The following is a 57,671-nucleotide window of genomic DNA, read 5'->3' on the forward strand; positions in this document are numbered from 1 at the left end:
TGATCTTGGTTCCAAGTGCCAAAGCTCCTTTTCCGATCTTCGTATTTGCTGCGGCGCTAGCCCCGTCACCGACCATTTTTCCTACTGCTGAGGCAGCGTCTTTCCCGCTCTTAACCATTTCCGTTGCTGCCTTGGACATTCGTTTGGATACAACCGACGCCGCAGCCCCGGCCCTCATTTGCATCGATATGAACCACTTGCTCATTCTTTCCGCGGCGCTCTCGGATTCCTGTATACTCTTGCCCATCGTGGCCAAGCTATTGACCCGTTCGATCTGCGCCGTCGTTTTATGCAGTTGATTCATCAATTTGTTCAACCTGTTGACATCATTGATCGTTTCTTTAGAAATATCGATTAAACCCCCGTTGTCCGATGAGCTCAACCCGTTCACCTCCTTGCCGGATCGCCCGGCTTACGGCCTCAACCTTTCAACCTGCGGGCGGCCCGCTCCTGTTCCTTGCGCACCTTCTCCTCTTCTTCCAGCTGCAGCATCATGGAGGCGTACATAAACCGCTTCACGTTTTCGTCCTTGTTGTATATTTCATCCGGAGGTATGTGATGCCGCTGGAAAATCAGGTGCACCAGAAAGGCTTCGCCACCCGCTTTGATCAGTTTTTTATTTCGTCTTCGTCGCTGTCGAAGCCGCTGATTTCCAAAATCTCGGCCGACAGCTTGGCGATTTCCCCGGCAAGCAGCAATCCGAGGATCGCTTCGGTCGGGGTCCCGTATTTCTCGATCAGCTCTTTGGCCGACCAGTCCGGGATCAGGCAAGCTTTTTGGATGACCAACGCGCCGAACTGCTCTTCGTCCATCACCTTTTCGCGTTTTGCGCCTTTTCCCGTGTAATGCGTGCACTGTTCCTGAATTCGGTTAATCGTTTTCCCGTCCAGCGCCTGAATTTGAAAATCAACGCCCAACCGTTTCATCGGAATGTCCTTCGTCGGTTTGCTGTCCGCGCTCAAGAGCGCTTGAAGCACGCTGCTTTGTCTGTTTTCCGTAATTGCCATCGGATTCATCTCCTTAATGATCGTTTTCACTATTTTTGAAAAAAGAAAGGGCTGAACCCGGATCGGCCGAATATGTTTATCGGGCCGTTTCGTGCCGGGCTCACGCCTGGTCGGATATGTCCGGAATTACTCGGCGACGAGTTTATCCATCAGTTCATACCCGGTAAAGTTAAACGGAAGCTCCTCTTCCACGATCGAGCCGACCTCGAAGTGCATCAGCGGAATTTTATCGAATGTCACGCCTTTCAGGCGCACGCGGTAAGCTCCGTAGGATTCGGGATCCTCAAGCTTCAAAATGAGCTCCGTCGTAAACGTTCCGCGGGTGTCGTCGGCGATTTGGCCGATCAACTCGACGAACTCGGAGGTGACTTTGTATCCCGTAATCGTGCCGGAGCCGCTGAGTCCGGTCACTTTATGAGCCGTCCAGCGCGTTCCGGACCGTTTGATTTCCTCTTTCGTAATTTCCACGTTGGCTTCCGCCGACTTCACGTTTGTCAGCCATCTGCCGTCGTAATAGACATATCCGTATGTCCCGTTGATAACGCGGGTTGAATCCAGCATTTAAATCCCTCCTGAAAAATTGAATAGTAAATAACGAACTACACTCTGATCGTGAGGAAAATCCGCTCCATGCTGTCGATTTCCGTGAAAGCGATCAGTAAGTAAACCCGGTCCCCTTCCGATTTCTGGTCCGGATCCAATGTAACGACAATATCCGATAAAACATTGTTCAACTGCAGCCGCTCCAGGTAAGCTTTCACTGCGGAGATCAAGGCCGCTTGCCCGTCGGCGTTGTTATCGAGCTTTCCGATGTAGGAATCGGCGGCCGCTTTGGCAATATCCGTAGAGATGGCTTGACGCGCCCGCATCGCCCGGATTTTTTTCCCGCTTGTTACAAGCCCTTGTTCGACTTTAACCTTTTCGCCGTCATGCACAAGCACCAGCGAGCCTTTTCCCAGAGCAGTGTTGATTTCGGTGTTCCGCAGCCGCTTGGTCACATCCCCGGCGTAAACCTGCGTGTAAGTAATCGATTTATTGATTCCGGTTCCCGCAATCAGTCCGGCAACATAAGGCGCAAAGCCCGCCGAGCTGTAAGTAGTTCCATCCACCTCCACGCCCGTGATCAGGTTAACGACATAGTCATCCTTGATGTTCACGCTGCGCGTATTCCCCGTATCCGGGTTCTGATCGTCCGTCGCTGAACCCCCGAACACGGTAATAAAGTGTTTGCCTTCGTCGTCCCGATTGTCCGCGCACCATTTGGAAGTCGCCTTTTGTTCTGCCGCCGGAATCTCGCCCGGGAACACAAAAACATTAAAGTGACGGGAGCTGAACGCATCCCGAATCCCCGTATAATCCACGGTTGCCTCTTTGCCTTCTACCGGCACCGGGGCGGGAACCGTGTATACGAGCACTTCCTTCGCGCCACCAAGCAGAATCAAGCGGATCGGATCGATATTTGCCTCTCCGAACAAATCGACGGCTTCCTTCACTTTCTCAATCGTAAAAAACTTTTTGGCGTCGGCCGCATTTTTGTATGTCAGCAGCGGCAAGGCCACCGTTCCGCGAGCGCCGCCTTTGATTTGCGCCGCCGCGGCTTCTTCAAACCGAATGTACAGCCCCGGACGAACCGGCAAGCTGACCGAATCCCATGTTCCACCCATTTGTTCATGCCACCTTTCAATTTATGGTTGTTCGTATTTCCACCTTGTTGATCTTTTCGTACAGCGGAAGGGCTACGGCTTCCCGGGCATGGACAAGCACGCTGCCCGTGCATTTGAACAATCCGCTCTCGAGCTTCTCCGGAGAGGCGATCGTGAACGAATCCGCCCGCATCGCGCCTAACGCACTTGATCCCGTATCCCCCGCTTCCGGCCTTTCGTTCATGATGTACCGGCTAAGGGCTTCCAACGTAAGGACCGCTCCTTCCGCCTGTTCCGCATGGTAGGCGACCGCATACTGTCTTTCCGCAAACGTATGCGTGCGTGAATCGCTTCTGCGCGTCTCCTGCCGGAACTCGATCACGAAATCCCCGGCTCCGGGAACCGCAGGACTTTGAAAGCGGTGAATCGCCGCTCCGGAAAACCTCGCCGCAATCAGCTCCGCCAATCCGCCGACTTCCTCGGCAATAGACATAAAAATCACTCCTTATAGGCTGACCGACAAACTGCATTACCGAAATTCAAGCTGTTTGAAATCCAATCCCTCGCTTCCGCCGCTCTTATTCAGCCGTAAAGATTCGGCTGCATTTCGGATTATAGGCCGGGCCGAAAACGCCGAACAGGATGAACTTTCTTCACCTGGGGGTGAAAGTCGTTCATCCTACCATTTTGTCGGATTCATTGATATACTAGGATTAATTGTAAGCATCTGTAATGAACATGTTGTAATATCATGGGGGTTATTATAGATGGAGCAGATTCGGGTCATGCTTGTGGAGGACGATCCCTTCTGGCGGGATCATATCAGTGCGGATTTATCGGATGAGTCCGATATTGTGGTGGCCGGCGTTGCCGCGACCAAGGAAGAAGCGGTCGAGATTGCTTTGCAACGCGATCTCGACGTGATTTTGATGGATATTAACCTGACGGGGAACAATCTGGACGGACTCGACGCCGCCGAGCAAATTCTCCGCCAGGAGCGCAGCCGGTCCGTAAAGATCATCATGCTGACCTCTTTGACGGAAACCGAAATCATCATGAAGTCGTTCCGTCTCGGTGCCATGAACTATATCAACAAGTCTAGTTACCAGGATATATTGCATGCGATTCGCGAGGCGCACAGCGGACGGGCTTCGATTCACCCGGATGCGGCCAAAGCCATGCGGAACGAAGTTCAGCTCATGGAATTGTCCCCGACCGAGCGGGAGGTATTCGAGCTGCGCAAGGACGGGCTGAGCAAACGCGAAATCTCCGAACGTTTGCACAAGTCGACCAACACGATCAAAACCCAGCTGCGCAGCATCAAGAACAAGCTGACAAACTTCAAGATGGATTAAGAGGATCCAGCCGGCGCTGCTCCCTCGACAGCTTTAGACTTTGCACGGGAGACGCCGGCTTGAATTTGCTTTTAGGAAAATGCAGCATAATCGTCGTTCCTTGTCCGGGAACGCTCTCCGGTACGGACAGTCTTCCCCCGTGCTTGGACATCACGCTGCTGCAGTAAGAGAGTCCCAAGCCGTAGTTTAACGCATTTTTCTTCGTCGTAAAGAACGGCTCGAAAATCTTGCTCAAATGCTCCGGTGGAATGCCCGAGCCGTTGTCCCTGACTTCAATCCGGAATTCGCGCCGGGTCGCCGACGTGTGCAGCTCCACGTATCCCCCGTCTCCGTCTTCGGGCTTCATCGCGTCGACCGCATTGCGGATCAGATTGGAAAGCGTTTCCCTGATATGCACCGCATCGCAAATGAGTTTCCCCTCCGCCCCGTAGGACACGAACAGGGAGACCGCCCTTTCTTCCGTCAGCGTCCTCGCGAATACGGCGACCGACTCCACGAGCTCGCGAACGTCGATTTCGCCTTCGTCCAGCACCACATCCTCGGCCTTGTCCTTAATCCGGTTCACCATATGCAGCAGATGGGCCGTCAGCCCATGCACCTGCCCGATCGTTTGCACCGCTCTTTCCGTCTGTCCCGACGATAACAGGGTTCGGCTCTTTTCCGCCAGATAATCGATCTTCTGAATTTCGTTTTTGATGGAATGATTCAGGATGGACACCCCCATCGTCAGCGTCCGAATGGAATGATCGATCCGTTCGCGTTCGATCCGCAGCTTGATGCCGAGAAACCCGTAGCGGATCGTAAATAGAAGCACGACCGCCACCGTGCCCAGAATGACGATAAAGTTGGCGTGCCACATCCCGTTGCTTCTCAGGTCGAACGACCACCGGCCAAGCTCCAGATAATCGAAGCCCACATAATCGGACATAAAGGCCCATACCATCACAAGGGGGAACAATAGCGTTCTCCGCTGAGTCCGCCTGCCCAGTCCGTTCCGTTCTCCGAAATAAGCCAGCAAATAAAAAAAGCACCCGATCGCGATATATATCCCATCCCACCAGCGAAATTCGCTCATCCTGAATATATTCCACGGCCCGTGCATCAAATGACCGGCCAACAGCGCCGCCATGCCCGGAACAAGCGCTGCCGACCAGATCCATTTCCAGCGGTAGGACATCCTCTCGTTCAGCCACAACCCGCCCATACTGAAGACAAAGGGAAGGATAAAATAATAGATGTTCATCCCCACGACCGTCGAATAATAAAGCGCTTGGCTCAGAATCTCGGGCATCCAGGCATCGCCGATCACCGGTATGATCGACAGGTGCATGCTGAACGCATAGCTGGCCGAGCCTCCAAGCAGGATGGTCAAGCCGATCCAAATGTTCGACCTCGTTCTGTGAAATAAGATGAACAGCCCGAGCGACCACATCGACAGAAACATTAGAATATAAATAATCCGCACTTTGCTTGCTCCTTTAAAACGGATTCCGATTTATTTTCTAATAATTCCCTGTAGGTTTCCTAAATTCCTGCTTGTAAATGCCAAATATATCACTATTCTCCGAAACCTTCCTATTTACCCCATCGATACCGTTTTGGAGGCGGCAGCTTCCATTTGGTTGCGAGCGGGCCACAGTTTCCCCCGAAGAAGTATGCCTGCCAGCCCGATCGCCGTCATCGCCAGCCCGATCCAGAGAAAGGCCGTTCCGACGGAAACCGCCCGGATTAACAAACCTCCGGCCAGCGGTGCCAAAACCATCACAAGGCCGGATACCGTGTTTTGAATACCGAATACCCTTCCTACAACGTCCGGGGATGTCTCTTTTTGAAGAACATAGTTCTGGGTAAGCATGTAGATCCCGTTGCCGATGCCGATCAGTAGCCCCAATCCCAGGAGCAGCGCCATCGGGCTTCCGGGAGAGCAAGCGCCGAGCAGGGCGATGCCCGCGCCGATCAGGGCGCCCCCTCCGCCGAGGCCCCACCCATACCGGATCCGGCCCAGGCGGTTCAGGAGCAACAACACCAGAACGGAACCACCTCCGATGGCTGCAACCACCTTCCCGGTCAGCGCTTCATCGGCCGGAGACAATGACTTGAATAAGGTCGAAAATTGATAATCGACCATCAGGATCACGGTCAGACCGATAAATCCGAAAACGACGGTATGAAACAGCAGCTTCTCCCGCCACAGAAATACCCAGCCCTCTTTCCACTCGGACCAGAACCTTCCGATTCCGTTCGGCCCTGATTCCTTGCCGGCCCGGGAAGACGTTTCCTTTCGCGGCATCCGCCATAATCCGAGCAGCAGCATCGCCGATAACAGCCGGGTGCCGATGTTGATTAGGATGCAGGCCTGGGGGGATAAGGCCGCGAGCAGGGCGGCGCCCAGCAGCGGCCCTGCTATTTTGGAGCCTTGTCCTACCAGCCCGTTGTACGAAGTCGCCGAGAGCAGCAGATCCGCCGGGACGATGCGGCGGGTCAGCGCCTGCTGGGCCGGGACGTGGAACACGCCGGCCATGGCCCGGAGGCCGAGCAGCGGAAGCAGCCAGTACATATCCGGAGCAAACAATATGGCCGCGGATAAGGCGGCGGTCAGCACATCGCAGACCGCCATAAGCTTCGCCTGCTGGACCCGGTCCGCAACCGTGCCCGCAAACGAACCGAACAATACGGAAGGCAGCGCCATCGCTACCGGAATCAGCGCGACCAAAAACGGGTCCGTCCCCCAGCGGTATACGACCATCACTTGAATCGCCAGCGCGTCGAACCAGTCTCCGAACGATGCCAGCGCATAAGCGGCAAACATGCTGCGGAATCTGCGGATCGACCACAGCTTGGTTTTTGTTTCCTGGGATGTTTTGCTCATAAAAAATTCCTCCAACAATACCGGTTTTCATGAAGCTTAACCGATCATTGTCAGAGGAATATCAGACACGGCTATTGGATTTGTCCCGAGAGAACCCCTTCGATAAATCGCTCCATCTCCGGCAGGTACTCGGATAAACGGTATTCCTTGTCGGCCGCTTCAAACAGGGACGCATATTTGCGGAGCAGCCGGCTTTCCGGTCGGAAACCCCGCAAAAACTGATTGATCTGGTTAATCGCATCCAGATAGAGCGGCATGTGCAGCGACATATCCAGCACTTTCAGCCCTTCATCAAGGTGTTCCTCTGCTTCCCGCTCCCGCCCCTCGATCAGGAGCCGAAGGCCTTTCATGACTTCAAATCTGCCGATTTCCCGCAGGTAGGGTTCCTTCTCGATCAGACGTTCCAGCCTGGCGGAGGTCCGGTCAGCCTCTTCCAGGTTGCCGGCAACCACGTGGGCATACATTTCCATCAAGGCGACGGGCATGACGAAGCCGGTCAATCCGTCCTTTTCCACTACGCGACGTGTGTGGGCAAAACGGCCGATGGCGAGTTCTGGCCTTCCCGCGGCGGCATACACCTCGAGAATATTCAGAATCTCCATCTCCCTGTGCTGTTCCGGGGCCATCAGGCCTTTCCGGAGTGCCGACTCGCAGTATCGGAGCACCCGCTCCGGCTCCGGATCGATTCCGGCGTAGAGCAGGAGTAGCCAGTATAGCCGTTCCCGTGGAGGAACATCGCACGTCTCCACGAACCACCGGATGTCCGCCGTCAAAAACCGGATATAATTTTGGTAAAAGGGGGACATTTCGAAGCCCAAAACTTCATGCTGGGAGGCCAGCGCCATGATGGACTTTCCCTGTCCGAGCAAATGATACTTCTCGAACAGGGACTGCACCGCGGACTGAACCTCTTCATCCCGTACGGACGGATTATCGACGCCTTTGGTCTCGGCCAAAACCAGACTGTAGCCGTACCCCCGGACCGTATTGATCCGGATATGGCTCCAGCGTTGCAGCTTTTTTCGAAGCCGGTAGATATGATCGTCCACGGTCCTCTCCACAGGATACTCCAGCACCCACACCCTATCCAGCAGTTGCTCGCGCGAAAAGGCCTGCCCCCGGTTTTCGTACAGAAACTTCAGCAGGGCGAATTCCTTTGCCAGCAGTTCCATCGATTCCGTACCGCTGGACACCATATATCCCGAGGGGTCGAAAATCAATTGAGCCATACATGTCTTCCTTTCCGAGTCTCACGATGGTCCGAATTTTTTATCTGTCCCTCATTATACTATTTCCGCCCTACTTCCCGGCAAGCATTAACGCACTTCCTCCAGAGGCGCCACCCGCCCATAGGTGACTTTGCCGATCTCGCTTTTCGCCGCCCAGCGCACGCCGTTAGCGATAACCTGAAGCACCTCGGGTTGATGGTAGACGGGGAATGTTTCATGTCCCGGCCGGAAGTAGAAAATATTGCCCTGCCCTCTTTTGTAACAACAGCCGCTGCGGAACACTTCGCCGCCTTCGAACCAGGAGATGAAGATCAATTCGTCCGGGGCCGGGATTTCAAACCGCTCTCCGTACATTTCCTCCTTCGGGATCTCGATGTACTCGCCGAGGCCTCTGGCGATCGGATGTCCGGGCTCGATGATCCAAATTCTTTCCTTCTCGCCGTCGTCGCGCCATTTGAGCGCACCGGTGTCCGTGCCCATCAGGGCCCTGAATATTTTTGAAGCATGCCCCGAGTGGAGGACGATCAGCCCCATTCCGGCCAACACCCGCTGACGTACTTTTTCCACGATTTCGTCGCTAACCTCGTCGTGAGCCAGGTGGCCCCACCAGATCAGGACATCGGTCCGCGAGAGCACTTCTTCGGTCAGCCCGTGTTCCGGCTCGTCAAGCACCGCGGTTCCGGCTTCCATTCCGTCCTGGCCGTTCAGATAGTTCGCAATGGCCTGATGAATGCCCTCCGGATAAATCCCCTTCACTTGTTCGTTATGTTTTTCATGCCGGTATTCGTTCCATACCGTGACGTTAATGTTAGACATGATGTAAAACCTCCTGTTTGATATGAATCCATCGTTGCTCCGTAAATGATTCGATAATGGAGTCGAGGGTGTACTGATTCATGTAGCCGTCTTCCATATCGGCATCGCACCCGTCCCCTTTTCCTTGAACAAGGTTGATAAAGGACTGCATTTGGTCGGTTTGAAAGGCTTCCGGAATATCCGCTTTGCGGAACCCTTGGTCTCCTTCATCGGAAAACCGGACGTATAGCGTATCTTCCTGTTCGAGATTATAAACCAGCGCCCCGCGGGTGCCGTAAATCTCCAACTGTTGGTAATTCCCCCGGCCATAAGCGAATCTGGATATGGACATGGCTCCCGAGACGCCTCCCCGGAGACGGAACAACACATGGCAGAAGTCGTCGACATCCACCTCGCCCTTCCCTTCCCCGGAAATGAGATCGCGTTCCTTGATGATCGTATCCGCGTCGGCAATCACGCGTTCCGCATCGCCGACGAGAAAGCGCTGAAGATCGAGAATATGCGAGCCCAAGTCGCCCAGCGCGCCAGAACCCGACAACTCCTTGCTGAATCTCCACACGAGCGGGATGCTCTCGTCCAGCCCCCAGCTTTGCAGATATTGGCTGTAGACATGCTTAATATCGCCCAATTTCCCTTGGTCAATCAGCCATTTCGCATATCTTACCGCCGCTTTGTAACGGTAGCTGAAGCAAACCATATGCGGCAGCGGATCGTTCGCCAGCATCTCCCGGAGTATGCCCGCTTCCCGCGTATCCAACGACACCGGTTTTTCCAAGGCAAACGGCTTCCGGCTCTTGATCGCTTCGCAGGCGATCGCATAATGATTGTGATTCGGCGTACCGATGGTGACCGCGTCGAGTTCGGGGTCCGCCAGCATTTCCTCCACGCTCAAAAACCTTCTCGTTTCCGGAATGCCGAGCTCTTCGCCCCTTCTTGCCAACGCTTCTTCATTGCAATCGCAAATCGACCATACGTCGGCATCCTTGCTGTTCAATATGCCTCCAATATGCATGTTCGCGATCCCGCCCAAACCGATGACGCCGATTTTCTGCTTCCCCATTCTATCGCCCCATCCCTTATGAAATCGTTTGAATACAACCTCAGTATAGAGTGTGATAGAATGGACGAAAATGGCGGAAAGATACTCTTTTTGTACAAAAACGACTTTTAAAAAACGGTCTGGGAGGATGAACATGCTTGCCATCAATGTGGAAGTGATGCCGAAGATCAAATTGATGGGGTTCGTTTCTTATAAGCAGCCTTGGATTCACTTTAAGAGAACGACGCACGAATGCGTGCTGTATTTCATTAAAAGCGGCGAGCTTCATATGCGGGAAAACGGTGTCGACTATATTCTGAAAAAAGGGGACCTCCTTGTCCTGGAGCCCAATTTGGAGCACGAAGGCATAGAGAAACACATTTGCGACTATTACTATATTCATTTTGAACATTCGGATATGAAACCGGTGGAGGTGGAAAATATCCTCTCCTTAGCCAGGCATGTCATACTGGAAGAAGAAGCCCCGCAGGCCGGTCAGGACAATCCGATCTGTCATTTTCCCAAAACTTACTCTTTGTCTAAAAAAGACCAGTCGTCTTCTTTTGTTGCGATGAACGAGATGCTCGGACTGTATCGGCGCAAGTATTTCAACCGCGGCTTAACCGCCCTGAAATTCACCGAGTGGCTGATCGAGGTATCCAGGGAGCATTTTATCGATGCGCTTCAATCGTTCGAGGGCGGCAATACCAAATCGTTTATTAAAGTCCATGCCCTGCTCGACTATATCCATGAGCATTATACCGAAAAAATCACCAGCACGGTCATCGAGCAGGAATTCGATTGCAACTATGACTACATCAACCGGATTTTCACCAAATGGACCGGACGGAGCATCATGCGTTATGTAAACCGGATCCGGATAGACCATGCGAAGGAATTGATCGAGGCGACCCATTTAAGCTTTCACGAAATCGGCTATTTGTCCGGGCTGGAGGATCCTTATTATTTCAGCAAGGTGTTTAAGAAGTATGAGGGGATCTCGCCCAGTCAATATTACAAAAAAATGCGGGAGCGTGGAAATTCCGGACAGTAGCTCCGATGGTACTCGGAACACGCCCTTGTTTCCCGCTTCCGCAACAGTTGAGGGTTCATGAATGGTCCTTACATTATATTAGCCCTTGCTATTACCGGGCATCTTGCTGCACGACGCCACCCTGTTCCGTTTTGGTTCTGACGGCAAGCACAAAACAAAGGAACAAGACAATGGCTGCCGCAATGTACGGATAATTGACGTCGAAATCAAACAAAAATCCCGCAACCACCGGACCGGCGATATTTCCCAAACTTGTGTACGCCGAGTTCAGCCCCGCGACATACCCCTGCTGTTCGCCCGCCATCTTGGATAACTGCGTGCCCACGGCCGGCCGCAAAATATCGATCGACAAAAATACGATAAAGGTAACGGCAACGATCAGCCAGTAGTGGGAGACGAATAACGTCAGCGCCACGAACAATGCGGACATCAGCAAACAGAACGAGATGACCCGCTTCTCGCCGAACCGGTTCAAAATCCACCCGAATACCGTGACCTGCACCACGGCGCCGGAAATCGAGCCGAACGTAATGATAAACGCGATATCCTTAGGCGTAAAGCCGAATTTATGGTCCACGAACAATCCGAAAACCGTTTCGTAATTGGCCAGTCCAAAAGCGAGGACAAATACGATAATCAAGTTCAAAAAGTAGGGTTCGCGGCCGGAATTCAGCAATTGGGTGAACAGACTCTGTTTCTGGGCAGGATTCGTCCGGGTTTCCGCCCGTTGTTTTTCTGTCCGCGACTCCGGTAAAACAAGCAGCGTAATGACAGCCGCGATCGCTCCGGCCACCGCCGCGGAGTAGAAAGGAACGCGAATGCCGAACTCCGCAATGTAACCGCCGATTCCCGGTCCGATAATAAAGCCTGTGGTAATGGCTGCATTGATAAAGCCCATTCCTTTGGCTCTTTCCTCATCCGTGGTCACGTCCGCGGCATATGCCATAACGGCAGGCATAATGAGCGCGGCGCCGATCCCCCCCAACATTCTCGCCGCGAAGAGCAGCACGGGAGCACTGACCGCCCCGAAAAGCCATTCGGAAACGGCGAACACAACCATGCCGGCAACAATGATTTTTTTCCGCCCCAAAGAGTCCGACAGCCTCCCTGTAAACGGAGAGAACAACAACTGGGTCAACGAGAAAGCGGCGACGAGCAGTCCGACGATGCTCCCGTTGATATGAAGCTCGTTCATATAAGTCGGCATGATCGGGACCACGAGGCCGATTCCCGTGAAAACGAGAAAAATATTCAACATGAGAAGGAGCATGGCTCCCCTGTTTCTTAATAATAGCGACATACAATTTCCTCCTGCACCTGCACGCTGATGACATCAGCCCAATGAAGTAAAATTTTTGTTGTTATACTGAACGTTCGTTTTGTATTATGGCAAAAAAGCGGTCATGGTCCAAAAAACGAAAATCGGCCTTTCTAGTTCAGGCCTTGGCTACCCCGTACAAGAACACCTTCATGGCCTGCTTATAAAGCTCGAGCGCCGAATCCGGATTTCTCTTGCGGGCCATCTGACTAAGGCCCATCAATAAGCTTTCCAAAACAACGGCATGCTCCTCCGAACTCCCCGGCTTGAATTCACCGCTATCGATCCCTTGCTGTATCAACCGCTGATTCCACCGGAGATGTCTCTCGACCATTTCGGCCACGCGCTCCTCAACCTCCGTATTTTGCTCCTCGCTCTTGAAAAACTCATCCGCGGCTTTCGTAAGAGGGTGGTTCAGATCGTCATGCACGAGCAATTCGGCAACACCGTACAGTTTGTCGATCGTCGTATTATATAACGGTTCCTTCTGCCGCCATTTTTCTTCCCATTCCCGATCCCACTCATCAAGCAAGTAGAGAAAAAGCCCTTCCTTACTTTTAAAATGATAATAGAGATTCCCCTTGCTGCTGCCCGTGGCGGAGACAATGTCTTCGATTGAGGTGGCTTTGTAGCCCTTTTGACCAAACAACATTCTTGCGGCTTCCACAATCCGCTTTTTGGTCTGCTCGCTTTGCTGCTGTTTTTTATTCACGCCGCTTCCGCTCCATTTCAAATTCATCATTCGAATTTTGTATACTGAACGTTCGTTCTGTAATTCTAGCAAATGACACAGTTAAAAACAACCCTTTTCTTATTGTTTCCCCGAACAAACGTTTGTTATAATTTAACATAGTATGAATTGGCCGATGGCGTGCTGGAGCTGATGACACCGGCGCCGACGCCGAAGCATCAGTTGATTAGTAACCAGCTTCAAACCATAATTACGAACAGTTGTCAGCAGAAATATATTATATTTGCTTCCCCGATCGACCTGATCCTATCCAACAAGGAAGTTCGCCAGCCCGATCTCGTTATGGTTCACCGCAACAACATCGAAATCATTACTTCGCGCGGCATCGAAGGCGTTCCCGACCTGGTTGCGGAAATTTTGTCGCCCCACTCCATTAAACGGGACAAGCAGAGCAAACTTAAAGTATACGCCGCCTACGGCATTCCGGAATACTGGATCGTCGATCCTCCCCACGAAGCGTTGGAACAATACGTCCTCATGGACGGCCGTTATGAGCTTTTACACGTATTCGACCGGGAAGAAACCGTTCATTCGGACCGGCTCCCTTGCGTTTCTTTTACTATGGGACAAATAGGAGATGCGGCGGCCGGGATTCCCGGATAAAGAAAAACCGGAGGCTAGCGCCTCCGCAGATTGTCGAGAAACCCACGTCTTTGAGACGGTGGGTTTCTCTTTTTTATTTGCAGTGTACTCTCAAGGTTTATAAAGAGGGGATCATCCCCACTTTTCCAGGCGATCCAGATGGATCGCCATCTTCTTCATGTTCTGCACAGCGGCCGTCATCAAAGCTTGTTCTTTGACGTTAGCCAATCCGCGTAAACGGCAATAGCGAAACCCATGGAGCTCTTTGGCATCCGCGAAGCTTCGCTCAATCGTTTCTTTTCGTTTGCGGTACAACTGTTTGCCGTCACGGCTCAGCCGGTTGTTTCGTACCCACTCTTTGCTGTCCTCCCATACGTGACGGGTCAACACCTTTCGGTGGTTACGGGAATGAGTGCATTGCGCAAGCATAGGACATTGTTTGCAATGCTCCGGGTCCGACGCATACTGTCGGTAACCCTTTCGGTCGGTCGTCCGGTATGTCAGACGGTGCTCTGCTGGACAGATATAAGTGTTGTTTTCGGCGTCGTAAATAAACTTCCACTTCGGAAATAGGCCTTGCTTGGGGTGAAATCTCCGGTGTGCAATCACTGCAAAAATTTTTCGTTCTTGTAAACCACGGCAAATCGGCGTCGTTAAATAACCCGAATCCAGCGCTACAGCTTCTACTCGAAAACCAAAACGTTCTCTCTGACGGTCTAAACGAGATAAATACGGAACCGAATCATGGACATTTCCCGGCGTGATGTGGACATCGGTAATGAGATTGTATTTGAGATCCACCGTCCGGTGGTCGAGATAAAAGAACCCTTCTGGCTTTCCGTCACGAACCATATAGCCGCTCTCTGGATCTGTGGTGCTCACTTTAATTTCCTTGGTTTCACTCACTTCCTCTCGCTCTTTTAGGGCTTTTTTCCATGCGCTTTACGGTCCTCCGTGACGGCTCCATTGAGTTCGTCAATATAGTCCTTGGTGTTTTGCAGAACTTCCTGCTTGGTATATTGGTGCTTGTTGGCGTTGGCTTTCACATGAGTCGAATCGGTGATAAGTACGCGTCCGCCCACCATTTTATGTGAAATGGCTTGGAGAACGATTTCATCAAAGATCTCTTGAAAAATATCCGTATCCTTAAAGCGAGTTCGCCGGTTCCAGCTAATCGTCGAATGGTCTGGGACTTTATCGGTCAGGCCCAGACCCAAAAACCAACGATAAGCCAAATTGGTTTGAACCTCTCGTTCCAACTGGCGTTCGGAGCGAATGCCATAAAAATAGCCGAGAAAAATCATCTTAAACAGGATGACTGGATCAATGGCCGGGCGTCCATTGTCCGCACAATACAGGGGCTGAACCTTTTTTTCAATAAAAGAGAAGTCGATATACTTGTCTACTTTACGCAGCAAGTGATCTTGTGGAACCAGTTCTTCGATCGAAACGAATTCATAGCTTTGTTGTTTTTCCCGATTAGATCTCAGCACCAAAAACACCATCCGTTCATGAGTAGTTACATATATTATACAACATTAACGCGGTGCCGTCTTAAATTAATTGAATCAAAAGAAGGCCGTCGAGACTTTCTCGACAGCCTGCGGAGGCTAGCGCCTCCGGTTTTTTGATATTAAGTTCATTGTTCATCCACATATCCCAGTTATCCACAAAGTTATCCAGATGTTATTCCAAGTTATCCAGTTGTTCAAGAGTTGCACACAACCGTCATTGTGGATTTTGTGAATAAATCAAACGTATTTGCTTAGTTTATCCCCAAAATGCGGAACTCCATCGGTTCTAATACAATAGATAAGTCCTCTGGTTTGATCGTAAGCTTTTCCCCTGTCCATAAGTCGGACACAGTCTTCCCTTGCCACTCGGAAGGCAAGCCGAAAGCTGCCTTTTCCTTCCCGTTATTAAGCGCCACTACGATTTCCTCGCCCCCGCTCTTGCGCGCAAAGACGAATACGCCGGCATCATCATTAGCCTCCAGAACGCGCAGGCGCGTATTATCGGTCAAAGCCGGATGGGCTTTGCGGATCGCGATCAGTTTTTTGACGTCATTCAGCAAGTCTTGGTCTTGTTTCGCCGGATCCCATTCCATGCACGGGCGGTAATAGGCGAAGTCATCCCCGTCTCCCGTAAGGCCGACCTCGTCGCCATAATAGATGCATGGGCTTCCCGGATACGTAAACAGCAGAAGATAAGCCAGCTTGACCTTGGAGAGGTCGTCGTCGCAACGGGTCAGCAGGCGCGCCGTATCATGGCTGCCGAGCAGATTGAACATCACCTCGCCGACGTTTTCCGGATAGAGCTGAAGATGGCTCGAAAGCTGATTTCCGAACTGCGTGGCGGTGATGGACCCCTTGGCGATAAAATCAATCACCGCTTCGGTAAACGGATAGTTCATCACCGAGTCGAATTGATCTCCCTGCAGCCATGGCATCGCATCGTTCCAAATTTCCGCCACCATATAGACGTCGTCTTTGACCGCCCTTACGGTATTTCTGAACTCGCGCCAAAATTTGTGGTCCACCTCATTGGCCACGTCCAGCCGCCAACCGTCGATGTCGAACTCTTCGATCCAGTATTTCGCCACACCGAGCAAATAATCCTTAACTTCGGGATTGCTTGTTTTCAGTTTGGGCATATCACCGGTAAAGGCGAACGTTTCGTATTGCGGTAGTTCCCCTTCTTCCTCGCCGAAGCTGAGTATATGGAACCAGTCGGCGTAGCGGGATTTCGCTCCATTCTTCAGGACGTCCTGGAACGGGGCAAACCCGTATCCGGCATGGTTAAACACGGCGTCAAGCATGACGCGGATGCCGCGGGCATGGCATTCCCGGACCAATTGCCGGAACGTCTCCTCGTCCCCGAACTGCGGATCCAGCTTCATATAATCGATCGTGTCGTATTTGTGGTTGCTCGGCGCCTCAAAAATCGGGGTCATGTAGATCCCGGTAATCCCCAGGTCCTTCAAATAATCAAGATGCTGAATGATCCCTTCGAAGTCGCCGCCGAAAAAGCTGTCCGGCTTCGGGGTGTCGCCCCACACGCCGTTCGTATTCGTTTTTCTTCCCGGATTCCCGTTCGCGAAACGTTCCGGGAAAATTTGATACCACACGGTATCTTTTACCCATTCCGGAGCGTCAAAAACGTCGATGGCATTTAAATACGGAAAACGGTAAAACCGGTTTTCCTCCACATCTTGCGTAAAGCCCTTTTCCCCCATAATCCATGTTTCCGCCCCGTCCGTCACCTCGAATTGGTAAACAAACCTGTTGTTCTCCGGACTGATCGCGATAAACCAATAATCGAACAGCTCGTCTGACGCAAGCTTGGACATCGGCTCCTTATCCGAGAGCATATGCCCTTCCGCCCAGCGGTACGGGTCTCCATGGATCAATTGCACGCCCGTCAAGTCGTCTTTTTTCGCTCTCAGTCGGATATGCAGCGTTCTTTCGTCGTACGCGTAGGCGTAACTGTTTTTGGGACGGTGATAAATGGCCTCTTTCAACATGTTTTCTTCCTCCTTAAATTTTGGATAAAAAAAGAGCACAACCCTCTGTCTTACCGGGGTTGTGCTCGTCATTCAACGAATAACAAGTCAGGCATTGCCCTTATGTTGTTAGTTTCACCTATAATATAACGGAATGATAGCCTGCGCGCAATAGCCTTTTCCGGGCGATTTTTTTAAACGCGCTCCAGTAAGCCCAGATCCGAACAGGTACTTATAGATAAAGTTTTAACTCCTTGGGCAAAGGAAATATCGATCAGATCGCCATGCACGCCCATGACCTCGCCACTCCCGAACACCTTGTGGCGAACCGCTTCGCCCGGCGAAAAGACCGGTTTATCCGCCCCGCCCCCATCCGACTCGGGCTCCACCAGGGAGCGGATATGGGAAACGAAGCGGGACTCGGCCGTCTTTTCCCCATCCCGCTCCTGATACGTCAGAAGCTCCAAATGCCGCTTGGCCCGGGTCATGCCGACATAGAACAGACGGACCGCCTCCTCCATCGGCTCCTCGTCCCCGGCGGCATGCTTCTTGATATCCTCGGAGGAGGGCAGGATCCCTTCCGCAAGGTCGATCATATACACCCGTTCGAACTCCAAGCCCTTCGCGCTATGTAACGTCGAGAGCGTGACGGCATGGTCCCCTTTCCGCCGTCTGGACGTTTTCAGCGCGGCCTCCAGCGCCTTCAGCCGGCTTGCAAACTGCTCCATCGTCGGGAGCGTATCCGCGATTTCCTCCAGCGTGTTGAGGATTCCGACCAAATATTCTTTGCGGAGTCCAAGCCATTCGCAGGTTTTATCCAAAGCTTTTTCATATCCGAGCCGGGTTCGGATGACATGAATCGCCTGAAGGGGCGGCATCCCGCTCATCTCCCGGAACGTCTCGCGGTTGGCTTCTATCGGAGCCCGCTGGTAATCCTGCAGCTTCACCATATTCAGCAGATTGTCGAAAACGGATTCGTTGTTCCGGATTTCTTTCAGCTCCGCCATCTGCTGCTTGCTGACGTAGCCGTTCATTTTCAAATGGATTTTCTCCAGGATATCCGGGCGCTTGTCCGTAAAGGTCATTCGCATAAAATTCAAAATGTCCTCCACCACCCAATGGGAAAAAAAGCGGTTGTCCGTATCCTTCATATAAAACGGAATTCCCGCCCGCTCGAGCGCGTTCATCAGGGCGATGGACGAGGAGTTGTTGCGGTACAGCACCGCGCTCTCCGCGAGGTTGTCCGTTTTCGCAAGCTCCTGCACGACATACCGGGTCTGCGATTTGTAATCCGCAAAGCTGCGGATTATAATCGGTTCGCCCGGCTCCGAAAGGGCCGTGAACATGTTTTTGTCGTACCGGTTTTTGTTGCGGCGGATAAACCGGTTCGCGGGATCGACGATCCCGGGAGTCGACCGGTAATTTTGTTCCATAAACAAAATTTGCGCCTTCGGAAACTTCTTCCTGAAATTCAACAAATACGACGGTTCCGCGCCCCGCCAGCTGTAAATGGATTGATCGTCGTCCGCCACCACGCAAAGATTGCCGTGCCCTTGGACGAGCTTTTCCGTAATTGCATGCTGAATAAGCGAGGTGTCCTGACTTTCGTCCGTCAGCACGTAATCGTATCTCCGCTGATATTTTTGCAGTAGATTCCGGTCCCGCTCCAAGATTTCGTTCGCCAAGGTCAGCATGTCGTCGAAATCGACCAACAGGTCAGGGTACCCCGAACGCTTGAAGTCCTCGTATTCGCGCAGGATGCGTTCCGCCTCCCGGATGCCGGGTTTCACGGTGCCCCATTGGTCCGGCGGGAGCATTTTATTTTTGACATAACTGATATAGGTCGTCAGCTCTTCCATTTGGTCGTCCGTAATATTTTCGCCCGTCGCCGATTTGTAGATTTGACGCAATATGGCCTGCTTGTAAAGCGGGGCTTGGCCTTGCGTTGCTCCTCCCCCGGCTTCCTCCGGGTCTGAATCCCCGCCGCCTCCCTCGATCATCCGGTAGGAGATGCCGGCTTTGCCGAAATGCTCCCTGACGATGCCGTAGGCAAGACTGTGAATGGTGGAAAAATCCACCGTAGGGAGTCCGGGAAAAAACCGCTTGTAACGTTCCCTCATATCGTTCGCGGAGGCGCGGCTGAACGTGACCGCCTTGATCCGCGACGGGCTGACGCCCTGTTCCTCGATTAAGTAGCCGATCCGCATAATGAGGGTGGTCGTTTTTCCGGATCCCGGAGAAGCAAGAAGCAGGACGGCCCCCTCGGTATGGAGAACCGCCTGCTTCTGAATGTCGTTCAATGCGACGCCTAACTCGCGCTGTTTGCGTTCAAAAAATGCCGATTTGCGATCTATGCTCATGGTAATGTTATCTGCCTTTCACTTGATGCGGTACGAACCTGTCCTATCATACCACGTTTCGGGAGAAGCATTAAGCATAAGGTCGGGGCATCCCTACGCCTGCCGCGGCCACCACAGCATCACGGACACGCCGACCAGGCAGATCACGGCGCCGATCCAATCGTACAAATCCGGTGTTTTTTTGTCCACGCCCCATCCCCAAAGCACCGAAAGGATGACGAATACGCCGCCGTAAGCGGCATAGACCCGGCCGAAGGAAGGAAACTTCTGCAGCGTCGGTATAATTCCGTAAAGCACCAGGACCAAAGCGCCGACGATGCCGAACCAATAAGGCCTTCCATCGCGAAGCCACAGCCAAATCATGTATCCTCCGCCGATTTCGGCCAGTCCGGCTAACACAAATAAAATAATGGATTGCATCTTACTTAATCCCTAGCCGCAGCCTATAAGAGAATACGATTTCTTTCGTTTCCCCCGAAAAAAAGCGGTGCACATGCTGCCGGAACGTCTCTATGTCCGGGTCCAATTCCTTGATCCCGAGCTTGAGCGCCGTTTGAAGTCCGCCTTGGCTCAGAGCGAGCCCGATAAACCGCTCGGCATCGCACGTCTCCCGGTTGTGGAACACGATTTCTCTCGTGAAACGAAATACGCCGCTCTTGTTGAACTCTTCCAAGTGCTTGCTTTTGTCCCTTTTGACCGCGCGATGCTCCTCATCCGCCGCCTGAGCGGCCAGTTCGTCCGCCTTGCCCGTCAACCGGAGATACTCCTCCTCCAAACGCCAGTTCAGCACCGGCGGCCAGTCGCAATCGTAAACGGCAAAGATGCCGCCCTGCTTGAGTACCCGCTGCGCCTCCTTCAGCGTGCTGACAGGCTCCATCCAGTGAAAAGATTGGGAGCAGGTCATAATATCCACCGATTCATCGGCGGCGTCCAATTGATTGGAATAACCGCGGACAAAGGATACCCCTTCCGTTCCCGGAAGCTTGCCCAGCTTATTCTCCGCCTGGCTTCGCATATCATCGTTCGGTTCAACCCCGATGACCCGCTCCGCGCGGCCCCGCCAGATCAAGGTCGACAACCCTGTCCCGCAACCCAGGTCCATGACCAAGTCAGGCTTTCTTTCCAAATATCCAGACAGCAATCCCACGACAAACTTCGGCGCTTCGGGCCGGTTTTTGTCATACAGCTCCGCAAACCCGGAAAACCGCTCGACATTGCTTTTCATATTCCCTTCCGGAATCATGATACCGTCACCCCGTACACCCGCAGATTTTGATAAATCGCTCTGACCATCGGCGCTTCCACGCCGTGCTTCCGGGCGAGATCCAGCAAATACCCGTGCAAGTGTCCGCCCTCTACCGACAGGCCTTTCTCCATATCCCGCTGCATCGACGATTTCATGTCATAGGACATATTCAGCGTCGTTTTCATATGCTTGTCTACAATATCCGGGTCCAGCGGGGCGCCGTCCGACCGCATAATCGACTCGATTTCGCGGAAGACCCCGCGGATAAACTCTTCTCCGCCTTCGCTCTCGCGAATCGGCCCGATCGGAGCCCGGGTTAGCGTCGTTACGCCGGCGATCGTCGAGATAAACAGATATTTATGCCAGATGTCCCGCTCGATGTGGGCGCTGCGTGCGAATGAGGTTTTGGTGCCGCCGAGTGCGGCCTCAATACGCCGGATTCTCTCCGTATCCTTTTGCCCGAACTCCCCGAAAACCGCGTAATGATTCGGACTCGTATGAAGGACATGGCCTTCCCCGTTCAGGGTCGTCTCAATGAAGCAAAGCCCTCCAATCACCCGGTCCTCACCGAATGCCTCCTTCATCAGTGGATAGTGGGCCACACCGTTCAGAAGCGGAAGAACCACCGTTTGCTCTCCGACGAACGGCTTCACGTCCTGGATCGCCTGCCGCAAATGATAGGCTTTGGTTGAAAACAGCACCAAATCGTAAGGCTCCGCCGGATCGGCGGTCGTGACCGACTTCGGCCGAAGCTGGATATCCCCCGCGACGCTGCGGACGATCAGGCCCTCCCAATCCAGTTGAAGTTTCCGCCGGCTGCGGACCAGGAACGTGACGTCCGCTCCTTTTTCCGCCAGCCGTCCGCCGAAGTAACCGCCCACTCCCCCGGCTCCAAGCACCAAGATACGCATCTTATTCCCTCCGATTCATCCTGCCATGTAGTTGAACGACATCCGTTTGCGGCAGGATTTTTTTACTATATTCTAACCTACCCGCCGCCAAAATACGATTCTCTTACGGGTTCAGAGCTTCTTTCACCGGCATAACGGCAGTAAAAAAACCGCGAAAATCCGTGGTCCGGATTCTCGCGGCATCCTATTTGCAACTAGACTTAGTTAATCTCAGCGTTCTTTAATGCGTGCTCCCAGCTCGGGAAATAAAATAAGGCGCTTCTCATCAATTCGGGATCGCTTTGCTTGATCTGTTTCTTGCTCACCGATCCTCCGTTGCTCTGAAGCTGTTTGATCCGGTCGATGACCTGATCCGCGTCGAGTGTAATATCCGTATTCAAGTTATCACCCCCTAATAGCCATACTTGCCATATAGAGGGTGATATATTCAAGATTACGCTTTATTTGATATACAAGTCCCCGGCCAAAATAGGTTTAAGCGCCTCGGTCGGAATGGTGAATTCCACGACGCCCATGTAACCGGGAGCCACCTCGTATTCATCGAACGAAATGACCAGCTGGTTGGAGGAATTGATATAGAAATTTTGATCCTTCGCGATTTTGTCAAAGGCGTCCGGCATATCCTCCGACGGTTCGGCCCAATATATTTTGTTCGGATCCTCGGCCATTTGGCGTTTCATTTGGGTCCGGATGTTCTCGCTGATCGCCTCGATATAGCCGTCATCCTTAAACAAGCTCGGCAGAGTAAGCAGGATATGATTCTTCTTGTCCACGGTGTCATATTTCATGCTCGTGGCCGAAGAAGCCGCGGTTTCCTCCACATAGCGGCCGACGGACAGAAGCTGGTCGGTCTCCGTCTTGATCACGACCCCGCTGTCCACCCGTAAATGCCCGTCCCCGGAAACCGCCTTTAAGGCTTCCATTTCGGCCATGAATTTGTCGTAAAGCTCATTCCCTTCGTCCAGATATTTCCGGTTCAGGCTGTTCTCCAACGTGGAATCTCCCAGATTGCCGATCTCCGGCACTTGAATGTCCGCTTGGAAGTTGCCGTATTCGGCCTTGTATTCCCGGATCGTTAAGACGTTGACCAGGCTGCCGATCACCGGAACATCGGACAGCGACCGGGCAAACGCCGGGCTTGTGTTGAGCCCGGCCACAAAGATCAAGGCCGCCGCGGCTCCGGCCGCCCATGCCCACCGGGCACGGGTACGTGAGCGCGTCCGGGAACCCGCGCGTCCCGCCTGCAAAGCCGATTGGACGACCTGGTCCAACTCGGCCGGGATCGGAATCGAGGCATATTCTCTCTTGAGCTCGTCGATACGTCTAACCTTTTTATTTTCCATATTCGGAAACCTCCCTGATTTCTGTCTCTTCCATTTCCACGCGGAGCAGCTTTAAGGCCTTGTATAGCCGGGTTTTGGCCGTGTTGACATTCAACCCCAGCACCTCGGCGACCTCCTCGATCTTCAGATCCTCGAAATACCTGAGCACCACGACGCTGCGGTATTCGGCCGGAAGCTCGTCCAGTGCCCTTTCCAGATCAAGATCCCGGTAACGATCCTCGCTTCCCGGATCGCGAAGCTCCATTTCCCCGTCGCTCGCGACGGTAACCCGCTTTCTCCGCCGCAAAAAATCCAGCGCCGTATGAACCACGATCTTATAAAACCAGCTCTTGATCGCGGTCTCGTCTTTGAGCGTATCGGATTTGATCGCTTTGTGAATGGAGTCCTGCACGATATCGAGCGCATCTTCCGCATTTAAACAATAGCTGTACGCCAGCCGGTAAAAATTTTCTTTATTTTTCATGACAAAATCCGCAATAAGTTCAACCTGCCCGGGCTTGCTCATCTTCGTATCACCTGATTTCCTCTCGTTAGCTAACGCTGTAATCATCAAATAGACGCACCGGGATCCCGAAAAAGTTTGCGCATCGTTCCACGATTCCTTATTCTCCTTCCTTGCCGGTTAGAGTGATGCTCATACGGAGGTCGGTAAACCCGTTTTTTGAAAATCCGTATTTCTTTTTTTTGACACTCAAACCGTCCAGACGGTATACTAAATTTGAGGTGATACACTTGAACAGCAATTCCAGACGCAATGAAATCCTTGCGGCCGCTTGCTTGATCGCCAAAACCTATGGGGTCGAAAAGCTGACGCTTGAAGCGGTTGCCAAAGAGGCCGGGGTCAGCAAGGGAGGGCTTTTGCATCATTTTCCGAATAAAGCGGCTTTAATTCAAGGAATGGTGGAAGAACAAACGGACCAGTTCGTTTCCGACATCCGGTCCCGGGCGGCCCACAACGATGGAAACGACGGAGCGTGGAGCCGGGCTTACATCGAATCGACCTCGTCCGATATTCAAAAGGGCAACGGGCTCGGAACGGCCCTGATCGCGGCCCTGTTTGCGAACCCGGATTTGCTTGCACGCTACCAGGAAGAATATTCGGCTTGGCAGCACAGCATTGAAAACGACGGCATCGATCCCGCTACGGCAACCATTGTGAGACTCGCGGCCGACGGCTTGTGGTTTTCGGAAATGTTTGGGCTGGGCAGGTTGGACGGAGAGCTCCGCGACAACGTGATCCGGCGATTGATTCAAATGACACACTAGGAGGAGAGCGTATTGAACCCTTTTGTATTGCTTGGCGCGGCCATTGTCTCCGAAGTATTCGGAAGTTCGATGCTGAAGGCCTCGGAGGGATTTAAAAAAGTCCTCCCCTCTCTCGCTTTTTTAATCGGGATGGGGACGGCGTTCTATTGTTTGTCCCTGGCATTGAAGGCGATCCCGCTGGGGACCGCTTATGCGATCTGGTCCGGGGTCGGAACCGCTTTAACCGCGCTTGTCGGCGTCGTTGTCTATAAGGAGCATTTTAACCATAAGAAGTTTTGGGGGCTGATCTTGATTATCGGCGGCGTGGCCGTCATGAAGCTCTCCACGGGGGGAGCCCATTAACCTGCAATGAAACCGGAGGCACATAAATGATAGGTTATATTTACTTGACCCTGGCTATTATAAGCGAAATTTTCGGAACATCGATGCTGAAACTGTCGGACGGATTTACCCAACCGCTTCCTTCCGTCGGCGTTCTGATCGGCTTCGGCTTGTCTTTCTATTCCTTGTCGCTCAGCCTGAAATCCTTGCCTTTAAGTTTGGCTTACGCCATCTGGTCGGGGGTAGGAACTGTATTAACGGCGATCATCGGCACGCTGGTATGGAAGGATCCGTTCAGCGTCATCACCCTGGCTGGCATTCTGCTGATCATCGGGGGCGTAGTTTTATTGAACTCGAGCGGCTCGTCGGAAAAAGGAAGCAAAGCGACAAGCTGATTGCCGAGCATATGCGCAGTTCCAAGGCCGGAGCTTGATCGAGCTTCATCGTTCATTTCGGAATAAAAAAAGGTACCGCCTAATTAAAGTGTACCCTTTGTAAAGGACATTTTAAAAAAAGGCTTAGGCTACCTGAAAAAGATGATTCCTGTACTGTACAGGAGTCATCTTTTTCAGGTTCCATTGATATCTAGTATGGTTATAGTGGCGGATATACCTATCAATTTCTTGTTGAAGCTCTCCAAACGTTTTACATGATTTTATATCCACTTCGTCTTTAAGATGGCCAAAGAATGATTCGATAGGGGCGTTATCCCAGCAGTTTCCCTTCCTGGACATGGATTGGTACAATCCGAGTTTCTTAACCTGTTTCTGAAAATCTGGATGTGTGTAATGGGTACCCTGATCAGAATGAATGAAGGCCCCTTTAGCTTTCTTAAAGGTTCTGTTCTTCTTCAATTTAGTGAGGGTATCTGTGGCCAGATTCATGATGATTCGGCTAGACATGTGATGTGCTAAAACTTCACCTGTAGAACCATCTTTAATGACGGACAAATAAGCTCTTTGTCCACCGTGATAGTTCAGATAAGTGATATCCGTTAGAAGGACCTTGCCAGGCATCCCCTGTTTAAATTGGCGGTTTAGGAAGTTAGGAACCACTCGGTGTTCTTGAGTGGCTTTCATCATTCTCCGGTACGGATTTGCCTTCCTAATAGGGCAGACGATATCGTATTTTTTCATGATTCTACGGATCTTCTTCAAGTTGAAGACACACTGAAATTGACCTGCCAATGTCATTTTAATTTGGCGTGCCCCTTTCTTTCTGCCTTTGAAGTTAAAGGCCTTTAGAATCATTTCTTTCGTTTCTTCATCCTTTTTATCCTTGCGTCTCCTTTGTTCAATAGATTTGGCTGAGAAATAATTATAGTAACCACTTCTTGAAACTCCGGCAACTTCACAAAGGAATTTCACCATATGGATAAGGTTATATTTTTCAATGACCTCATGAATGAGAATATATTTTTGACTGACGGGCAGCTTTACTTCTTTAGCCCCCTTCCCAACAAACGAATCTTTTTTAAGAGTTCGTTTTCTGCCTGCACAAGCTTCATCTGTGCTTCCAATCTGGCATACTTCTCTTCAATAGATAATTCTTTAATCCGTGGCCTGCCAGAACTACCCTTTCTGGTATCTTTAAGGCCCAACACTCCTTCGGTTTTATAAGCAGCTTTCCAACGATCTGAAGCTGATTTAACTCTCTTCATGCCAATAACGTCAATATTAAATCCTGCTTCTTCAAAGATTTCTCTTGGAAGCTTCCCTTCACTATATTCAGTAACAAAGTGTTGTTTAAATTCATCAGTGTATGTGATGCCCTTTGAACTGACTGTTTTAACATATCGGTTCTTAGATAGTGTTGTGATATCTTTCTCTGTAAATAATTTTTTACTCATAATTCTCCGTCTCCACGTATTTCTCTATGTTATTCTTTAAATTATACAAAAAACACCCTATAGAAAGAGCACTTTTTTTAAGTGTCTATTCTATAGGGTACATTTTAAATCGGGGCGATACCTTTTTTTGCGATTAGAGAATTATTCGCCGGCCGCTACCGCTCTCCATAACCCGCCGCCCGGAAGCGGGCAGGACCGCTCTTTCAACCAGGCCGTGACCGGAACGATGCAGCCGCATGCGGCGCATGTCGTCCCGCTGATCAGATTCGGGCAGGTGCCGCAAAGGCGCAGCCGCTCCTGATATTGCTCTTCGCTGACTCTCCGCTCGGGAGCGAATGCCGAGGTTTGAAGCAAACGCTGCATCTGATCGTCGGTGACTTTATAGTCGTCCCGGCAGGCTTTGCAGGATCTGTCCGCCATCGCGAATTACGCCTTTGCCGCCAGTTCCAGCGTCGTTACCGACATGGCCGGCAAGGTGACGGACAAGTTGTCGCCGTCCAGTTGGAAATTCGTGAACGCTTTAGGCGCAACGGCTTCCGGTTGCTCGAACGTGTTATGCGCATCGATTTTGTCCCCGGCCAGCGTAATGCCGCTAATCGACAATGCCTCGGAAACCAAGCCGCGCAGGCTCAGGGTTACTTTGCTTTCGGCATCGTGGCGAAGATTACAGAAGCTGACGTGAATCGCTCCAGCCGCATCGCGGGAAGCGGTAGCCGTTACCGCAGGAATCTCGGTATCGCCGTTCTTGTAGCTGCCGCTCTCGAGGGAAAGATCAAGCAGTTCCGCATCCTGATGCACTTTATACATGTCGAATACATGATAAGTCGGAGTCAGGATCATCTTTTCCCCTTCCGTAAGGATTACCGCTTGCAAGACATTGACCGTCTGGGCAATGTTCGCCATGCGAACGCGGCCGCTATGTTTATGGAAAATGTTAAACGTAAGGCCGGCAACCAGGGCGTCGCGCATCGTGTTTTGCTGATACAAGAAACCAGGGTTCGTCCCCGGCTCCACGTTGTACCAGGTTCCCCATTCATCCACGATGAGCCCGACGCGGCCTTCCGGATCGTATTTGTCCATAATGGTGGAATGACGGGTAATGAGCTCATCCATATACAGTGCTTTTCTCAATGTCTCGTGCCAATCCGCCTCATTAAAACCCGTCGCCGCCCCTTTATTGTTCCATTCATACGGAACGGTATAGTAATGGAGCGTAAGCGAATCCATAAAGCGTCCCGCCTCGCGCATGAGCACTTCGGTCCAATTATAGTCGTCCGAATTCGGGCCGCACGCGATCCGGTGGATTTTGTTGCCGTCGTAGTTGCGGACGTAGGTTTGGAACCGGCGGTACAAATCGGCGTAATATTCGGGACGCATATTGCCTCCGCATCCCCAGTTCTCGTTGCCGATACCGAAATAGGTCACCTTCCAAGGTTCCTCGTTTCCGTTTTGGGCGCGAAGCTCCGACATCGGGGATACCCCGCCGAACGTCATATACTCGACCCATTCGGACATTTCCTGAACCGTGCCGCTGCCCACGTTGCCGTTTATGTAAGGCTCGCATTCCAGCTGTGCGCACAGCTCCATAAATTCATGGGTGCCGAAATGATTGTTCTCTACCACGCCGCCCCAATGCGTATTGATCATCCGCTTGCGCGTTTCCTTCGGCCCGATGCCGTCCTTCCAGTGGTATTCGTCCGCAAAACAGCCGCCCGGCCAGCGAAGAACGGGAATCCGGATTTGTTTAAGCGCTTTCACGACATCGTTACGGATTCCATTTGTGTTAGGAATCGGCGAATCCTCCCCAACCCAAATCCCTTCATAAATGCATCTGCCCAAATGCTCGGAAAAATGCCCGTAAATGTTGCGATTGATTTGTCCTTGGCCACGATCTGCATTCAATACGCCTTGAAGCGTCATTCCGTTCACTCCTTGATTAATAATTTTATTAATTAAATTGTAATTTCATAAATATTATAATTACTCAATCTCCCTAAAGTCAATACTATTGCTAAATATTCGGATTATGTTTAATATATTTATTAATCACATTGACGTTAAGGAGAACCATTCATGAATCTCGATCTTACGGAAGCCTCCCTTCCCGTTTACGAAGCATTGGCCAGCACCGTGCGTTTGCACATGCTGCGCCTGTTGGCCGATCGGCCGATGAACATCAAGGAACTGGCCGGGGCGGTCGGCTTATCGAGCGCGATCATGACGATGCATGTCCGCAAGCTGTCCGAAGCCGGACTGATTACCACGGAAATGCTGCCCGGGAAGAGCGGCCTGCAAAAGGTATGCTCGCTCGCCGTGTTTGAAGCGGATATTGAATTTCTTGCCGGGACGCCAACCGGACGCAAAAGCCACCGGGTCGAAATCCCGGTCGGACATTATTCCGACTTTCATATCGAACCAACCTGCGGCCTGGCCACGACGGACAAGGTTATTGGCCATTTTGACGACCCGCGCTATTTCTGGGACCCGGAACGGATTCACGCCGCAGTGCTCTGGTTCGGCAAAGGGTTCGTGGAATATAAAGCCCCGAACTATTTACTGTCCAGCCAGAAGCCGAAGGAGCTTGTGCTGACGATGGAGATCGCCTCCGAGGCTCCCGGAATAAACGACAATTATCCCTCCGACATAACCTTCACGGTGAACGGAATCAACGTCGGCACCTGGACAAGTCCGGGAGATTTCGGCGACCGGCAGGGCAATTACACGCCGGAATGGTGGGCGCCCTACACGAACCAGTACGGGCTTTTGAAACAGCTCCGCATCACGGAGGAAGGCACGTTCATGGACGGGTTGAAGCTGTCCGGCTTCAACCTGCAAGACATCGACGTCAAACGCAAGGAATGGACCTTCCGTTTGTCCGTGGAGGACGACGCGGTTCATGTCGGGGGCTTGACCTTGTTCGGAAAAGGGTTCGGGAATTACAACGATCACCTGGTGTTGGAGCTTTTTTACGAGGAAAACAGTGACGAACACGCAGAACGCTAATTTCCCTGAGGGGCACGCCCTGTACGAAAAAAAAAAGAAGCCGGACCGTCCATCAAGACGTTTTCGGCTTCTTTGATTTATACTCCTGGACCGACCTCGCGCACCTGCTTTCTTCGATTCAATCTACCGGAATATCCAGGGTATAATCATATGATTTCATATAATGCATTCCCTCGATCAGCAACTGTTCCGGCGTTTCGCTTGTATCGAATAACAGTGTCCGTACTTTCAAGACGCTGCCGTCCTCCCCTTCGCTTTCCGTCTGTCCGACTGTGGTTTGCAGCGGCACTATACCTTTTCCGGTTTGCAGCGAAACCCCGTCAAGCAGTACGTCGGAACCGGTCGCGATGGTGAGTTCAACCGTTTGGCCGGCCGTTTTTACGTTCTTGATCCAAAGCTTCTTCTCCGCCGCCAGGGTGACGGGACCGGTTGGAGCCGGCGCTAGCTCTACCTTCTCATCCAGCCGTTCATAACCGGCAAACTCTTTCACGACCAGCTGCAGCGAATCCAATGGTTCGGGCAGCGCGTCGTAGTGAAGCTCAAATTTTCTGCCGTGAAGATCCGTACTAAAGCCGCTTCCCGTAGAGTCAACAGGGGCTCCGTTTGCAATCAGTTCGATGCCGTCGAACGGAAGCCGGAACCGGTCCATATTTTCCACGTTCCACGTCCCCTTGATCACGGTCGAAATCGGAGTCGCCGTCACCGAATCGAAAGTAATCGCCCCTTTGTCGACGGCCACCTTTCGTTTTATGGACTGTTTGATCTGCGTCCGAATCGCCTCTCCGGGGTGGTAAGAGAACGTGATTTCGTTTTCGATCACCCGGTTATCCAGCTCTTCGGCATAGTGCAGCGTCAGTTTTTTGGCAAACGGACTGACCGGTTCGAAGGTCATCGTCCCCTTTAATTCCGTTTGCTCTTCATTCATCAATGTGGTACCTGCTTCGGCGGGGGAATCCGTTAAAAATCCGGTAATTTTCGAAAGCCTAAAAAATTGCTGGGTCTCTTCAGCGAGCCCGTCCGGATTTTGCAGGGTATAGTACACGATCAACTGGTTCGCATCCCCCATGACGCCGTTTACGATCAGTTCGGTCCCGTCATGGAGCAGCGCTTTTTCGCCGATCGTTTGTCCCATACCCGCGTCGTTCAGCTCTTTTAGCGTGCTTGTCATGACCTCGTCAAACCCCAGTATTTTTTTCCCGTAATAGGCAAAAGCCTCGTAATTATAGCCCACCGCCGACGATACGAGAATAATCAGAATTGCGGCGACCGTCCATCTTGGGACGTGGCGCTTCGTCCTTTTCTCCGGGATCCGGCTTAAAGCCGCTCTCAGCCGCTCTTCCAGCTCTTCGGGTGCGGCCACGCGATCCAGACGTTCCCTCTCCTCTATCAATTGCCGCTCAATTCGATTCATCCGGCTCACCTCCGTAGATTTCCCTGAGCTTTTTCAATCCTTGAAAGACCCGCGACTTCGCGGTTCCCACCGATACGTCCATGATTTTGGCGATCGTTCCGTAATCGAGATCGTGAAAGTATTTCAATCGGATGGCTTCTTTTTGATGATCGTTTAAAAATTCGAGAGCTCGTTGAATATCCATGCGCAGCACGCGTTCGCCGTAGGGATCCCTCACCGCGCCATTTCCGTTTTCCGGATGATGCTCCTCTTCCCATTCATCGATGAAAGAAAGCTTTTTTCGCTTCCGGATTAGTGCCTTGCAATGGTTCACCAAAATCGTTTTGCTCCAGCCGTAAAAAGAATCCGCCTTCCGAAGCTGATGAATCTTCTCGTACAAGATGACGATCATTTCCTCCATCGCATCCATGGCGTCATGCTCGTCTCCCGTATAGGTAAGGGCAAGCCTGTAATAAGCGTCCTTCTCGGCCAGAATCAGCTGGAGCAGCGCCTCCTTGTTCCCCTTTTTTGCTTGTTTGACCAGTCCGGCAACCTTCATCTCTTCACCTCGCTCCTCTATAAGAGTACCAGGAGTTCCAAAAAGTTCATTCATGATGAAAAAAAAAGACCCCCGCGCTTCCCGAACGGAAGCACGAGGGTGCTCGGTTATGATTTGTTCCTCGTAAAAACTTTCAAATTAATCGATCAGTTCCAGCGATTGCAGTGTCCGCATCAGGAGGATGGCCGCTTGGGCGCGGGTCGCTTTCGCCGCTGGCGCGAAGGCTCCCCGGTTGTCGCCCTGCATAATGTCTCTGCTTTCCAGCAATGCGGCGTCCGCCTTGGCCCAGTCCGGAATCGAGGCACCGTCCGAAAAACGGGCAAGCCCGTTCATCGTCACGTTTTCGGACGGATCGCCGCCTTCCGCAACGCGGATGGCTTTCGCAATCAGGACCGCCATTTCGGCCCGGCTGATCGCTTCATTCGGAGCGGACAATCTAGAGGCTGCGTTCGTATCTCCGAAGACGTCCTCCCCCTGCGCGGAAGTCAGCCCAAGGCCGCGGACGAGCAGCGCCGTAAACTCGGAACGCGTAATTTGCTGCCCTGGCGCAAAGCGGGTACCGTCCACCCCTTTGATGATCAATTTGGATGCCATCGCTTCGATCTCTTTTTCCGCCCAGTGGCCGTTCACATCGTCGAAATCCTTGCTGTATTCGATGACGGAAAAGATTCCGTTGCTCCGGCTTTTGATTTCCAGCGCCGGAACGCCTTGGTACTCCGTTTTTAACGCCGGCACAAAGGCCAGTTGGCCGTTATCCGGGTTAAACATGACCGCCGTCGCCTGCTGCGGATCGATGCTTGCCTTGATCGGGATGATCCGGGCGATATAGATATTGCCGAAGTCCGCCATTTCCGTCTCTTTGCCGTTCGAAAGAAGGACGATTTTGAATTCTAGCGGGCCGTTGCCCGCGGCGGAGGCTCCCAAGTCCGCAATGCTTCCTTCTACTCGTTGCCCTGTCTCTCCGGAGACGGGGTTAACCGAAATCCGAAGCCTCGTCTCCTCGGGAAGATTTCCGCTTTCCTGCGCCGCCGAAATCAAGGATGCCAACGGAAAGCGGAAGCTTGCAAGGGACGTGTTCACCGACAGGATCACGGCTTTCCCTCCCGCAGCGGACGATGCCAGTTCGGAAACCGGCAGGACGACCTGGGTTCCGCCGGTCAGCTCCGTCACATGGATGCTCAGCTGACCGGAGCCGTTGGAAGCCGCGGCAGCCAGCGCTTTCTTCAGTTCGCCCGGCTTTACGGTCACCGTGTTGACTTCACGGCCGGAAGCATCCTTCGTTTTGCCGACTTGCAGCTCGTTGCCGGCAAGCTCGTTGGCCGGATCGGTTGGCGCTTGTTCCGCCGGGGATGCCGCCGGGCCGGAGCTTGAGCCCGTGCCCGACGATCCGCCGCCGCTGTTGCCGTTGCCATTGCCGCCGCTCGGCTTCGCCTGCTCGACAATCCGGCCGTCGACGACCGGCGAAACCGTACCGCCCAATGCGCCGACATGCTCCATGAAGATCTCATAATCCGGATATCCCAGATCTTCATGGTACGCGCCGTTTGCAATCGCCTGAGCGAAGGATGCGTACCCGTCCCCGCCGTTGGCGACAAAGCTGTTCGTCGCCAGGCGGTATGTCTTGGACAAGTTCAGCGGCGCGTATGTCGATCCTTGCTTAATCTGTACATCGTACACTTTATTGCCCGCTGGACCGTTCGGATCCCATTTGAACTTCATGCCCGCGACTTGCGGGAATTTGCCCGGCAGATCGGCCAGCTTGGCGCCGCTGATGCCGTTTTCGAGCCCGTCCTTGAGCTGTTGCCCCGTGACGTCAAGGACGAATAACGTGTTGCCGAACGGCATAACGGTTCGCAGCTCGCCCATTGTAATATCGCCTTGGTCGATCGAGGCGCGGATCCCGCCTCCGTTCATGATGGCGATATCGGCATTTTTCAGCTGCTTGGCTTTGGACAGCATGCCGTCGGCGATCAGGTTGCCGAGATTGGTTTCCTTGGACCGCACGTTTTTGCGCTCCCCGTCCAGCGTAACCGCCGCGACGCCGACGACCTGCTTTTTCAACTCCTCAAGCTCTGCGTTATACGGAGCAAGCATGTTTTTGAAGGCTTCGTCTTCGGCAACCGTGCTGTCTACCGTAATCAGACCGCCGGTCGTCCCTCCCGGGCCTGTCAATACATTTCCCTGCTCATCAAGCACCAAGTCCACGCGTCCGAGATATTTGCCCCATTCGTTCGCCTGAACGATGACCGTCGGCGTTCTTTCTTCCTGATCGATCACGATTTCCGGCTGATCCAGCTTCGTGTGGGTGTGTCCACCGACAATCAAATCGATGCCTTCCACTTCCGCGGCCAGCACCTTATCCCTGCCGTAACCCAGATGCGAGAGGGCGATTATGGTGTTCAGCCCTTCCTGTTCCATGGCCGCCACCGTTTCGCGCGCCGATAACGTCGCATCCTTGAAGACGACATCCTTGCCCGGGCTGGAGGTCTCCTTCGTATCCTCCGTCGTCATGCCGAACACGCCGACTTTGTGGCCGTCCACATTCAACACGACATATGGATACACCCCGGACCGGTCCGCCGAAGCGGCACCGCTGACCGCCATCTCTTTCGGAGCACCGAGCAGCTGAGCCATATTTTTGTCCCGGCTAAAATCGATATTCGAGCTGACCAGGGGGAATCCGGCGTTTTTCACGAAATCCGCCAGCACCTGCGTCCCTTTGTCGAATTCATGGTTGCCGAACGTCATCGCGTCGTAACCCATCGCGTTCATAAACGCCAAGTCCGCGCTGCCCTGCCATTTCGTAAAGTAGAGATCCCCCGAGAACACATCCCCGGCATCGACCAATATGCTGCTCCCTCCTTCGGCGCGAACCTGTTGTACGAGCGTGGCCCGTCTGGCCACATCGGCCAAATGGGCATGCGTATCGTTCGTATGCATGACGGTCAGCTTCCAAGAAGCATCGCTGCCGCTGCCGCTGCCGACCGATACGACCGCTTCGGCCGTTCCGTATCCATCTTCGCTCGTCGCGGTAATCACGGCGCTGCCGACCGATACCGGCGTTACGTTTCCGTCCGCGTCAACCCTGGCAATACCCGAATTCGATGACGTCCAGGTCACTGCCGTGCCGCCGCCTTGGACCGGCTCAACCGCAGCCGTTAACTTTCCCGGAGCGCCGCCTTCGGTCAACGAAAGGGAAGCCGCATTCAACGTCACCTTCGTTACGCCAAGCTCCAGGACGGAAACCGTACCGCCCACTTCATTGGCAACGAGGAGCAACGGCCGCCCTGTCGGGCTGGAAGGAGCCGGAATGAACTCGAGTCCCTCGGGACCGGTATCCGTATTGAGGCCGGCGGCGAAATCCCGCGTATTCGTGTAATTGACGAATTCCGGCTGGGTAGGATCCGTGACATCATAGACCATCACTCCGCCGATCCGCTCCAGGCCGATGAACGCAAACGCGCGGTTCCCGACTTTGCCGACGGTCACATATTCGGGCTCGGGCCCTTTTTTCGGACTGCGGTCGTCCTTTTCCGTCTTGCTGTTGCTGACATTGAAATAATCCGGCAGGCGCTCGCCCGTAATTCTCTCGAAGTCGCTGCCGCTGTCATATACGAGGCTCATGTCCGATGCATTCCAGACGGAGAACGAACGTCCTCCATACATATACACCCCGTCCGGTCCCATATCGCCCGCGGCCTCCACCTTTCCGTAATCGGAGCTGTGGCTATTCAAAAATACCGCCGCTTCGGAAGCCGGATCAAGTCCGGAAAGCTTCGATACCTTCGTCGGGTTTTCGCGGCCCGGCCATTCAGTCGCGTCTCCTTCGTTTGCGGTGAACAGATAGGTCTCCCCGCCGAACGAATAAGCATCAATGCCGTCCGGCATATACATGCCGAAGAAAGGAACGCTTTCGAGGTTGATCTTGCCGTCATTGATCAGATCGAGCTCATTGCCGGGCAGGCTGAAATCTTTAAATCCAAGCCCCCGGACGGACGTAACCGTGCCTGAACCGATATCGACCGTTGCGATCGCGTTGTTCTCCTGGAGCGAAACATACGCCGTGGATTGGTCTTCCGACAGCGAGATATATTCCGGCTCCAGGTCGTAAAGCGCGTCGGCCTTCGTGCCTGGGCCGGTGATTTTGCCGCTGGCGTCCGCCGCTCCGCGAATGTGCACGCGATCGTCGATCACGGCCGGATTATCGAATTTGACATGGGTAATCTTTGGGATCACTGTGTCGACGATCGTGACGCTTCCCTCGGGATCGATGCCCGCCTCCCGCGGCTCGCCTTCATCCGCCGTCAAAATATACCGGCCGTCCGATGTAAACTTCACCATGTCCGGCTGTACGCCGGCTTCATAAGTGTTCAGCAGGTTCCCGTCATAGTCCATGACCAGGATTTTGCCGTTTTTCGCGGGATCGGCTTCCTGCACGGCCGCCGCGATCGTCTTCGTTGCCGTGTTGATATCCACGCTGGTCAGGTCGCCGTATACGAATCCGCCGGTTTCCGCCAGTTGCCGGACTTCGATCGTCTTTTCTTTGGCGAGCGAGCCTGTAGCGGATAACGGAACGATATCGATGCTTGGCGGCGAGGAAGATCCGTTCACCAAATAAAACTTTCCGTTGTCCTTGTTATATTTGACGATTTCGGCTACACCGCCGTCCTTGTTCGTTGTACCGGTCGAATAAGAAGCGATCTTGTTCATCGTCAAGGTGTCTATGGAAGCAGGAGCGTTCGGAGCTTGTACCGCCGCAGCCACCGCGAGCTCCAATCTCAGTTCGGCGCTTGCCGCGGGCGATGCGTTATCCTCTACGCGGATTTCGACCGGATAAACGCCTTCCGTCCCGTCTTCCGGCACGCCGGAAATCGTTCCGGTCAAGGAGTCGAGCGTCAGTCCGTTCGCCAACCCGTTCGCTGAAAAAGTATAAGGCGCCTGTCCCCCGTAAGCGGCGATCGTTACCGTGTAGGGCGCACCGACCGTTGCTTCGGGAAGCGTGATATCCGTAATCCCCAAATCGAGTTGCGCCGACGCCTGTATTGTTCCGGTTGCTTGACTATCCGCCGCTGGATCGGCGGCCACCGCACGTGGAGCTGCCGGAAACAGAACCCCCCCTGCCATGAGCTCCACGGACAGGCATAATGCGAGTAGTCTTGTCCACTTCCATTTTCTCCTCTTTTTCAAGCCGATTCCTCCCTGTTATTATCTTCTTCCATGAAGTGTAGGGGGGAATTGTTACCGGAGAATGCTATTGTGATCAGAGCGATGTAAAAATCGGGCTCCATGGTATCCTTATCTAACTTTTCCCGTCTATTCGGCCCGTAATCGATTCGCGAACCGCCTTCGTCAGCTTACCGAATACAAGGTCGTACGAGTGATCGATCATCATGCGCAGATCGTCCATCTGCAGGCTGCCGTCCGCGATGACCGTATTCCAGTGTTCTTTATTTAAATGGTAACCGGGTTTCACGCATTCATGCTCTTCTCTCAGGTTGGCGGCGATGATCGGATCGCATTTCAGGGAAATGCTTACCGGATTTCCGTTATCTCCGGAATCTTCGTGATCTTCGGGGTCTCCGGGATCTCCGGCTTCCTTAGGCACCGTGATGAGCGCGAACATTTTACCCCCTACCTTGATGACCGCCGGGTCCGGCCCGAACGGAAACTCCTGAACGGCGCCTTTTCTGGACAGGCAATAATCGACCAGTTCGTTGTACATCCGAGTTCCTCCAAATATACGCATTTTTGGTGTAACTATATCATGAGGGGCTCAAATGTAAAAGTGCATGGCAGACTAACGGAAACCAGGGACGTTAAACCGCCGAAATTGTTGATTTTCGCGTTGTAGCGGATCTGACAGCCCTTATTCGCCCGTATCGCCAACTTTTCCCGGTGATTCGAAGCAGATAAGAGCGCTAGGATCCGTTAGAATCCACCGGAACACGTTTTCGAAGCGAATAACGGCTCTCATGTCCGTTAGGGTCTCAAGCGGGATAGCGGAAACATTCTTGTTTGCTATAATAACAAAAAAAGGGGACCTCCCTGCACATCACAGAAAGGATATGTGGATCATGGATACCATTTTGATTGTCCTGATATGCGTCATTATCGTGATCTTCCTTCTTGTTCAACTGGGAAAAAGGAGTTCTACCGCAAGCAAACGCAAAAATGTCCCGGATTTCCGAACGGCCCCCCCTCCGCCCGAGGTTGCCGATTCGTCCAGCCCTGCCTATCCGCTGGCCCGGCGCATGCTGCAGGCGCTTCCGAAGACGTACAGGCAAGCCGTAAAACAAAGGGTGATGTCGGGCCATCCCGATCTGTCCGAGCGCGAGTACGATTGGCGGTGGTTGGAATTGCAGCGCTTTTTCATCATGTGCGCCGTTTTGGAGCGGGTTTCCGATGTTCAGCGCGGCGGTGGATGAAGTGTGGCACGAAATGCTGATGTACACGCGGGATTACCACACTTTCTCGGAAAAATATCTCGGCCGCATGCTCCACCATACCCCGAACGCATCCGAATCCGTCCCTGTCCCGAATGAACGGGCCTGGTTCGATCTGGTATATGTCGAGTTGTTCGGCTGGAGCCGGTACAGCGAAATGCTGTGGGGCCCCTTCTTCCGCCACCCGATCCCGCGGCGGGAATTGGAAGCGTATCGTCGAGTCGATCCGTCGGCGCTTACCGGCGAGCGTTTCAACGGCTGGACCTTCGAGCATCTGTCCGAAGCACGGGCCGCCATTCAGGCGCTGCGCGGCAGCCTTCAAACCCGTGTGCAAATGGCCGAGACCAGCGAGGAACTGGACGAGCGGAAATACGGGAAATTGAACTATGGCAGCCCGGACGTGCTCCTCACATCCGCCATCTTTTTTGCCTGGAATGATCCCGAGAACTTCTCCGAGCATATGATGCCGCAAGAGCAGCTTAAACATGGCGGCTCCTCCGGTTCGGGCTGTTACAGCGGCAGCGGCTGCAGCGGAGGCGACAGCCATCACCGCCATCACGACGGCGGCGACTCCGGCCACCATTCGCACCACGGGTCCGACGGAGGATCTCATTCCGGGTCTGATTCCGGCGGCGGGTCCTCTTGCAGCAGTTCCTCATGCAGCAGCTGCGGCGGGGGCTGCAGCAGTTGAGCCGAAATAAGAACGTTTTATGGTCTTATTTCGTTTTGTTTGCCGGCCTGCTGCAAAATAGCGGACATTTTTGTCCTTATTTCGGCCAAACGGGCTCCAAATTACCCTTTTAGCCTACTTTGGGCCAGAATAAGACCACTTTTGGTCCTTATTTTCCAGCAAACCGGGTGAAAATGTGAAATAGCGACCAAAATGGTCGCTATTTTTCTCGAGATGAGGCAATTGGCCGGACTTCTCCCGGACTTATCCCCTTCTCTGCATATCCCTGATATCCCGCCAAGTCATGAGCTTGATATTTTCTTGTTCGATAAGCCTCTTGATATCCGGATCCATGAACAACCGGTATTCCATTTCTCTTTTCTCATAGTGAAATGTTAATGCCATTAACTCCTCTGTTACGATCGAAGGATGAGTCACGATTTGCGTGATGCCCGGCCCGAGATTTTTTATCATGTTCATTATGCCGGCCTTCATATCTTCTATGCTCTCCCCGGGAAGCTGCGGATAAGGCAGGCCAACGACATCGTCAACCGTTAAAATGCCGCGCCGCTTCATCGAGGCGATTCTTTCGGCGAACAGCCGTTTTTGTTCCTGGTTGAAAACAGGCTGCTCCGGCGTCCGTAGCGGTAAATGAAACGGAAGCCCATATTTTTCGCACAGGTCGAATACGATCTCCAAAAAATCCCGCCCGCAAGAAAATCCCATGATACTCCCGCCGTGACTGTCCAGGTGCGTAAGATCAAGCCCCCAGGATAGAGCGGTCTTGATTTGCGCCTCCAATTCCAACCTTACCTCTTCGGGGTCCGCATATAATTCAATTTCCGATGCATCGAACGGCAAAAAACCGTCCGGTGTCGTCAAACCCGGAAGGCGTGCTTCTTGATATGCGGGCTTGTAACGGTAATTTTCCGAACTGGTCAGCGTAAGATGAACTCCGATGTCCCAATGCTTATGCGGAGCCCAGAGCTCAGCCGCTTCACGGGTCGCAGCACAAGGGACCATCAGTGAGGCGGAAGTCATTCGCTTGCCTACAAACAATTCATAAATCGCTTTGTTCGTGGAACGCGCAATCCCCAAATCATCCGCATGAATGATTAACCGCCGGTCTTCCGTAGCATGCTTCAACAAATTTCCCCCTCCCGGCCGAAAATAAAGGGACGCCGCACATTAACGTGCAACGCCCCTTAAATCCGGTTCCATTCCATATGTAAAGCCTAGCCGACTGGTTCATATTTATGATTTCCCGGACGTTTCTTGGCTTCCTTCCAGGCTTTAATCGCCGCTTCTCTGCTTTTGCCCCGATTAACCGGATCGGCAAAAAAGTCACGGATGAATTGATTGTATTCAAATTGGGGAGCGATCGCTTTCTTATATCCAGGAGTCTTCTTTCGCTCCTCCTCTTTATGCCACGCTTCCACGGCATCTCGATAGGTTTTACCGATATTGTTTTTAAAGAAGTTTTGGATATAAGTAGAAAAATGAAACTTCGGGATGATCGTCTTAAAAAAGGCCCTTACTTCTTGACTGCAACGATGGTTTTCCGTGATGACCGTATCCACGCTTAAGTCGGCATTGAGTTCCGTTTTTCGTTTAACCCTTGTTTTTCTAAGCGGATTTTGATTTTCGGGCAAGCCTGTCCGAAGAAATCCCTCGATCCTGTCGGAAATCTCCATTTTGGAGCCGGAGGCGCTTATTCCGTTCTCCCTGCAAAAGATCTGTAGCTCTTCTTTTAACCAGTAGTAATCCCTAAAGTCTTGCACACTCATCAATGTTGTCAATTCAGGTCTCAAGCAAAATATCCTCCTAGTTCCGCCAATGATTTCAACCGTTCATAAATATAAAACAAGAACCCTGACAACAGGATGTCAGAGTTCCCAAAACTACGAATTATTAAAGAGGCGGAAACGGACGAACCACCCATACGCTGGCTCTGTACGTCATTCCGTTATAAGTTGCCGTGATATACGTAACTCCCGGTCTAATTCCCCGGATGTTCCCGTATTCGTCCACGACAGCGATGGCAGGGTCATCCGTCGCAAACGCGGTATTCGCCGTTACCTTGGTGGTTACACCCGATTCATCCGTAACATAGGCGGCGACATCCAGCTCGGTTCCGACCGATAGGGAATATTCGTCAGAATCGAGGAAAAAGCGGCCGGGACTTGTTTGTCCTTCCGTCACCTCAACGGTTACGCTAGCCTGCAACCCTTCATAGGCTGCCGTAATTATCGTCGTTCCGGGACTGACGCCCGTAATATTTCCGAACGGGTCGACGCTTGCAACGCCCGGGTCCAACGATTCGTAAATCGCGGAATACGTCACATCCGTCACGGTAGCATTGGAGTAAACCGCGTTAACCACACTCTTCGCGGATTGCCCGACGGGCAGCTTAAGCTTATCCGTTTGAAACTGGAGCTTCGAAAGCACCGGGTTCGAGGGCTCAAGGCTTGGCAAAGCGATTTTCGCCAACTGCATCGCAGATTTGTAGCCCATGCCCGTGTTTGTTTTGATTTCACCTGAAAAGACAAGGCCATGGTTATCCAGGGAAATGCCGCCCGCCAAAATGTTCAATCCAGGAGTGCCGAACAAGTAAGTCTTTTGGGGAACGGCAAATTCATCCAACAAGGTGATTTGATATTCATAGGTCTTTCCGGACAGTTGCGCTGGATGCTTGGAAATGACCGCAAAACCGTTCTCAATAGGCTGGGCTTGAACAATATCGCCGATCGATGGAGCGGATAAGGAGTCGGACGTTTTTTCCCACAGGATGTCCCCGTCTTCGGTCATATTTTGGAGATCATAACGCTTCTCATCCGAATTATATCTGGTCAGCAAGAAGCTTCCGTCACCGGATGGGACCAAGGAGCGAATTTCATCGGTCTCCTCTGTTTTCAGCCATGCCAGCTTTCCATTCGGGCTGATTTTGGCCATGAACGGATGATCCCAGTCGTGCTTGAAGCGTCCCCGCCAACCTGCCGCGATGACACCGCCGTCGGAAGTGACGACCATGCTTTCAAACTGGGTATAGAACCCGATGGAATAAGTTTCGGACCAGCTGATAACTCCGTCCGTATTTATTTTCAGAAGAAAAGAATGAATCGGATCCCCGCCGTTTCTGCTGCCCTCCCCTGCGGCGAACACCCCTCCATCGGACGTTTCCTGGATCAGCTTCACCGGCTGCAGATAGTAAGGCATATCGGGATAAGCCTTTTCCCACAACAGCTCCCCTTCGGGACTCAGCTTGAAAACAAACGGAACATAGCGGGGCCGGCCATAGTCAATATCCCGGATTTCCCCACCGACAAAAATGCTTCCATCCGAAGCTTCTAAAACCGAAAACGCCTGGTTGGATGCGTATACCCCGCTATGATGCAAAACATCGATTTCTTTTTCCCATTCCATTTCACCGTTGCCGTTCATCTTAACGACATAAGAGGATTTTCCATCGGAAAGTGAGGAGCCGTGAAAGCCTACGGCAATATAACCTCCATCCGAAGTCATAGCTACAGCCTTCCCCCCCGCACTTGAATCGACAGGGTCGTTGCTCTCCAGAAGATGCGACCATTGCACGGAAGCTGCTTCTTCGGGAGCCTTGGCGTGGCCCGTTCCGGTCCATCCCGTCCAAAGCAGAACGGATGAAAGCAATGCGACAAAGGGCTTGTACAGGTATTTCCTCACGAACAGCACTCCTCTCAAATTGGAATAATTGGAAATTTAGTATATCCCCATTCCATTATTCAAAAGGAGCGAACACCTGAATATCCCCCGACCTTCTTATTTATCTGGGCCAAACCTCATGAATATCGGCGGGTTGCCTATTCCTTCGGAATATCCCGGGACTCGTGAACATGGACCCCATGGCGTTCCTTTTTCGCCGCCGTGATCATGGCCGCCGCCACAGCCCTCGCCTGAACGGGACGGTACCCCCGCAACGGGCCTATGAACAAAGGAGTAAGCACGGCCATGAACCTTTCCGCCGTCCGGAACTCGCCGCGGTCGCCCAGCAAAAGGGACGGACGGAAGATATGCAGTTCGCCGAGCTCCAGCTCCTTCAGCGCCTCCTCGATCTCTCCCTTCACGCGGCTGTAGAAAATGCGCGACGATGCGTTTGCGCCGGTGGCCGTTACGATCATTAACCGCTTCGCGCCCCCGCTTTTCGCCAATTGACCCAGGAACAGCGGATACGTGTAATCCACCTTCCGAAACGCTTCTTGGGTCCCGGCTTTTTTTATCGTCGTGCCGAGCGTGCAGTACACATCCGCCCCGATCATGTCGACGTCCGCTTCCTTCAGCCTATCGAAATCGATGACCTTCGTTTGCAGCTTCGGATGCAAGATATCCACCGGTCTCCTCACGAGAATCATGACTTCTTCATATTCCGGATTTTGAAGCAGCAGGTGAACCAGCTCTCTGCCTACCAAACCGGTAGCTCCCGCAACAATCGCCTTTCTGCTCATTTGTCCGATCCCTCCTTAGACTGTTCGCTTTGATACCTTCCCAGCAGCCGGGACAGCTTGCTCCGGATCGTTTCTTTTAATTCCTCCGGTCCCTTTAATATCACGTCTTCCCCAAGCCCGATCATAAACTCCGCAAAAAAAGGAAGGTCGGTCCGCGGCACATCGGCTTCGATCACACCGGTTCCGTCTTCCCGTACTTGAAGCATCGGACTCAGCCATAGCTCCGCCTCGCAGCGCTGCACGCCTGCCCGGCTAAGTTCCGCAAGGAGACGAACCGGCTCCCGGGGATGCGAAGCCTCCCTCCTGCCGGGGCTCACCTCGCCAAGGTCGAGCGGTTGCGTGCCGGACGAATCGTACGCCGCCTCCCGGATTCTGTCGCATCGGAAAACACGGAAGCCTTGCCGATTGAAGCAGTAGGCCGAGCAATACCACAAGCCGTTATTCGCGTATAAAAAGGCAGGCTGGATACTGCGGCTGCTTACTCCTTCCTCCTTCGACTCATATTCGATGGCAAGCACTCTCCCGGAAACGGCCGCGTCGAGAAGAATGGACAAAAACGGCGAATCCCCGCCCCTGGTCGGCGTAATGAAATCAATGCGATTTTTCATGCCGTCGATGCGGTCCCGGACATCCCCGGGCATATATAGATAAAATTTGTTGAGCGCCGAGGCGGATTCCGCTTCAAACGGCAATGAAGCATAGTGGCGCAAGGCATGAACCGCAAAAAACATCGCCACCGCTTCTTCTTCCGTGAAGGCGATCGGGGGCAGAACCCTTTCCCTCAGCACCTGATAGCCGCCGTGCGGACCGACTTCCGAATACAGAGGCACTCCCAATTCGCTAAGCTCCTGCAAATCCCTCAGAATCGTCCGCTTGGAAACCCCGAATTCATCGGCAAGCTCCCCGACCTTAAACCGTTTCATCCGATTGACGGTCATCATCAGCTCCATCAGCCGTTTGGACTTGTTCACCCGGAGCGCTCCTTTCATTGAGGTCATGAATCTATGACAAAGTTTGTCACTATTATAACCTACAATAAAATCAGCAAACAGTCCCAACAAAAAGGAGCTGATCGACCATGCGCAAATTTACCGCGCTGTTCTTTCTCATCATGTTCATGATCGGAACCGATACGTTTCTGATCTCGCCGCTACTCCCTACTCTCCAAAGCGAATTCGGCGTATCCACGGATATCGCCGGATGGATGCTGGGCGCGTATACGCTCGGCTCCGCCGTGTTCGCCCTGATCGCCGGCCCTTTGTCCGACGGCTGGAACCGTAAAACCGTCCTGCTTTGCGGTCTGCTCGGCTTCTCCGTTTCTACGATGCTGTGCGGCTTTGCGGGCAGCTTCTGGACGATGTGCCTGTTCCGGTTTCTTGCCGGCGTAAGCGCGGCATTTACCGCTCCGCAGGTATGGGCCTCCATTCCCGCCGTCATGCCCCCGGACAAAATACCGAAAACGATGGGGGTCGCCTTTTCGGGACTCGCCACCGCCCAGGCGCTCGGCGTGCCGATCGGCAGCTGGCTCGCAGTCGCCCATTGGTCCGTTCCTTTCTGGACGATCGGCGGAGCCGCGCTGCTGCTCCTTATCTTCGTATACGGTGCTTTGCCCGACATGAAGCCGAAAACAAACGAACGGACATCCGTCTTAAAGCGCTATGTGCCGCTGATGAAAAGCGGTAAAGCGAGAAGCGGCTTCCTGGCTTATCTGCTGCTTCACCTGGGAAGCGGCACGGCCATGGCTTTCATCGGCAAATGGATGGCCGACAGCTACAGGCTGCCTGTCGGGCAAATCGGCACGGTCATGATGGTTCTCGGGCTCGGCACGCTTCTGGGAAGCATCATCAGCGCCTCCGTCACCGGCAGGATCGGCAACGCCAAAGCGGTAACGGCAGGAATCGCCATCGTCATGGCGCTTTACGCCGTGATGCCGTCCTTGGCGAACCTTTCTGTCGCAGCGGCCGGGTTTTTCGTCATTTTCACCCTGCTTGGAGTTGTGTTCCCGACGGTCATGGAGGCCCTCACCTCGCTGAACGCATCGCTGCGCGGAACGATTTCCAGCCTGGCCAACTCGACGATGAATGCCGCAAACACGCTCGGCGCCTGGATCGCGGGTCTCATCTATGTTCAATTCGGAGGGTACGCATCCATCGGTATGTTCGCAGCCGTGTGCCTGGCGCTGTCCCTCATAGCTTTTCTGCTTGGAGGTGTAGTGGGGAAAAAAGCGGCGCCTTTGGATGAAATACCGTCCTCTTCCTGAAAAGTCTTATGTTAGTTCATCTTTTTCTTCATCCTGCTGTCACATCCTTCTCGTGTTTATATCCCGAAAAAAATATAGTCCCGAAAGCTTAAATGAATCTGATACAAAAAAAGAGCAAGCTACCGCCGCAAAGGCGAAGCATGCTCTTCAACATATTCAGGCACAACTTACAAATCGCAGCTCTCGTCTGTGCAAATTCCGCCGTCCGCAGAACCGATCTGCTTCAGGGGCGAAGCCGGATGCTCTTCTTCCCATACTTTTTGCAACGTATCCGCAAACAACTCCAATGGCTGGGCTCCGGAAATCGCATACTTCCGGTTCAGCACAAAGAACGGAACGCCGCGCACGCCAAGCTGGGCAGCTTCGGCCTCGTCCGCGCGGACCTGATCCGTATAGTCGTTGCCGTTCAACACGCTACGGGTTTCATCGGCGTCCAGGCCCACTTCAACAGCCAGCTTGACCAGCGTGTCCCGGTCCCCGATAAATTCCGATTCGGTAAAGTGGGCGCTCAGCAGTTTTTCGGACATTTCGGCGCCTTTTCCCCGGCTCTCCGCATATATGGCCAGCCGATGGGCATCCAGCGTGTTTACCAGTTTGATCTTATCAAAGTTATATGCCAATCCGACTTCCGCGGCACGGGCAATAATCTGTTTATTCGACTGTCTGGCCTGTTCGACGGTCATGCCGTATTTCTTGGCCAAAGCTTCATCCAAAGAAACGTCCGGATTCGTTTTCGCTTCCGGATCCAATTCAAAGCTTTTGAACGTCACTTCGACTTGATCTTTATGCGGAAACTTGTCCAGCGCCTGCTCCAACGTTCTTTTGCCGATATAACAAAACGGACAAACATAATCAGACCATACTTCAATCTTCATGAACTACGCCCCTCTTCTAAGGTTATGGTCATTACAGCAGAAAGACGCCGTTCCTGATATTCAAGAAACGGCGTCTTTTCGCTTTGGCTTTCGCTTCGCGATTATCTCAACGTTTTCAATGCACCGCTCCAAGCGACTACTTGATCGAGCATAGCATTTACGTTATCCAGATGCAAATCCTGTGGTTTGAAAACCGAACCGTTTTCGAAGTCCGTGAACAAGGACAATGTAGGATGCACGCGAACGTCCGCGATCAACAGTTCGCCAAGAATTCCGCGCAGGTGTTCAGCGGCACGCGCGCCGCCCGTCGAACCGTAGCTGACGATCCCGGCTGCTTTATTGTTCCACGCTTCGCGCGCGAAATCCAAAGCGTTCTTCAAGGCACCCGTAATGCTGTGGTTGTATTCCTGAACGATGAACACGAATCCGTCCAGTTCCCCAAGCTTTTGGTTCCAGGCGGCAATCCCCGGCTCGGAGCCGTCGGTTGTGCCCAGGAACGGCAATTTGAAATCCGCGATATCCACGATTTCGTAGTTGGCGTCGCCGCGTTTGTCGGCGATTCCCTTCACCCATTCTCCAACCTGCGGGCTTACGCGACCTTCGCGTGTGCTACCCAAAATAATCCCGATGTTCAATTTTGACATTGTGTTCTCCTCCTTGGTTTTGTTACCGAATAATTTGTCCATGATACCCATTATTTGCATCACCTGCTGTTTCTATTACTTGTTTGCCCGCATTCGAGCATGATGTCATTATTTTTGTTAGCCAGTTACTTTATGTAAGTTATTATAGTTTAGGAATTCGGTGTAGTCAAGTGAGTTTTAAAATTTATTTTAAATTTTCGCTTTCCCCACTATAAAGCCCATCGTTCATGCAAATTTAGCGGGAAATACTCCTGCTAATTAGGGCAATACAGAAACATTGTGCGGTTTTAAAAGGATAAGCTCCCGTTAAATTCATAGGTTTGGCCCCTTGAATCCGATTTCCGCCGAATTAGCGGGAGGATTTCCATCTATTCATGATGGATTAGGAAATCCGGCTAAATTAGGGGTAGGTTTTCCGGTTATTTTTCAAAGTGAATACACATTCCGCGGGAATTCATTTCTTCTGCTATTCTACGAAAAAAGAGAGGAGTTATTCTCCTCTCTTTCAGTGCGCGGAAGCTGCCCGTTGAAACTGGCTTGTGTATAAATCATAATAAAAGCCCTGATCCTGCAGCAGCCGGGTATGCGTTCCCTTTTCGACGACTTCCCCGCCGTTGATCACGACGATCATATCGGCGTCTTGAATGGTGCTTAAGCGATGGGCAATCACGAAGCTCGTTCGCCCCTTCATCAGTTTTTTCATCCCCTCCTGGATATGCATTTCCGTTCGGGTATCGATGCTGCTCGTCGCTTCGTCCAGGATCAGGATCGCGGGATCGGCCAGAATGGTTCGGGCAATCGTCAGGAGCTGCCGCTGGCCGTGACTCAAATTGCTTCCTTCCGCCGTCAGGATCGTATCGTAGCCTAAAGGCAATCTGACGATGAAATCGTGAGCGTTCGCCAGTTTGGCGCAAGCCTCGACTTCTTCATCCGAAGCGTCAAGTCGGCCATACCGGATGTTCTCCCGAATGCTTCCGGAAAACACGTACGCGTCCTGAAGAACCATGCCAAGCTTGCCGCGCAGGCTGTTCTTTTCCATCGTTCGGATGTCGGCGCCGTCGATGGTGATCTCGCCCTCGTCAATATCGTAGAACCGGGTCAGCAAATTGACGATCGTCGTTTTGCCCGCTCCGGTCGGCCCGACCAGCGCGATTTTATCGCCCGGCTTGGCCGCGAACGAGACATTTTTTAATATAGGCGCCCTCTTGTCGTAGCCGAAGGATACCTCCCGGAATACCACTTCGCCTTTCACCTCTTGAACGGTATGCGATGCTCCCCCGTCCCGGAATTCCGTCTCCGTATCCAAGATTTCAAAGACGCGCTCGGCCCCGGCCACGGCGGATTGAACCATGTTATACTGATTCGCCAATTCATTGATCGGGCGGTTCAATTGTTTCGAATATGTCAAAAAGCTCACGACGATCCCGATCGTCGTCCAATCGTGGAACGCCATCCAGCCGCCGACCGCGGCGATAAACGCAAAGCTCAGATTGTTGACGAAGTTCATGACCGGGCCGATCATGCCCGATACGATTTGAGCTTTGATGCCGACCCGGTTCAACCGTTTGTTGATCACCTGAAACTGCTCGCTTGCCATGGCTTCCCGGCGGAATGCTTTTACGGTTTTCTGGCCGGTGACCGTCTCCTCGATAAACCCGTTCAATTCGCCCAGCGCCTGCTGCTGGCCTTTAAAAAAGCCCCGGCTGAGTCCCGTAATCTTCCGGGTTGCCAATAGCATCAACGGTATGCATACCAGGCTGACGCCGGTCAAAAGCAAATCCAGCCGCAGCATCATGATGAGCGAGCCCGTAAGCGTAATGATGCTGGTCAGCAGTTGGATCACGTTTTGGTTCAAGGAGTTCGAGACATTGTCGATATCGTTCGTCGCCCGGCTCATCAATTCGCCATGAGGGCGGCTATCGAAAAACCGGAGCGGCAGCAATTGGAAAGTATCAAACAAATCATGCCTCAATTCCTGTACGGTTCGGCCGGAGACGCCCGACATGACAAACGTCTGGGCCCAGGAAACGATGCTGCCCAGCAAGTATATTCCCAGCATGAACAAGCATAGCCATACCAAACCGGCATAGTCTTTCGGAATGATATACTGGTCAACGGCTATCCCCATCAGATAAGGACCGATTAAACCGATCACGGAGCTCACGACCGTGAGGAGAACCGCCGCCAGCATTCCGGTACGCTGTCTGCCCAAATAACCCCACATTCTTTTGACGGTGCCTAACGTATTTTTCGGCCTTACTTTGGGACCGATATGCCTTCCGGGTCCGCCACCTCCTCCGAAGGGGGGCTTATGCGGCTTTAAAGCTTCGAGCCCGGCCGGATTAGCGCGTTCTGACATAAGCTTGATCCTCCTCCTTCCATTGGGAACGGTAGATGTCCTGATAGATCGGGCTGGACCCTAGAAGTTCCTCGTGGGTCCCCTCCGCCACGATCCTTCCGTGTTCCAGCACAAGGATTTTGTCCGCGTCGACCACCGAAGAGATGCGCTGCGCGATAATGAGGTTCGTGCTTTGTTTCATCAACCGCTTGAGCGCATTCTGAATCCGCGATTCCGTGCCGAGGTCGAGCGCGCTGGTGCTGTCGTCCAGGATCAGAATTTTAGGCCGGACCAGCAGTGCTCTCGCAATCGCGATCCGCTGTTTCTGCCCGCCGGACAGATTCACGCCTCTCTGGTTAAGGTCGGTGTCATACCCTTCCGGCAGCCGCATAATGAATTCATGGGCTTCCGCCGCTTTGGCGGCAGCTTCCACTTCCTCCTGATCGGCATCGGGTTTTCCGAACCGGATGTTGTCCCGGATTTTGCCGCTGAACAGCACCGATTGCTGGAGTACGACGCCGATCCGGCTTCGAAGAAGGTCTAACGGCATCTCTTTGACATCCGTTCCGTCGATGAGCACCCTGCCTTTGGCCGGGTCGTAAAACCGTGGGATTAAATGGACCAGGGAAGATTTCCCCGCCCCGGTGGCGCCCAGAATGGCGATCGTCTGCCCCGGTTCGGCCCGGAAGGAAATATCCTTCAGGATAAACTCCTTCTGCTCTTTGTCGTAAGCAAAGGAAACCTGCTCGAAGGACAGCTGCCCTTCTTCAAAGGCATGTTTAGGGATCATATTTGTGCCGCCTTCGCTCTCCGACTCAAGGACCAGCACGTCATGAATCCTTCTTGCCGATGCTTGGGCACGGGAATAGAACGAAAGCATATTTCCGAACATGAGCATGGAAAAAAGCAACTGGGTCACATAATTGATAAAAGCGATCAAATCGCCGACGGGAAGGCCGCCGTTCCAAGTTTGCACCCCTCCATACCACAACACGGCGACGGTGCTTACATTCATGATCAGCATCATGAGCGGCATGTTTAATCCGATGACTCTCGCGGCTTTGACCGATATTTCCGTAAAGCTCCGGTTCGCGCCGGCAAACCGTTTGCGCTCATAGTCGGACCGGACAAACGCCTTGACCACCCGAATGCCGGACAAATTTTCCTGGAGTACCGCATTGACGCCGTCCAGCCTGGCTTGCACCTTCGCATAAAGCGGAAAAGACAGCCGGATCAGAGCATACAAAACGAGAAACAACGCGGGAACGGCGACGGCTAAGATCAGGGTAAGCGTAAGGCTGATCGTCATCGCCATAATAAAGCTGCCGGCCACGAGCAGCGGAGAGCGGATCGTGCGCAGAAGCATTTGCACAAAGGTTTGAACCTGAACGACGTCATTCGTCAGCCGGGTAATGATCGATCCCGTATTCAGCTGATCCAAACGGCGAAATGACAGCGATTGAACTTTCCGGAACAATCCATTCCTCAAATCCGCCCCGAAGTTTTGGGATGCGATCGTGGAGAACACGGAACAGCCCGCCCCGCCGAGCAAGCCGATCAGGGCCACACCGATCATGAGGAGTCCCGTATTTTGAATGAGGGGCAGGTCCCCTTTCATGATGCCTTCGTTCACGATATGTGCCATCAGCTTCGGCTGGAGCAAGTCCATGCTAACTTCGACCAACATCAAAATCGGCGCCAACAAGGCGATTTTCCAATAAGGCTTCAAATAAGACCTTAAACTCCGCAGACCCATGTTCTCCTCCTCGTTGCGTATACATATGTATACATACTATTCTGTATGCAAATGTATACAATTTCATAAATTTTGTCAAGGTTATTTCTTCCGGAAAACTCAAACAAAAAGCAGGCCGTCCCTTTACCGGTGAAAGCCTGCTTTTTGCCATTCGGTTTAAGCCATTTTATGAATAACGCTGTAGAGGTCGTTCAGTGCGTTTTGGAGGGTCGCGATATCCTCCTTTTCCAGCCTCGCCAACTTCCCTTTAAGGAATTCGAATAAAGTTTCCCGCATTTCGTGGAGCATGGAAATCCCCTTGGGCGTGATTTTGATGCGTACGATCCTTCGGTCCGCGGAGTCATGTTCCCTGCAAACCCATTCGCTGTCGCACAGCTTGTCGATGATCGGCGTCAACTGCGCTTTGGCGATTTTGATCTCGTTCGCAAGCTCGGTCATCGTCGCCGTCTCGGTCTCCGTTAGCATCGTCAGCACATGGATCACCAGCGGACTTACGATATGGCGGGTTTTCTGCTCATGCGGCCGGATCAGCTTACGGTCGATGGCCGTCATCAGGTTAGACAGTCCCCTCGCCGCTTCGTCCAATTTCATATCTTCCATTTGAAACGCCCCCTATTTTCATAAAAGTGATGTTGACAACCCGTTGCCTGTCTTATATTCTATAATGGTTAATAAATCTAAACTATTAAATCAATAAACGGTTTATTTTTAGAAACAGTCTTAAAAGCAAGACTATTGTAACATACTCACATAGATTAGAACCAGGAGGCAAGACACATTTGAAAGAAAACGAACCGATTCAACCACAGCCTGCAATCAAGCAAAAATACTTGGGCTCTACCGGACTCATCGCCTTCATTGCCCTAATGAACATGTTTATCCCGCTCTCGACCGACTTGTATCTTCCCGCTCTGCCAAAAATGAGCCTTTATTTCGGAAGCAATTCGGCCATCACCAATCTGACGTTAAGCGTGTTCTTCATATTTTATGCGGCGGGGATCCTGTTCTGGGGACCTCTGAGCGACAAATACGGTCGTAAGCCGATCTTGATGGCGGGCAACGCGATTTACATCGCCAGCACCATCGCTTGCGCGCTCTCGACAAATGTCTATTTCCTGATTATCGCGCGAGCGGTTCAAGGGATCGGCGCCGGGGCCATCACGACGGTCTCCGTAGCGATGGTCAAAGATTGCTTTACCGGCAAAAAGAGAGAAAACATTCTCGCCGTCATCCAGTCCATCTCGGGAATCGCACCCATGATCGCTCCGATCATCGGTGCTTTCCTTTTGACGTTCTCCTCCTGGAGAGGATCGTTTTGGACGTTGGCGGGCATCGGCGTCATCAATCTGATCTTGACTCTGCTCTATCAGGAATCTTTGCAGGAGTCGGACAAATACAAGGGGACGCTGCTCGGTTCGATGGGACGGCTTCTGGTGGTGGCCCGGAACAAAAGCTTTTTCTATCCGGCCATCATCTTCTCGCTGCTCGCCCTTCCCTTCATGGGCTACATCGCCGTATCTTCTTACATTTATGTCGATTACTTCGGGCTTAGCGAGCAGGTCTACAGTTACTTTTTTGCGGCCAATGCGCTCGTCTCGATTTTGGGCCCGTTCCTGTACGTCCGCTTTTTCAGCGGCATGAACAAAAAAGTGCTGGCCACAAGCTGTTTTTTCCTGGCCCTGGTTAGCGGTTTGCTGGTCATGACGATCGGTACCCACTCCCCGGCGCTGTTCCTGATCTCCTTCGTGTGGATGTCGTTGTCGTTCACCGCCACGCGGCCGTTCAGCATGAACATTTTGTTCCGCCAGCAAAAAGGAGATACCGGATCGGTTTCCTCGATCATCAATACGGTGACCACCGTCTTCGGCAGCATCGGCATGGCGATCGCATCCGTACCGTGGGGGAATATCGTGGCGGGACTGGGCGACTTGATTACCGCGATGTCCGCGTTAGCGATGATCGGATGGCTCGGCTTCCTCCGTTCGAAGATTCCGTGCGAAGGCGTGAAGGATGGGATTTGAAATATTTGACGCTAAAAGGGACTGCCGATTGGCAGCCCCTTTTATTTATGCCTAACTTGTTCCATCGTAATGACTAACTTTTAGGAGTTCTTTATCGAATAATGTCTAAGACGTATAAATTCAAGAATGGAATCAAGTTCACGGTGGGAAGTGTTATGAATTCGGGATTCATTACTTAAATGAATATGATAAGGATCAAATACAGTTATTTCGGCTGGAGTTCCATCTGGATGATAATGAGCATGGAATTTCATAATGAGATTTTTATTATTGTCATACCAGTCGTACCAATAGAGTTCAATGTAACTACCATTTGAATCTAATTCCTCAATACAATGCAATTTCGAAGTATCGCGGAAAACAATGGTTTTCCGAATACTTTTCGCACCGCTTCTAATACCGTTCACACCGTCTCTAATTTCCAAGATGATGTCTGAAAAATTTTGTTCTATAAATCGAAAGTTACTTTTAGGTATCTCTAAAGCCACGTTTCTGCCTCCCAAGAAGATGCTTCCAAACTTGTGCGTCGGTTTCTTCTTCGGGTGTCAGATTTTCTTTGGCTCCGAGCGTGCGTTCGAATTCTCCATTATATTTGTTTTCATACAACGCAATTTGTCCGGTAAAGTAACTCAGATCATCCTCATTTGATAACCTTAAGCGTTCAGCTTCTTCCTGCTCCCACATAGCCACAACATCTCTTACTAGAGTTCTTTTCCCAGAACTATATATGTACACCGTGTCATCGGGTATTCGGTTGTGCTTATACGAACCAACTCGCTGTATGCCTTCAAAACGTCCTTGATCAATCCAATTAAAAATTGTGGTTATACTGACGCCAAAATATTTAGATAATTCACTTGTCGTGTATTCTTTTACAATTTTGTGAGCATGGACCATATTTGTTCTATCTTCTTTAGACGAATCAACAGCCTGTGATAAAGCATGTTCTAGCAAAGCTATATACTTTTCTCGAAATTCACTTGGATTTTCAAAAATCGACTCATCAAACTTTTGTACCATCTCTTCATTGTTCTTTATTGCAAGCGCAAGGACCTTATACAATAAAACACTATTATCAAAACTGCTTAAACGCTGAATTAACTCTTCCGCAATTTCACTCGCGTTTCGACTAAATTGATTTTTTTCTACTATCGTAATTCCCATAACCATGTCACCTCACACTCCTAGTATACATTTATTCCAAAAGTGTATCAATATAAACTTAAACAAACTTAAACTTTCATAAACCATTATCAGTATTATGTAATAATAAACATTTTAGTGCGTACTATTTTAATTTTTTGGTGAAATACCTCAATCTTGTCGCTCCGAAAAAGTATTAATTGGAAATAAATTGATTATTCAAATAAAAAACGAGCCTTGGAATTCTAGAGGCTCGTTTCTTGTTTATAATGGCATAATGCCTTAAAAGAAGACCACCCTGTCGCAGTCCCTTACTAACTCCAAGCTAATCTATAACGTTGGCCACGATCTTTCCGCTGACATGTCTTTCGGATAACCGGCTTAACGCCGACGGGACATCCTCCAACCGGACGATTTCCTTGAGCATGGACGATATTTTGCCGGCCGCGAGCAGCGAGAGCATTACATCGCCCATGCGGGCCAGGTTGCTTTCCGCAACGGCATCGCCGGACTGGTGGGCCGCGCCAAGCGCGACTTCATGATAGGAAACGGACTTCGTGAACGGCTTTATTTTCGTATAATCGGGCGCCCCGGCAATATGTACGAGATGGCCCGAAAAAGCGATCAGGTCCAGCGCATCCGTAGAGCTTTGTCTGCTGACCGCGTCGATCACGGCATCCACGCCTCTTCCTTTCGTGATCCGGCTAACCTCTGCGGCTAGGTCGCTTTCCCGATAATCCAATACGTAATCCGCTCCAAGCGATTTTACATATTCATGATTGTGACGGGAAGCCGTCGAAATGACCTCTTTACCCGCCAGCTTCGCCAATTGAACCGCAAAACCGCCGACGCCCCCGGCTCCTCCGTGGATAAAAATCGTTTTTAATTGCGCAATCGGCAACTTTTGATAAACAGCCTGATATGCCGTGTACCCGGCGGTAGGCAGCGCGGCCGCGTCTTCAAAAGACACCCCTTCGGGGATGCGCGACACCGCATTCGCATTGGTTACGGCGTATTCCGCATAGCCGCCACGCTTGGTCAAATCACCATGATAAACGACTTTATCCCCCGCGCGCCATTCCGTAACTCCCTCGCCAACTCCGGCCACCACGCCGGCGACGTCCAGCCCAAGAATATGAGGGTAAGTCCAATTCGGGTTCCCGCCTGTCGCGGTTTTGTAATCGACGGGATTAAGCCCCACCGCCTGCACCTCGACAAGGATCTGTCCCTTTCCAGGCGATGGAGTATCGGTATCCTGAACGGTCATCTCTTTCCACATACCCTTTTCTTTCAACAGTAAAGCCTTCATCTTATCAACTCCGCATTCGATTTTTTATACTGACGGTATGCCTTAACAGCAAAGTACAAATAAAGGATGATCATCACAAGAAGGACCAGCCAGGACACGCCTCGAAACAAGGCAAAAGGGGTCTCGAACAAAAAGGCTCTCCAGAACGCCGCCCCGTTCATATCCCAAAGCCCGGGCGTGTAATACAAAGCTTCGGGATGAAGCAGCACTCCCGGATCGATGGCGTCGGTCGATACAAGAGCAATTAAAATCGGGACAAACGCGACCACCAATGCGGCCCACATCTCCGATATCCGCTTATACCGTACTGCTTTGGAATCGGCATCCGAAAAAATATCTTCACTGCCATTGTTGCCTATTTTCCTAAAGTATTGATATCCCGAGCTCTTCGTGCCGGCAACATGCTCCCAGCCGCTATCTTCGAACAAAGCCAGGTAATCTTGAAAATCCTCCTGCTTTTTAAAAGTCCGGAAATCCATCTTGATCGTGGCGTCTTCCGGCTCCGACGGGTTGAATTCGTAACCGAACGACGTCTTGTTTATGAATCGCCAGCCCTGCCTCGCCATCAGATGAAGCCACTTTTCCTCTTTATCGAAGTTGGTAAAGAACTTCAATTTCCTCATTCCGTATCCCTCCATCCTTATTTCATCAGGTCCGTCGTAACCTTAATCATATGTTTCATCCGTTCAAAATCCTGGCGGAGAATATCGGTTCCCATATCCGTAATCGCGTACACCTTCCGGCGGCTGTCTTTGCTGGCCACAGGCTGAATGAACTTCAGCTTCAGAAGATTTTCAATGGCCCCGTATAGCGTACCCGCAGCCATTCGAACCCGCCCGCCGCTGAGCTCCTCCACCTTCTGCATGATCAGGTAACCGTGCGCCGGCTCGACCAATGCCAGCAGAATGTAATAGACCGTCTCCGTTAACGGCAAATGCTTATTTTTTTCCATGATTCCCCTCCGGGCAAAACGATATCGTCTTTAGTTATATCGTTTGACTGTATAGTTATACTATATATAGTTCAACTGAATAATGCAACAAAAAAAACGCCTTCCCGCGGAAGGCGTTTTACTTGATCCGATACGAATGGTTCTAAATTCTGAATTTCGCGATCATTTCCTGGAGCTCCATGGCCATCCGGCTTAGCGATTGGGCGGAAGAAGAAATTTCCTCCATGGCCTGGTGCTGCTCCTCGGCTGCGTCGTTAATCCCTTTCAGCTCCGTCAACGACTCGCGGGAAATGGCAACGATCTCGTCCATCGAAGCCGAGACCTCCTCGGCACTGGCCGAAAGCTCCTCGGTTGCCGCGGAGACCTCCTCGATTTGGGAAGTGACCCCTTGCACGGCGATCGAAACGTGATCGAAGACGCCCTTCACATTTTCGATCTGCCGAACGCCTTCCTCGACATCGGCGAGGCCTAGCGACACGGCCTTGCCGGTATCCGCCGCCGAGCTTTGAAGATCCGTCAGAATCACCGTGATATTGCTTGCGGCCTCCGTCGTCTGCTTGGCCAGTTTCTTCACCTCTTCGGCTACCACGCCGAATCCCCGTCCATGTTCACCGGCCCGCGCAGCTTCAATGCCCGCGTTCAGCGCCAGAATGTTCGTTTGAGCTGCGATGGATGAAATGTAATCGACGATTTCGTTGATTTCTTGGGACTTGGACTCCAGCGCCTGCATCATGACGGCCGATTTGCCCACGCCCTCTTTTACGTCTTTAATGATGGAAACTGCCTCGTCCACCACGCGTTCCCCACGGTTGACCTCGCTGTACATTTCCTGCGCCTTCTGATTGACGATCCCGGCGGATTCGGCAATGCGCTGAATGCCGATGGCCATTTCTTCGATCGCGACGGCCGATTGCTCGGACCCGTCGGTCTGGGTGGTCGCGCCCTGAACCATCCCTTCTACCGCTTTCGCCGTGGTTTCGGAGGTCTGCGAGGAACTCTCCGCAATGGCCGTCAGCTCCTCCGAGGAGGCCGCCGTATGTTGAACCGCGTCGGTCAGACGAGCAATGGTATGGGAAAAGGAATCCAACATGCCGTTCATGTTCTTTTTCAACTGCTGCAGCTCGTCGTGGCCTTTTCCCATGTCCAGTCTTTCGGTCAAATCGCCGTCAGCCACCTTCTGCATCAACTTTGTCATCGAGGTCATGATTCGCGTGAAGAAGAGGGAAATCAACAGCGATATCGCCGCAACAACCACCGTACAGATTATGGTGAAGAGGATGGCGTCCTTCCTGCTTTCCTCCGCACCGCTCATCAGGTCATGTTTGCTTCCGGACACGACCACCTTCCATCCCGTTAACTCAACCTTGGC

General features: G+C 52.3%; 56 protein-coding genes and 1 pseudogene (3 of these 57 running past the window's edge). 11 read left to right on the plus strand and 46 right to left on the minus strand.

The genetic code is table 11. The features are described 5' to 3' along the window. The 6 genes from ACSFXJ_RS22185 to ACSFXJ_RS22210 all read right to left on the minus strand — a co-directional run. Positions 1-382: the 5' portion of a phage tail tape measure protein gene (locus tag ACSFXJ_RS22185; protein ID WP_435922508.1), read on the minus strand. It extends 1,619 nt beyond the left edge of the window; the window shows 382 of its 2,001 coding nt (coding positions 1-382); the start codon lies at positions 380-382; its stop codon lies off the left edge, out of view. A 38-nt stretch (positions 383-420) separates the two neighbouring features. Then, a complete protein-coding gene (locus ACSFXJ_RS22190) occupies positions 421-582 on the minus strand; it encodes a hypothetical protein (RefSeq protein ID WP_435922509.1) in 162 nt (53 codons plus the stop codon). Between the two features lie 26 nt (positions 583-608). Further along, a complete protein-coding gene (locus ACSFXJ_RS22195) occupies positions 609-1,007 on the minus strand; it encodes a phage tail assembly chaperone (protein WP_435922510.1) in 399 nt (132 codons plus the stop codon). A gap of 126 nt (positions 1,008-1,133) precedes the next feature. Next, on the minus strand, positions 1,134-1,568 hold the full coding sequence (locus ACSFXJ_RS22200) for a phage tail tube protein (protein ID WP_435922511.1): 435 nt from the start codon (positions 1,566-1,568) through the stop codon (positions 1,134-1,136). Between the two features lie 38 nt (positions 1,569-1,606). Further along, positions 1,607-2,671 carry a phage tail sheath subtilisin-like domain-containing protein gene (locus tag ACSFXJ_RS22205; protein ID WP_435922512.1) on the minus strand — a complete coding sequence of 355 codons (1,065 nt, stop codon included), beginning with the start codon at positions 2,669-2,671 and terminating at the stop codon, positions 1,607-1,609. 16 nt (positions 2,672-2,687) lie between these two features. After that, positions 2,688-3,143 carry a hypothetical protein gene (locus tag ACSFXJ_RS22210; protein WP_435922513.1) on the minus strand — a complete coding sequence of 152 codons (456 nt, stop codon included), beginning with the start codon at positions 3,141-3,143 and terminating at the stop codon, positions 2,688-2,690. A gap of 274 nt (positions 3,144-3,417) precedes the next feature. Here ACSFXJ_RS22210 and ACSFXJ_RS22215 point away from each other — a divergent pair, with 274 nt between their 5' ends. Continuing rightward, a complete protein-coding gene (locus tag ACSFXJ_RS22215) occupies positions 3,418-4,005 on the plus strand; it encodes a response regulator (RefSeq protein WP_435922514.1) in 588 nt (195 codons plus the stop codon). On the opposite strand, the gene ACSFXJ_RS22220 is transcribed toward ACSFXJ_RS22215, so the two are convergent. The 5 genes from ACSFXJ_RS22220 to ACSFXJ_RS22240 form a co-directional block, all read right to left on the minus strand. Next, complete coding sequence (locus tag ACSFXJ_RS22220) at positions 3,992-5,470, minus strand: sensor histidine kinase (RefSeq protein WP_435922515.1); 1,479 nt, start codon at positions 5,468-5,470, stop codon at positions 3,992-3,994. The two genes, ACSFXJ_RS22215 and ACSFXJ_RS22220, sit on opposite strands and share 14 nt — an antisense overlap. Positions 5,471-5,584: 114 nt before the next feature. Further along, positions 5,585-6,874 (minus strand): MFS transporter, encoded by a 1,290-nt coding sequence (locus ACSFXJ_RS22225; RefSeq protein ID WP_435922516.1) that lies wholly within the window; start codon positions 6,872-6,874, stop codon positions 5,585-5,587. A 71-nt stretch (positions 6,875-6,945) separates the two neighbouring features. Continuing rightward, positions 6,946-8,103, minus strand: a complete 1,158-nt coding sequence (locus tag ACSFXJ_RS22230) for a winged helix-turn-helix domain-containing protein (protein WP_435922517.1) — start codon at positions 8,101-8,103, stop codon at positions 6,946-6,948. 87 nt (positions 8,104-8,190) lie between these two features. Further along, positions 8,191-8,919, minus strand: coding sequence for a ThuA domain-containing protein (locus ACSFXJ_RS22235; protein WP_435922518.1), 729 nt, complete (start codon positions 8,917-8,919; stop codon positions 8,191-8,193). After that, the gene (locus tag ACSFXJ_RS22240; RefSeq protein WP_435922519.1) at positions 8,912-9,979 is read right to left on the minus strand and encodes a Gfo/Idh/MocA family protein; all 1,068 of its coding nucleotides are present in this window, start codon (positions 9,977-9,979) and stop codon (positions 8,912-8,914) included. Before ACSFXJ_RS22240 ends, ACSFXJ_RS22235 begins: the two co-directional genes overlap by 8 nt. A gap of 133 nt (positions 9,980-10,112) precedes the next feature. On the opposite strand from ACSFXJ_RS22240, the gene ACSFXJ_RS22245 reads away from it, so the two are divergent. Further along, positions 10,113-11,012 (plus strand): AraC family transcriptional regulator, encoded by a 900-nt coding sequence (locus ACSFXJ_RS22245; protein WP_435922520.1) that lies wholly within the window; start codon positions 10,113-10,115, stop codon positions 11,010-11,012. 91 nt (positions 11,013-11,103) lie between these two features. Here ACSFXJ_RS22245 and ACSFXJ_RS22250 read toward each other — a convergent pair whose 3' ends face one another. Both ACSFXJ_RS22250 and ACSFXJ_RS22255 read right to left on the minus strand, forming a co-directional pair. Then, on the minus strand, positions 11,104-12,312 hold the full coding sequence (locus tag ACSFXJ_RS22250) for an MFS transporter (protein WP_435922521.1): 1,209 nt from the start codon (positions 12,310-12,312) through the stop codon (positions 11,104-11,106). A 136-nt stretch (positions 12,313-12,448) separates the two neighbouring features. Continuing rightward, the gene (locus ACSFXJ_RS22255; RefSeq protein WP_435922522.1) at positions 12,449-13,042 is read right to left on the minus strand and encodes a TetR/AcrR family transcriptional regulator; all 594 of its coding nucleotides are present in this window, start codon (positions 13,040-13,042) and stop codon (positions 12,449-12,451) included. Positions 13,043-13,189: 147 nt separating this feature from the next. Between ACSFXJ_RS22255 and ACSFXJ_RS22260 the strand changes: the two genes are divergently transcribed. Further along, positions 13,190-13,684 (plus strand): Uma2 family endonuclease, encoded by a 495-nt coding sequence (locus tag ACSFXJ_RS22260; RefSeq protein WP_435922523.1) that lies wholly within the window; start codon positions 13,190-13,192, stop codon positions 13,682-13,684. A gap of 111 nt (positions 13,685-13,795) precedes the next feature. On the opposite strand, the gene ACSFXJ_RS22265 is transcribed toward ACSFXJ_RS22260, so the two are convergent. The 9 genes from ACSFXJ_RS22265 to ACSFXJ_RS22305 all read right to left on the minus strand — a co-directional run bounded on the left by ACSFXJ_RS22265 (position 13,796) and on the right by ACSFXJ_RS22305 (position 23,530). Further along, a protein-coding gene (locus ACSFXJ_RS22265) for an IS1182 family transposase (RefSeq protein ID WP_435921350.1) occupies positions 13,796-15,156 on the minus strand; the annotation gives its coding sequence in 2 pieces (ribosomal slippage) (positions 13,796-14,586 and positions 14,586-15,156; 1,362 coding nt in all). Between the two features lie 272 nt (positions 15,157-15,428). Continuing rightward, complete coding sequence (locus tag ACSFXJ_RS22270) at positions 15,429-17,186, minus strand: alpha-glycosidase (protein ID WP_435922524.1); 1,758 nt, start codon at positions 17,184-17,186, stop codon at positions 15,429-15,431. Positions 17,187-17,359: 173 nt separating this feature from the next. Continuing rightward, a complete protein-coding gene (locus ACSFXJ_RS22275; protein ID WP_435922525.1) occupies positions 17,360-19,525 on the minus strand; it encodes an ATP-dependent helicase in 2,166 nt (721 codons plus the stop codon). A 93-nt stretch (positions 19,526-19,618) separates the two neighbouring features. Continuing rightward, the gene (locus tag ACSFXJ_RS22280) at positions 19,619-19,945 is read right to left on the minus strand and encodes a YnfA family protein (RefSeq protein ID WP_435922526.1); all 327 of its coding nucleotides are present in this window, start codon (positions 19,943-19,945) and stop codon (positions 19,619-19,621) included. A 1-nt stretch (position 19,946) separates the two neighbouring features. Next, positions 19,947-20,768, minus strand: coding sequence for a class I SAM-dependent methyltransferase (locus tag ACSFXJ_RS22285; protein WP_435922527.1), 822 nt, complete (start codon positions 20,766-20,768; stop codon positions 19,947-19,949). After that, positions 20,765-21,682, minus strand: coding sequence for a ketopantoate reductase family protein (locus ACSFXJ_RS22290; protein ID WP_435922528.1), 918 nt, complete (start codon positions 21,680-21,682; stop codon positions 20,765-20,767). Before ACSFXJ_RS22290 ends, ACSFXJ_RS22285 begins: the two co-directional genes overlap by 4 nt. Positions 21,683-21,882: 200 nt before the next feature. After that, entirely contained in the window at positions 21,883-22,062 is a 180-nt protein-coding gene (locus tag ACSFXJ_RS22295; protein WP_435922529.1) for a hypothetical protein, read from the minus strand. 60 nt (positions 22,063-22,122) lie between these two features. After that, the gene (locus ACSFXJ_RS22300; protein WP_435922530.1) at positions 22,123-23,025 is read right to left on the minus strand and encodes an RsiV family protein; all 903 of its coding nucleotides are present in this window, start codon (positions 23,023-23,025) and stop codon (positions 22,123-22,125) included. Beyond that, positions 23,015-23,530 (minus strand): RNA polymerase sigma factor, encoded by a 516-nt coding sequence (locus ACSFXJ_RS22305; protein WP_435922531.1) that lies wholly within the window; start codon positions 23,528-23,530, stop codon positions 23,015-23,017. The genes ACSFXJ_RS22300 and ACSFXJ_RS22305 overlap by 11 nt, the downstream gene beginning before the upstream one ends. A 218-nt stretch (positions 23,531-23,748) precedes the next feature. On the opposite strand from ACSFXJ_RS22305, the gene ACSFXJ_RS22310 reads away from it, so the two are divergent. The 3 genes from ACSFXJ_RS22310 to ACSFXJ_RS22320 are packed head-to-tail and all read left to right on the plus strand — an operon-like array spanning position 23,749 to position 25,007. After that, positions 23,749-24,291, plus strand: coding sequence for a TetR/AcrR family transcriptional regulator (locus tag ACSFXJ_RS22310; RefSeq protein ID WP_435922532.1), 543 nt, complete (start codon positions 23,749-23,751; stop codon positions 24,289-24,291). A 12-nt stretch (positions 24,292-24,303) separates the two neighbouring features. Further along, entirely contained in the window at positions 24,304-24,633 is a 330-nt protein-coding gene (locus ACSFXJ_RS22315) for a DMT family transporter (protein ID WP_435922533.1), read from the plus strand. Positions 24,634-24,659: 26 nt separating this feature from the next. Further along, entirely contained in the window at positions 24,660-25,007 is a 348-nt protein-coding gene (locus ACSFXJ_RS22320; RefSeq protein WP_435922534.1) for a DMT family transporter, read from the plus strand. A gap of 123 nt (positions 25,008-25,130) precedes the next feature. On the opposite strand, the pseudogene ACSFXJ_RS22325 reads toward ACSFXJ_RS22320, so the two are convergent. From ACSFXJ_RS22325 to ACSFXJ_RS22335, 3 genes and pseudogenes are all read right to left on the minus strand, one after another. Next, positions 25,131-26,461, minus strand: a pseudogene (locus ACSFXJ_RS22325) (IS3 family transposase). A gap of 141 nt (positions 26,462-26,602) precedes the next feature. After that, the gene (locus ACSFXJ_RS22330; RefSeq protein ID WP_435922535.1) at positions 26,603-26,881 is read right to left on the minus strand and encodes a DUF6171 family protein; all 279 of its coding nucleotides are present in this window, start codon (positions 26,879-26,881) and stop codon (positions 26,603-26,605) included. 6 nt (positions 26,882-26,887) lie between these two features. After that, positions 26,888-28,381, minus strand: a complete 1,494-nt coding sequence (locus ACSFXJ_RS22335; protein ID WP_435922536.1) for an alpha-N-arabinofuranosidase — start codon at positions 28,379-28,381, stop codon at positions 26,888-26,890. 153 nt (positions 28,382-28,534) lie between these two features. On the opposite strand from ACSFXJ_RS22335, the gene ACSFXJ_RS22340 reads away from it, so the two are divergent. After that, positions 28,535-29,464 carry an ArsR/SmtB family transcription factor gene (locus ACSFXJ_RS22340; RefSeq protein WP_435922538.1) on the plus strand — a complete coding sequence of 310 codons (930 nt, stop codon included), beginning with the start codon at positions 28,535-28,537 and terminating at the stop codon, positions 29,462-29,464. Between the two features lie 118 nt (positions 29,465-29,582). Here ACSFXJ_RS22340 and ACSFXJ_RS22345 read toward each other — a convergent pair whose 3' ends face one another. The 4 genes from ACSFXJ_RS22345 to ACSFXJ_RS22360 all read right to left on the minus strand — a co-directional run bounded on the left by ACSFXJ_RS22345 (position 29,583) and on the right by ACSFXJ_RS22360 (position 37,135). Next, positions 29,583-30,875 (minus strand): DUF4179 domain-containing protein, encoded by a 1,293-nt coding sequence (locus ACSFXJ_RS22345; RefSeq protein ID WP_435922540.1) that lies wholly within the window; start codon positions 30,873-30,875, stop codon positions 29,583-29,585. Beyond that, positions 30,862-31,413: an RNA polymerase sigma factor gene (locus tag ACSFXJ_RS22350; protein ID WP_435922541.1), complete on the minus strand. Its 552-nt coding sequence runs from the start codon at positions 31,411-31,413 to the stop codon at positions 30,862-30,864. Before ACSFXJ_RS22350 ends, ACSFXJ_RS22345 begins: the two co-directional genes overlap by 14 nt. Positions 31,414-31,551: 138 nt before the next feature. Further along, the gene (locus tag ACSFXJ_RS22355) at positions 31,552-36,600 is read right to left on the minus strand and encodes a choice-of-anchor I family protein (RefSeq protein WP_435922542.1); all 5,049 of its coding nucleotides are present in this window, start codon (positions 36,598-36,600) and stop codon (positions 31,552-31,554) included. 112 nt (positions 36,601-36,712) lie between these two features. After that, the gene (locus ACSFXJ_RS22360; RefSeq protein ID WP_435922543.1) at positions 36,713-37,135 is read right to left on the minus strand and encodes an MmcQ/YjbR family DNA-binding protein; all 423 of its coding nucleotides are present in this window, start codon (positions 37,133-37,135) and stop codon (positions 36,713-36,715) included. Positions 37,136-37,487: 352 nt separating this feature from the next. Between ACSFXJ_RS22360 and ACSFXJ_RS22365 the strand changes: the two genes are divergently transcribed. Next, positions 37,488-37,838 (plus strand): hypothetical protein, encoded by a 351-nt coding sequence (locus ACSFXJ_RS22365; RefSeq protein ID WP_435922544.1) that lies wholly within the window; start codon positions 37,488-37,490, stop codon positions 37,836-37,838. Then, positions 37,816-38,547 carry a hypothetical protein gene (locus ACSFXJ_RS22370; protein ID WP_435922545.1) on the plus strand — a complete coding sequence of 244 codons (732 nt, stop codon included), beginning with the start codon at positions 37,816-37,818 and terminating at the stop codon, positions 38,545-38,547. Before ACSFXJ_RS22365 ends, ACSFXJ_RS22370 begins: the two co-directional genes overlap by 23 nt. Before the next feature lie 243 nt (positions 38,548-38,790). On the opposite strand, the gene ACSFXJ_RS22375 is transcribed toward ACSFXJ_RS22370, so the two are convergent. From ACSFXJ_RS22375 to ACSFXJ_RS22395, 5 genes are all read right to left on the minus strand, one after another. Continuing rightward, positions 38,791-39,672 (minus strand): polysaccharide deacetylase family protein, encoded by an 882-nt coding sequence (locus ACSFXJ_RS22375; protein WP_435922546.1) that lies wholly within the window; start codon positions 39,670-39,672, stop codon positions 38,791-38,793. An 89-nt stretch (positions 39,673-39,761) separates the two neighbouring features. Then, entirely contained in the window at positions 39,762-40,337 is a 576-nt protein-coding gene (locus ACSFXJ_RS22380; RefSeq protein ID WP_435922547.1) for a DUF6434 domain-containing protein, read from the minus strand. A 100-nt stretch (positions 40,338-40,437) separates the two neighbouring features. Further along, positions 40,438-42,225, minus strand: a complete 1,788-nt coding sequence (locus ACSFXJ_RS22385; RefSeq protein WP_435922548.1) for an Ig-like domain-containing protein — start codon at positions 42,223-42,225, stop codon at positions 40,438-40,440. Between the two features lie 137 nt (positions 42,226-42,362). Next, positions 42,363-43,004, minus strand: coding sequence for an NAD-dependent epimerase/dehydratase family protein (locus ACSFXJ_RS22390; RefSeq protein WP_435922549.1), 642 nt, complete (start codon positions 43,002-43,004; stop codon positions 42,363-42,365). After that, positions 43,001-43,975, minus strand: coding sequence for a helix-turn-helix transcriptional regulator (locus ACSFXJ_RS22395; protein ID WP_435922550.1), 975 nt, complete (start codon positions 43,973-43,975; stop codon positions 43,001-43,003). The genes ACSFXJ_RS22390 and ACSFXJ_RS22395 overlap by 4 nt, the downstream gene beginning before the upstream one ends. A gap of 107 nt (positions 43,976-44,082) precedes the next feature. Between ACSFXJ_RS22395 and ACSFXJ_RS22400 the strand changes: the two genes are divergently transcribed. After that, entirely contained in the window at positions 44,083-45,264 is a 1,182-nt protein-coding gene (locus ACSFXJ_RS22400) for an MFS transporter (protein ID WP_435922551.1), read from the plus strand. A gap of 167 nt (positions 45,265-45,431) precedes the next feature. Here the strand turns inward: ACSFXJ_RS22400 and ACSFXJ_RS22405 are convergent, their stop codons facing one another. From ACSFXJ_RS22405 to ACSFXJ_RS22425, 5 genes are all read right to left on the minus strand, one after another. Continuing rightward, complete coding sequence (locus tag ACSFXJ_RS22405) at positions 45,432-46,139, minus strand: DsbA family oxidoreductase (protein WP_435922552.1); 708 nt, start codon at positions 46,137-46,139, stop codon at positions 45,432-45,434. Between the two features lie 101 nt (positions 46,140-46,240). Beyond that, a complete protein-coding gene (locus ACSFXJ_RS22410) occupies positions 46,241-46,834 on the minus strand; it encodes an NADPH-dependent FMN reductase (protein WP_435922553.1) in 594 nt (197 codons plus the stop codon). A gap of 454 nt (positions 46,835-47,288) precedes the next feature. Beyond that, positions 47,289-49,142 (minus strand): ABC transporter ATP-binding protein, encoded by a 1,854-nt coding sequence (locus ACSFXJ_RS22415; protein ID WP_435922554.1) that lies wholly within the window; start codon positions 49,140-49,142, stop codon positions 47,289-47,291. Then, a complete protein-coding gene (locus ACSFXJ_RS22420) occupies positions 49,126-50,877 on the minus strand; it encodes an ABC transporter ATP-binding protein (protein WP_435922555.1) in 1,752 nt (583 codons plus the stop codon). The genes ACSFXJ_RS22415 and ACSFXJ_RS22420 overlap by 17 nt, the downstream gene beginning before the upstream one ends. Before the next feature lie 156 nt (positions 50,878-51,033). Beyond that, positions 51,034-51,477 carry a MarR family winged helix-turn-helix transcriptional regulator gene (locus tag ACSFXJ_RS22425; protein ID WP_435922556.1) on the minus strand — a complete coding sequence of 148 codons (444 nt, stop codon included), beginning with the start codon at positions 51,475-51,477 and terminating at the stop codon, positions 51,034-51,036. A gap of 179 nt (positions 51,478-51,656) precedes the next feature. Here ACSFXJ_RS22425 and ACSFXJ_RS22430 point away from each other — a divergent pair, with 179 nt between their 5' ends. Further along, complete coding sequence (locus ACSFXJ_RS22430; protein ID WP_435922557.1) at positions 51,657-52,898, plus strand: multidrug effflux MFS transporter; 1,242 nt, start codon at positions 51,657-51,659, stop codon at positions 52,896-52,898. Positions 52,899-52,978: 80 nt separating this feature from the next. Here ACSFXJ_RS22430 and ACSFXJ_RS22435 read toward each other — a convergent pair whose 3' ends face one another. Continuing rightward, positions 52,979-53,386: a toxin-antitoxin system TumE family protein gene (locus tag ACSFXJ_RS22435; protein WP_435922558.1), complete on the minus strand. Its 408-nt coding sequence runs from the start codon at positions 53,384-53,386 to the stop codon at positions 52,979-52,981. Further along, entirely contained in the window at positions 53,367-54,068 is a 702-nt protein-coding gene (locus ACSFXJ_RS22440) for a hypothetical protein (protein ID WP_435922559.1), read from the minus strand. Before ACSFXJ_RS22440 ends, ACSFXJ_RS22435 begins: the two co-directional genes overlap by 20 nt. Before the next feature lie 298 nt (positions 54,069-54,366). Continuing rightward, positions 54,367-55,350: a zinc-binding dehydrogenase gene (locus ACSFXJ_RS22445; RefSeq protein WP_435922560.1), complete on the minus strand. Its 984-nt coding sequence runs from the start codon at positions 55,348-55,350 to the stop codon at positions 54,367-54,369. Continuing rightward, on the minus strand, positions 55,347-55,973 hold the full coding sequence (locus ACSFXJ_RS22450; protein WP_435922561.1) for a DUF2812 domain-containing protein: 627 nt from the start codon (positions 55,971-55,973) through the stop codon (positions 55,347-55,349). Before ACSFXJ_RS22450 ends, ACSFXJ_RS22445 begins: the two co-directional genes overlap by 4 nt. Positions 55,974-55,990: 17 nt before the next feature. Next, complete coding sequence (locus tag ACSFXJ_RS22455; protein WP_435922562.1) at positions 55,991-56,302, minus strand: PadR family transcriptional regulator; 312 nt, start codon at positions 56,300-56,302, stop codon at positions 55,991-55,993. Between the two features lie 142 nt (positions 56,303-56,444). Then, positions 56,445-57,671, minus strand: the 3' portion of a protein-coding gene (locus tag ACSFXJ_RS22460; RefSeq protein ID WP_435922563.1) for a methyl-accepting chemotaxis protein. Its footprint extends 12 nt past the window's final position; only the last 1,227 of its 1,239 coding nucleotides appear in the window; its start codon lies beyond the right edge, outside the window; the stop codon is at positions 56,445-56,447. Further along, positions 57,656-57,671, minus strand: the final stretch of a protein-coding gene (locus ACSFXJ_RS22465; protein ID WP_435922564.1) for a cache domain-containing protein. The gene runs 785 nt beyond the window's last position; only the last 16 of its 801 coding nucleotides appear in the window; its start codon lies off the right edge, out of view; it ends in the stop codon at positions 57,656-57,658. The genes ACSFXJ_RS22460 and ACSFXJ_RS22465 overlap by 28 nt, the downstream gene beginning before the upstream one ends.

Origin of the sequence: Paenibacillus salivarius, assembly GCF_051307165.1 — a bacterium.
In the GTDB taxonomy this organism is placed as follows: Bacteria; Bacillota; Bacilli; order Paenibacillales; family Paenibacillaceae; genus Fontibacillus.

Coding starts and splice junctions, on each gene's coding strand:
- ACSFXJ_RS22420 (WP_435922555.1), bottom strand. CDS start 50,877: ATGGGTCTGCGGAGTTTAAGGTCTTATTTGAAGCCTTATTGGAAAATC.
- ACSFXJ_RS22240 (WP_435922519.1), bottom strand. CDS start 9,979: ATGGGGAAGCAGAAAATCGGCGTCATCGGTTTGGGCGGGATCGCGAAC.
- ACSFXJ_RS22245 (WP_435922520.1), top strand. CDS start 10,113: ATGCTTGCCATCAATGTGGAAGTGATGCCGAAGATCAAATTGATGGGG.
- ACSFXJ_RS22425 (WP_435922556.1), bottom strand. CDS start 51,477: ATGGAAGATATGAAATTGGACGAAGCGGCGAGGGGACTGTCTAACCTG.
- ACSFXJ_RS22270 (WP_435922524.1), bottom strand. CDS start 17,186: ATGTTGAAAGAGGCCATTTATCACCGTCCCAAAAACAGTTACGCCTAC.
- ACSFXJ_RS22210 (WP_435922513.1), bottom strand. CDS start 3,143: ATGTCTATTGCCGAGGAAGTCGGCGGATTGGCGGAGCTGATTGCGGCG.
- ACSFXJ_RS22340 (WP_435922538.1), top strand. CDS start 28,535: ATGAATCTCGATCTTACGGAAGCCTCCCTTCCCGTTTACGAAGCATTG.
- ACSFXJ_RS22410 (WP_435922553.1), bottom strand. CDS start 46,834: ATGGGTATCATGGACAAATTATTCGGTAACAAAACCAAGGAGGAGAAC.
- ACSFXJ_RS22250 (WP_435922521.1), bottom strand. CDS start 12,312: ATGTCGCTATTATTAAGAAACAGGGGAGCCATGCTCCTTCTCATGTTG.
- ACSFXJ_RS22330 (WP_435922535.1), bottom strand. CDS start 26,881: ATGGCGGACAGATCCTGCAAAGCCTGCCGGGACGACTATAAAGTCACC.
- ACSFXJ_RS22360 (WP_435922543.1), bottom strand. CDS start 37,135: ATGTACAACGAACTGGTCGATTATTGCCTGTCCAGAAAAGGCGCCGTT.
- ACSFXJ_RS22405 (WP_435922552.1), bottom strand. CDS start 46,139: ATGAAGATTGAAGTATGGTCTGATTATGTTTGTCCGTTTTGTTATATC.
- ACSFXJ_RS22335 (WP_435922536.1), bottom strand. CDS start 28,381: ATGACGCTTCAAGGCGTATTGAATGCAGATCGTGGCCAAGGACAAATC.
- ACSFXJ_RS22285 (WP_435922527.1), bottom strand. CDS start 20,768: ATGATTCCGGAAGGGAATATGAAAAGCAATGTCGAGCGGTTTTCCGGG.
- ACSFXJ_RS22300 (WP_435922530.1), bottom strand. CDS start 23,025: ATGGAAAATAAAAAGGTTAGACGTATCGACGAGCTCAAGAGAGAATAT.
- ACSFXJ_RS22290 (WP_435922528.1), bottom strand. CDS start 21,682: ATGCGTATCTTGGTGCTTGGAGCCGGGGGAGTGGGCGGTTACTTCGGC.
- ACSFXJ_RS22225 (WP_435922516.1), bottom strand. CDS start 6,874: ATGAGCAAAACATCCCAGGAAACAAAAACCAAGCTGTGGTCGATCCGC.
- ACSFXJ_RS22440 (WP_435922559.1), bottom strand. CDS start 54,068: ATGGTTATGGGAATTACGATAGTAGAAAAAAATCAATTTAGTCGAAAC.
- ACSFXJ_RS22215 (WP_435922514.1), top strand. CDS start 3,418: ATGGAGCAGATTCGGGTCATGCTTGTGGAGGACGATCCCTTCTGGCGG.
- ACSFXJ_RS22450 (WP_435922561.1), bottom strand. CDS start 55,973: ATGAGGAAATTGAAGTTCTTTACCAACTTCGATAAAGAGGAAAAGTGG.
- ACSFXJ_RS22200 (WP_435922511.1), bottom strand. CDS start 1,568: ATGCTGGATTCAACCCGCGTTATCAACGGGACATACGGATATGTCTAT.
- ACSFXJ_RS22415 (WP_435922554.1), bottom strand. CDS start 49,142: ATGTCAGAACGCGCTAATCCGGCCGGGCTCGAAGCTTTAAAGCCGCAT.
- ACSFXJ_RS22320 (WP_435922534.1), top strand. CDS start 24,660: ATGATAGGTTATATTTACTTGACCCTGGCTATTATAAGCGAAATTTTC.
- ACSFXJ_RS22350 (WP_435922541.1), bottom strand. CDS start 31,413: ATGAAGGTTGCCGGACTGGTCAAACAAGCAAAAAAGGGGAACAAGGAG.
- ACSFXJ_RS22305 (WP_435922531.1), bottom strand. CDS start 23,530: ATGAGCAAGCCCGGGCAGGTTGAACTTATTGCGGATTTTGTCATGAAA.
- ACSFXJ_RS22365 (WP_435922544.1), top strand. CDS start 37,488: ATGGATACCATTTTGATTGTCCTGATATGCGTCATTATCGTGATCTTC.
- ACSFXJ_RS22205 (WP_435922512.1), bottom strand. CDS start 2,671: ATGGGTGGAACATGGGATTCGGTCAGCTTGCCGGTTCGTCCGGGGCTG.
- ACSFXJ_RS22345 (WP_435922540.1), bottom strand. CDS start 30,875: ATGAATCGAATTGAGCGGCAATTGATAGAGGAGAGGGAACGTCTGGAT.
- ACSFXJ_RS22235 (WP_435922518.1), bottom strand. CDS start 8,919: ATGTCTAACATTAACGTCACGGTATGGAACGAATACCGGCATGAAAAA.
- ACSFXJ_RS22390 (WP_435922549.1), bottom strand. CDS start 43,004: ATGAGCAGAAAGGCGATTGTTGCGGGAGCTACCGGTTTGGTAGGCAGA.
- ACSFXJ_RS22370 (WP_435922545.1), top strand. CDS start 37,816: ATGTTCAGCGCGGCGGTGGATGAAGTGTGGCACGAAATGCTGATGTAC.
- ACSFXJ_RS22280 (WP_435922526.1), bottom strand. CDS start 19,945: ATGCAATCCATTATTTTATTTGTGTTAGCCGGACTGGCCGAAATCGGC.
- ACSFXJ_RS22445 (WP_435922560.1), bottom strand. CDS start 55,350: ATGAAGGCTTTACTGTTGAAAGAAAAGGGTATGTGGAAAGAGATGACC.
- ACSFXJ_RS22195 (WP_435922510.1), bottom strand. CDS start 1,007: ATGGCAATTACGGAAAACAGACAAAGCAGCGTGCTTCAAGCGCTCTTG.
- ACSFXJ_RS22400 (WP_435922551.1), top strand. CDS start 44,083: ATGCGCAAATTTACCGCGCTGTTCTTTCTCATCATGTTCATGATCGGA.
- ACSFXJ_RS22455 (WP_435922562.1), bottom strand. CDS start 56,302: ATGGAAAAAAATAAGCATTTGCCGTTAACGGAGACGGTCTATTACATT.
- ACSFXJ_RS22230 (WP_435922517.1), bottom strand. CDS start 8,103: ATGGCTCAATTGATTTTCGACCCCTCGGGATATATGGTGTCCAGCGGT.
- ACSFXJ_RS22275 (WP_435922525.1), bottom strand. CDS start 19,525: ATGAGCATAGATCGCAAATCGGCATTTTTTGAACGCAAACAGCGCGAG.